The sequence below is a fragment of the Pseudomonas sp. NPDC087690 genome (genome assembly GCF_044743175.1).
Lineage (GTDB): Bacteria > Pseudomonadota > Gammaproteobacteria > Pseudomonadales > Pseudomonadaceae > Aquipseudomonas.
In genome coordinates this window covers 1-57671 of record NZ_JBIUVX010000012.1, presented here as the reverse complement: position 1 = coordinate 57671, position 57671 = coordinate 1, and the positions used below count along the sequence as shown (strand labels likewise).

Genomic DNA, 57671 nt, shown 5'->3' with positions numbered 1-57671 from the left:
AGCTGTTGCCGAAACCGGAACCGCTCTGCAGCCATTTCACACCGTGCAGGGTGACGTTGTGCTCTTCTTCATGGCCGCCGGCATGCACCCGCAGCCGCACGTTGTCGCCGGTGTAAGTGCGCAGCATCGGTGTGAACGGATCGCCCGGTTCGGCGCCGCCCTTGTTGATGTGCGGCGGGAACAGCGTGGTGCCGCCGGTGGGTCCGGTCGCCGAGGTGAGCAGATTCGGCGCCAGGTTCATCGCCGGGATCGCCCGGTCGGTGCGGCTTTGCATGGCGAACGACAGATCGCCGCCGAGGCCGTCGGCCTGCATGCCGCGCTTGCCGTCCGGGCCGACCTTGTTCGGGTCATACACACGCAGGGCCAGCGGTTCGTTGCGATAGTTGACGACGAACATGCCCGGATCATCCACCGAAATCGCCTGTGGACATGGCCGGCTCGGGCAGCCCGGAACCTGACCGCCCTGCACTTCCAGCACGCCCTCAAGCAGGTTGCTGGCGTTGTTGCGCACTGGCGGGTTGATTGCGTAGCGGAAGCTGTCGGCGGTGGCCGGGAACGCCTGCGCATTCGGCACACCGTTAGGCCCGGCACCGACATAGACGCCAGCTTCATAGGCGTGCTGGAAGTCGCTGTACTCGAGGAAAAACTCGCGGAAGCTGTCGTTCTTGCCGTCGCCATCGAGGTCACCGGTGTTGATCACCGCTTGCCACGACGTCGGCCCACCGTCTTGACGCGCGCCGCTATAGAGAGGCTCGCCGGTTTCGGCGTGGAACCAGGTGGAACCGGCCGGCTCGGCGAGCACAGTCGCGTACAGACCGATCTGTTGATGCGTCGATGGGCCTAAGTGGTCGTGGGTGAAGATCGTGCCGAGGCCGCGATCGACGCCTTTTGCATTGACCACCGGATCGACGAACCAACGCTGCATCGCCGTGCGCGCACCGACCCAATCGGCGCGGCCGTACTGACCGAAGAACGGATGGTTCTTGGCTTTCGGGCAGGCCTGGGTGCCGTCACGTGGATCGGTGCCGGCGCACTGATTGAATTCGCGGATCGCGTGAATGCGTTCCTGCACGGCGCCCGGCGAGAGCACGCCATCCTCGTAGTTCCAGCCGTTGGACGAGCCGTCCGCCGAGGTCAGATCCCACTTCGGCAAGTGAATGTGCTGGCCGATCACATCGGTCGGCGTGCGCACCTGATAGTCGTCCATCTCGTAGGTGGCCGGCACCAGGTTGGTTTGCTGGTATTGCACGCAATCGAAGGTGTTCATGCGCATTACCAGCGGCTCTGGCGGACGCTGCTTGGTGATCACCGGCCAGGCGTCTTCCCACAGCGCCAGAATGCGCGCTTGCGGGAAGTGATAACCGACCTTGTTGTACACCGCGTCGAACTGAATGTTGGCGGCTTTGTAGATGCGTGGGCGATCGGCGGTGAAGCTCGAGGCGCCGACAAAGGACATGCCGTCGATGCGTTCACCGCTGGCGAACTCACCGCTGCCAGCGCTGGCGGTCAGGCGTTTTTGCCGATCGTCCATGCACGGCTCGTAGTACGGCGCGCCGGCCATCGGCAAAGCGCCATTGGTGCGGAACGCTTTGGCGACCACTTGATTGCCGGGCAGCAAGGCATAGCTTGGATGGTCTTTTTTCGCGTGGAAGGCCATCGCCGCCTGTTCGACTTCGGTGCCTTCTTCCGGCAGGTAAATCGGTTTGGCGCGGGTGACTTCCTTGGAGAAATCCAGCGAAGTGGTCACGGTGTGCGCCTCGCCACCGGCCGCGACCCCGTCGAGTGCATGACGCTGCAAGCCGCCATCCCAACCGCCAGACTGCGCCGGGTCAAGGTTGGCCCACAGCGCTTTGCCGCTGGCCTTCAAAGACTGCGCGGTGGCGGCGTCGAGCATGTCCAGCGGTGGGGTTGGCGGACGTTGGCCGACCGAACTTTCCATGCCGCCGATCCAGAACGGATAGCCAGGGTTTTTCAGGCTGCCGTCAGCGTTGCGGTTGGCTTCGCTGCGATCAACCAGCGCCAGCGAGCCGATGGCTTGACCGCCGGCGTTGCCGCCATGGTGTTCGCCGTCGTCGTCGCCCTCTTCTTCGTCATCGTCGTCATTGCCGGCGATCAGGGTTTCGCCGATTTTCGGCACCACCACGACTTTGCCCGGCATTGGCGCCATGGCTTTGCCCGGCAGCGGCACAATCGCCGGAATCGGTGTACCGGCAACGATTTCGCCGTCAGGCAAGGCGCGCGCGCCGGCCGCCGGTTTGCCGCTGCGCAAGGCAAACGGTTCGCTGTGGTAACCGTCGGCGCCTTGCTGCGAAACGTCGAGTCGAGTGCCTTCTTCGAACACATCGTGCACCCGCCACATGGCCCACATGCCCTGGGCGAAGTGCGGATAGAAATGGCAGTGATAGATCGCATCGCCGGCCACGCGGTTGCGGTTGCCCGAACCACCGTTGGCGATTTCATAGGTGTAACCGGCGCCCGGGCCGATGCCTTGCGCGTCGACGTAATCGGAGTTGTCGTCGTTGGGGTTGAACAGCCACTGATGGCCGTGCAAGTGGAAGATGTGCTGCTCGTGACCATTGTGGGTATTGCGGAATTTGACGAAGTCACCGATGTAGCTGTGGTTGACGTTCGACGGCTCCGACGGATACAGGGCCATGGTGGCTTTCACACCGATCTGATCGGCGCGCGGTATCTGGCCGGGGGCGATGTTCTCAAGCCCGGTGTTGGCCGGCACATCCACCAGCATCGCCACATCGCCGACGGTGTGCGAGCTGAGGAAGAATTCTTCATAGGCGCACGACAGGCAATCGTGCATCGGCCCCACACCCAAGCGGTTGGCGACCACTTCGGCGCCCATGCCGCCGGAGCCGTAGTTGATCATGAACGAGTCGCGGGTCGGCTCCAGCACATGGGCCATCACCGGGTCGGCCCAGTACGCGGGGAACGCTTGGGTGGCGGCGGTTTCGTCCTGGAACTGCGAGGCAAAATCGCGGAACGCTTCGAGGCGGTTGGGGATCGCCGGGTTGCGTTTTCCCACCGATTCCAGCGGATAAGTGCTGGACGGGAAGCTGCCGTCGGCGTTGCTGCCCATGACAATCGCATCGCTTTCGCTGGAGATGATTTCGTTGCCGTCGACCATGCCGATGATCGGCGTACCGGCCTTGCCTTCGCGCAACCAAGGTTCGCGTTGCGGGTAGCGCGCCTGGTAATCAACGATCGGTTGGCCAGTGGGTGCGCGGCCCGTGGTGGCCAGGCGCATTTCTTCTTCGGTGAGGGTATTGCGATAGGTGCGACCGCCCTTGGGCAACACGACGACCTGGCCGAACAGACCATTGGCGACGTTGCCGGCCGCGCCCTCGCCGCCAAACGTCGCGCCACGGCTGCTGACGGCAAACGCGCCTTCACGTTCGGCGTACAAGGTGTAAGAACGACTCGCACCCGGTGGCACCAACGTATTGGCGTTCCGCCCGGTGAACGAAGAAATGTCATCAATGCTGTTCACCGCTTGCAGGCCGTTGACCTGGAAACCGACGTGACGATCCGCCACCTGCTCATCGACTTTGAAGTCTTCGGCGCCGTTGGCGTTTTCCGCGCCCTCTTCTTCGCCCTCGTTTTCAAAGTGCTTGTTCGGGTTGGCCTGATAGTCGAGCAGGTTCTGCAGATTGATCGTCAGGCAATCACCGGCAGCCACGCGCAGCACCAACGGCCGTGGGCGCTTGTCCGGGCGCAGCGAGACTTTGCCCGGCACTGCGGCGCCGCCGTACGCCAGCGACTGCTCATGCTCATCCACCACGTCGCGACGCAGGGCGAACATCATGCCGTTGATGTTCTGCGCACCGAGGCGGTTGAACATCAGTGGCTGATCGAAGGCGACGACGTTGGCCACCAGGTTGCGCTCGCAACGTACGGCCGCGCCGGCCAGCTCGACGCTGAGCATCGAGGCCAGAATCAGCAGCCAGTTAATCAGGGACGGAGCGTGAGGGAAGCCAGCCATGATCAGGAACCTCGTAGTGGGTGCTCGTGGGAACACTTCTCGACAAATGCCTCGGAGCAATCCGCGTGCCACAAAAAATTGCTTTAATGTTCAGTCAGTTACCGCGACCACTTGAGAATCCGGGGAATATTCCCCACCCCTATTCCCCACTTTTCGGGTCTATCCGGTTTGCCCCGAAAGTGGGGAAACCGGGTTGGGGTCACAACGGCGCGTCCATCGCCAGGCCCTGCAGACGCCGGTACTGACGCAACACATTCGGTACATAACGCTGGGTTTCGGCGAACGGCGGAATTACCCGGCCACGGCTGAGCACCGCGTCGGGGCCGGCGTTGTAAGCCGCTACGGCGAGGGCGATGTCGTTGTCGAACAGGGTCATCAGGCGCTTGAGGTATTTGGCCCCGCCCTGGATGTTGGCCTTGGGGTCGTAGACGTCGGTCACCCCCAACTCCCGTGCGGTGTCGGGCATCAATTGCATGAGCCCGCCGGCGCCTTTGGGCGACGTGGCGCCGGGGTTGTAATGGGACTCGGCGTTGATCACCGCGTGCAGCAATGCTTCAGGCAACTGATTGACTTTGGCGGCTGCCGAAACCAGTTCCGCGTAGGGCTGGTTGGCGATCATTTGCGGCTGCTGATCGAGGCTGACCACAGTGGCTTCAGCTTCGCGGATCACCCGTTCGTAGGTGCGTCCGGGCCGGTGCACGTTGGACAGTACATAGCTGCCCTTGGCGTCCACCGAGATGAACACATCGGCCTGCGCGGCGCCGCTGAGCAGCACACATCCGAGCAATCCGCTGGCGAAAAATTTCATGTCGGGCCTCCCCGGATCGACCCCGATAAATTGGGGGAAATGCCCCAATGGCCGATCACGTTTGAGCCATACGCAAGCACTGTGCCGACTCTTGAGATGCCCGGATCACAAGGGCTTCAGCCAATCAGGTGATTTTCAGTGGGGGCTGAGCATGGCAATTGCATAAGCCCTTCTGGCGACACGGCTGCCACTCACGGGAGGTCATCATGAAGCTGCAATTTCGTCCGCGTAGCCAACGCGGTTTTACCCTGCTCGAATTGCTCGTGGTGCTGGTGGTGCTCGGCCTGTTGGCCGGGATCGTCGCGCCGAAATACTTCGCCCAACTCGGCCGCTCGGAAGTGAAAGTGGCCAAGGCGCAGATCGAAGGGCTGAGCAAGGCACTGGACATCTATCGACTGGAAGTCGGCCATTACCCGTCCACCGAACAGGGCTTGCAGGCCTTGGTCACCGCACCCAGCGACGAGGCGAAATGGACCGGCCCGTACCTGCAGAAAAAGCTGCCGCAGGATCCGTGGGGGCGTAACTACGCCTACCGCTATCCCGGCGAAAACAGCGAGTACGACTTGCTGTCGATGGGCAAGGACGGCCAGCCCGGCGGCGAAGGCGAAAACGCTGAAGTGACCAACTGGCAGTGAGCGGAGCGCGGCCCATGCGATTTCATTTGAAAGCGGTCGGCAAGGCTGGCGTGGTGTCCTTGAGTGTGGAAGCGCCGGGTGACAGCGAGGCGCGGCGGATCGCCGAGGACCAAGGTTTGCGCGTGCTCAGCTCGCACGCCGACAAGCATTGGCGTTCGCTGAAACTGCGCCAGCGCGAGACCTTCAACCTGGTGTTGTTCAGCCAGGAACTGACCACTTTGCTCAATGCCGGCCTCCCGTTGATCGATGCGCTGGAAAGCCTCGCCGAAAAAGAAACTGCTCCCGCTGCCCGGAAAACCTTGAGTGAGCTGGTGCGCCTGCTGTACGAGGGCAAATCCTTCTCCCAGGCGTTGGGCCAGTTGTCGGCAGTGTTCCCGCCGCTGTACGTGGCGCTGGTGCAATCCAGCGAAAAGACCGGCGCGGTCGGCGATGCGCTGGGGCGCTACGTCAGCTATCGCCAGCGCATGGACGAGGTGCGGCAGAAGATCATCAGCGCCTCGATCTACCCGATGCTGTTGCTGGTGGTCGGCGGTGGCGTGGTGTTGTTCTTGATGGGTTATGTGGTGCCGCGTTTCAGCCTGGTGTTTGAAGGCTTGGGCGATAACCTGCCGTGGCTGTCGCAGGTGTTGATGAGCAGCGGCATGTTTCTGCATGCGCATCAGGCTGAATTTTTCGGTGCATTGGCAGCGATTGTCATCGCCCTCGCCGTGCTGCAAAAGCAACCGGCGTTTCGCCGTGGGCTGGATCGGCTGGTGGAGAAACTGCCTGCCGTGCATCAACGGATTTTCATGTATGAACTGGCGCGATTTTATCGTTCGCTGGGGATTCTGCTGCAAGGCGGGATTCCGCTGGTGACCGCCATGGGCATGGTGCGCGGTTTGCTCACCGTGGCTTCACGCGTGCGCCTGGACCAGGCCTGCGAGCGGGTGCGCGAGGGGCAATCGTTGTCTACCGCGCTGGAACTCAATCACCTGGTGACGCCGGTGTCCCTGCGCCTGCTGCGCGCCGGTGAACAGTCGGGCAACCTCGGGCAGATGATGGAGCGCAGCGCCGACTTCTATGACGAGGAAATCAGCCGCTGGCTGGAGTGGTTCGTGAAGTTGTTCGAACCGCTGTTGATGACGTTTATCGGCCTGCTGATCGGGGTCATCGTGATCCTGATGTACATCCCGATTTTCGAACTGGCTTCGAGTATTCACTGACTCCGGGAACGGGTCCGGGCCCTGTAACAAGGCACTTTTACGTTCCCAACAAGACCACAAAGACGGAGAACGATATGCACATTAAAAAGCTCATGCTCGCAATGGCCATCGGCGCAGTTCTGTCGGCGTCTACGGTACTGATTCCGGATAGCTTGTCCGGGGTTTCCAGTGCTTATGCCAAGGATGGCGGGAGTGGTGGTGGAGGGAGTGGCGGTGGCGGTGGCGGCAGTCACGGTGGAAATGGCGGTGGCAGCGGTGGAAATGGTGGAAGCGGAAGCGGTGGCGGTGGCAGTCACGGCGGAGGCGGTAATAGCGGCAGCGGTGGCGGCGGGAACAGTGGCCACAGCGGCAGCGACCACGGCACCGGTCACTCAGGCAACAGCGCCTCCTCCGGCCGCAACGGTACGCACGCCGAAGCGGGAGATGACCATGGCGTCCACCGCGCGGGTGAAGTCGGTGATGATCGTGGCGTGCATGCTGCAAGCGAAGTCGGCGATGATCGTGGCGTACATGTCGGCGGCGAGCCGGGCGATGACAAGCGCGCCAACTGATCCATCCTGAAAACACCACACCCCCTGTGGGAGCTGGCTTGCCAGCGATGAGGCCGGGTCAGACAAAATTCTATTGCCTGACACACCGCCATCGCTGGCAAGCCAGCTCCCACAGGGTTTTGTGGCGTTTACATATTCCGCAGACAACCATAATCCCAATGTAGGAGTGAGCCTGCTCGCGATAGCGGTCATTCAGACACTGAAGCTGTGACAGACAGAATGCTATCGCGAGCAGGCTCACTCCTACAGTTTTGATCTGCGTAAGGCTCAGAGGGCGACGTGGCTCTCGTTCAGGCGTTCACGCAAAAACTCGACCAACGCCTGCACCGGTCTGGAGGCTTGGCGGTGTTGCGGGTAAACGGCTGAAAGTGTCAGCGGTTCCGGGCGCAAATCATCCAGCACCGGCACCAACCGGCCGTCTTTCAACGCCGCGCCGACAATGAACGTCGGCAGATAAGTAATGCCCATCCCCTGCACCGCCGCATCCCTGAGCAACTCGCCGTTGTTCACGCGCATGCGTCCGGTGACATTGACCAACAACGGCTTGCCCTGCCCCGCGTTGAAGCGCCACTGCACCGAACGACTATGCCCGTACGGCAAACAGTCATGGCTATGCAGGTCTTCCGGCTCGAGGGGCGTGCCGCGTTCAGCCAGATACGCCGGGCTGGCGCAGTACACCCGTTCGATCGAAGCGATGCGCCGGGCAATCAGCGTCGAGTCTTCGAGCACGCCAATGCGCAACGCCAAGTCGTAGCCCTCGCCGAGCAAATCCACCGGCCGATCACTCAGATCGACCTCCACCGTGACCTCGCGATAGCGCTGCAAAAACATCGGCAGCAGGCAACCCAGATGCGCCACGGCAAACGACAGCGGCGCACTCAAGCGGATCGTTCCGCGCGGCTCGGCAGTCTGCCCGGCGATGCCCTGCTCCACTTGCTCGACTTCGCCCAACAGCCGCAGCGCCGATTCGTAATAGCTCTGCCCCAGTGGCGTGACGTCCAGACGCCGGGTCGAGCGGTTCAACAACCGCACGCCAAGACGCTCTTCCAGTTGCATCAAGCGTCGGCTGACGAACTGCTTGGACAGGCCCAGTTGATCGGCCGCTGAGGTAAAGCTGCCGGAGTCCATGACCTGGCAAAAAATACGCATGTCTTCGAACGGGTTCATTGTCACTCTCTGGTGGACAGTTAAACGCTTTATAGCCGCTTTTTCACTTTCAAGCAGCTCATTAATCTGTGCTCACGGTGTTGCTGAGGCCTGAAGCCCAGCGCCACAGCAGCCCGCAACTCAGGCAAAAAATCAAAATTATTCAAAAGGATTTCCACCATGAACATCGTCAAGAAAACCCTCACCGCTTCCCTCCTCGCCCTTTCCGTCAGCAGCGCTTTTGCCGCCGGCAGCCCTGGCGTGGAACACAACACCCAAGCCTTCCTCAACGCCCTCGCCGCCGGCGGTGGCAAACCCCTTGAGCAACTGAGCCCGAAAGACGCCCGTGCGGTACTGACCGGCGCGCAGGCTTCGGTGAAGGTGGACTTGTCCGGCGTTGAAGTCAGCGACAAAGCGATCAAGGTCGATGGCCAGACGATCAACCTGAAAGTGGTGCGGCCGGCCAAGGTCAAAGGCGAGTTGCCGGTGTTCATGTTCTTCCACGGTGGCGGCTGGGTGCTCGGTGATTATCCGACGCATCAGCGCTTGATTCGTGATCTGGTGGTGGGTTCCGGTGCCGTCGCAGTGTATGTCGATTACACGCCGTCGCCGGAAGCGCAGTACCCGACCGCAATCAACCAGGCCTACGCCGCGACCAAATGGGTGGCTGAGCACGGCAAGGACATCGGTGTCGACGGCAAGCGCTTGGCGGTAGCGGGCAACAGCGTCGGCGGCAACATGGCGGCGGTCGTGGCGTTGATGGCCAAGGAACAGAAAACCCCGGCGCTGCGCTTCCAGTTGCTGATGTGGCCAGTGACCAACGCGCAGTTCGATGACGGTTCGTACCAGCAATTCGCCGAGGGTCACTTCCTCACCAAAGGCATGATGCAGTGGTTCTGGGACAACTACACCACCAACCCGGCCGAGCGTGCGCAGATCCATGCCTCGCCGCTGAACGCCAGCGCCGAACAGCTCAAAGGCTTGCCTGCTGCACTGGTGCAGACCGCCGAGTTCGACGTGCTGCGTGATGAAGGCGAAGGCTATGCGCGGCACCTCGATGCGGCCGGTGTGGCGGTGACCTCGGTACGTTACAACGGGATGATTCATGACTTCGGCCTGCTCAATCCGCTGAGCCAGATTCCTGAGGTGAAAGCGGCCGTGCGTCAGGCGGCGGCTGAGTTGAAAACCCACTTGCAGCCTTAACGGCAGAAGATCGCAGCCTTCGGCAGCTCCTACATGGGAATACGTTCTCCTGTAGGAGCTGCCGCAGGCTGCGATCTTTTTATTGGCAGACACTGCGGAGCTTCGGTCATGACCCTTTTCTACACTCACCTGCTGTCCTGGAGCGCCGCCCTGCTGCTGCTCGACGCGGTACTTTGGCACTTCTCGCCCTTCACCCATCGCGCCCCGCGAGTGGGTGTGCGGCTGGTGCTGTTTCTGGCGTTCACGGCGCTGGTGATCAACGCCGGTGTCAGTCCGTTGCAAGCGCCGGTGTTCGTCGATGACCGGGTCGCACAACTGGGCGCGACGGCACTGGGGATTCTCTGGTGGCTGTACGCTGCGCGGGTGCTGACCGAAGTCATCGGCCTGGCGCTGATGCGTCGTATCGGCCACAGCGGTCGCTTGCTGCAAGATGTGATCGGCGCCTTGGTGTTTTTGATCGCCACGGTCGCAGCGGCAGGTTACGTGCTGGAGCTGCCGGTGAAAGGCTTGCTGGCGACCTCCGGCGTGGTCGCCATCGTCGTTGGTCTGGCCCTGCAAAGCACCTTGGCCGATGTGTTTTCCGGGATCGTGCTCAACACCACCAAGCCTTATCAGGTGGACGATCTGGTGATGATCGACGGCGTCGAAGGCAAGGTCTTCGACATCGACTGGCGCGCCACGCACTTGCTGACCAGCGCCGGAACCATGGCCGTGGTGCCGAACTCGGTGGCGGCCAAGGCGAAAATCGTCAACCTCAGTCGCCCGAACAACATGCATGGCGTGTCGATCAGCATCAGAGTGCCGAACCACATTCGTCCGCGCCGAGTGCTCGATGCGCTCGACCGCACCTTGCAGGGCAGCAGCAGTTTGCTCCTTAGCCCGGCGCCAAAGGCCGTTTTGAAAGAGGCCGGCGAAACCATGTCGGAATACGTGGCCAGCGGTTTCATTGCTGAGCTGGGCAAGAAAAGCGAGGTGCGTAATCAGTTGTTCGACCTCGCCCACCGGCACCTTGAAGCCGCAGGCATTTCCCGGCATCCCGACGGTGTGATCGAACCCTCGACCCGCGCCCGTGCGCTGCTCGATGAAGTGAAAATCTTCCGTTCGCTGAACAGCGAGGAACGTGATCGGCTCGCCGAGTCGATGGTCGCGCAGCAATACACGGCGGGCCAGGTGGTGCTGGATCTCGACGAAGTGCCGGACAGTCTGTTTGTGATTGCCACTGGCGTGGTCAGCGCGACCGTGCCGGACGGCGACAGCAAAATCGAGGCCGGGCGCATGGGGCCGAGTGAGGTCATGGGTGAACAGAGCATTCTGGCGGATACGCCGTCGCAGGCGACGTTCACGGCGCTGACGTCGAGCATCATTTATCGCCTCGACAAGAACCTGACTCGTGAGTGCATGGAAAAGCGCACGGAGGTGGGTCGGGCGTTGAATAAATTGCAGGCGGTGCGTCAACAGAACAGTCGCCTCGCGTTGATGGCCAAGCCGGTGGCGGTGAGGAAAGGCGGGTTTCTGGGTTGGTTGCAAAAGCGTTGATGCGAGGATTTTAAGATCAAGAGCCTACCCCCTCACCCCAACCCTCCCGAAACGTCGGACCGCCCCCAAGGGGGCGAGGGGGAAAGGGAGCAGACCGCATGCAATCCAGAACCTGAGTTCGGCTCGGTATTGCACGTCGGCGTACCTTGAAAGAACCCCTCGGTCAGTCCCCTCTCCCCAAGATCTCAGAGGAAAAGGGAGCCGATCTTCAAGCTGTTCAAAACTGAAGTTCGGCTCGGTATCGCACGTCGGCGTATATCGAGAGAACCCCTCGGTCAGTCCCCTCTCCCTCCGGGAGAGGGTTAGGCGGGCGGCGTTCCGATGAGGGGCTCTTCAAGATCAGCCGATTACTTGGCAGTGAACTTGGTATAGCTGTTGATCAAATTACGATAGTTCGGCAGACGCTCCGACAGCAAATGCGCCAGACCTTCCATGTCGTTGCGCCAGTCACCCTGCAGCTCGCACGCCACCGAGAACCAGTTCAGCAGGTGTGCACCCGCCGCCGACATCCGCGCCCACGCCGCTTGCTGCACGGTAGTGTTGAAGGTGCCCGACGAGTCAGTCACCACAAACACTTCGTAACCTTCAGCAATGGCCGACAAGGTCGGGAACGCTACACAAACGTCAGTCACCACACCGGCAATGATCAGTTGTTTGCGACCGGTGGCCTTGATCGCCTTGACGAAGTCTTCGTTGTCCCAGGCATTGATCTGGCCCGGACGCTGAATGAACGGCGCATCCGGGAACTGCTCACGCAATTCAGGCACGATCGGGCCGTTCGGGCCGGCGTCGAAACTGGTGGTCAGAATGGTCGGCAGCTTGAAGAACTTGGCGATGTCGCCCAGCGCCAGCACGTTGTTCTTGAATTCGTTCGGGGTGAAATCCTGGACCAGCGAAATCAGGCCGGTCTGGTGATCGACCAGCAGCACAACCGCATCATCTTTGTTCAGACGTGTGTAAGGAACGCTCATGGGAAAACTCCTGGATGGACGGATGGATGAAGCGTGAGGCGCCGACCGGATGGCCGACGCTTCAGGGGAAATCAGAAGGCGAAGCAGGAACAGCCAAACGCGCCCCAGAAACCGGCGAAGTCGCTGACCGGCGCGTTCGACATTCGCGCCTTTTCATGGCTGTGGGTGTGCACGGCGCACGGACCGCTGCATTGGTGAACCTGCGCCTGCAACGGCGAATTCGGCCGCCAGTGGCCCGGAACCTTCACCACCGGCGACCAGTCCGGCAGCACCGGAATCGAACGCGGGCCGAGGTCTTCGAAGTCGCCAGCGGCGTAGACAATCTTGCCGCCGACCACGGTCATGACCGACTCGATCCACTTGATCGCTTCTTCTTCGACATGGAAGAAGTCCGCGCTCAGCGCCGCCAGATCCGCCAGTTGCCCGACCTTGATCTGGCCTTTCTTGCCCTGCTCCGAGGAGAACCAGGCGCTGCCGTGGGTGAACAGTTCCAGCGCGGTGGTGCGCGGCAGACCTTCTTCATACAGCGCCAGACCGCCGACGGTACGACCGCTGACCATCCAGTACAGCGAGGTCCACGGGTTGTAGCTCGAAACCCGCGTCGCATCGGTGCCCGCACCGACCGGAACACCTTCGGCGAGCATGCGTTTGATCGGCGGAGTCGCTTCGGCGGCTTGCTTGCCGTAGCGGTCGACAAAGTACTCGCCCTGGAACGCCATGCGATCCTGAATCGCGATGCCGCCGCCCAACGCTTTCACGCGCTCGATGTTTTGCGGGGTGATGGTTTCAGCGTGGTCGAAAAACCAAGGCAAACCGTTGAACGGAATGTCGCGGTTGACCTTCTCGAACACGTCGAGCATGCGGCTGATCGATTCGTTGTAAGTGGCGTGCAAACGGAACGGCCAGCGCTGTTCGACCAAATGGCGCACCACCGGCTCCAGCTCTTCTTCCATGGTTTGCGGCAGATCGGGACGCGGCTCGAGGAAGTCTTCAAAGTCCGCCGCCGAGAACACCAGCATCTCGCCGGCGCCGTTGTGGCGCAGGTAGTCGTCGCCCTGATGCAACTTGACGCTGCCGGTCCAGTTCTGAAAGTCGCTCAGTTCTTCTTTCGGCTTTTGGGTGAACAGGTTGTAGGCGATGCGCACGGTCAACTGGTCGTCTTTGGCCAGCTGCTCGATCACCTGATAATCGTCCGGGTAGTTCTGGAAACCACCGCCGGCATCGATTGCACTGGTCAGGCCAAGGCGATTGAGTTCGCGCATGAACTGGCGGGTCGAGTTGACCTGATATTCCAGCGGCAGCTTCGGCCCTTTGGCCAGCGTCGAGTACAGGATCATTGCGTTCGGCCGTGCGACCAGCATGCCGGTCGGGTTGCCGTTGCTGTCGCGGACGATCTCGCCACCCGGCGGATTCGGCGTGTCGCGGGTGTAACCGGCCACACGCAGGGCGGCGCGGTTGAGCAAGGCGCGGTCATACAAGTGCAGGATGAACACCGGGGTGTCCGGCGCGGCCTGGTTGATTTCTTCCAGGGTCGGCATGCGTTTTTCGGCGAACTGGAACTCGTTCCAGCCCCCGACCACACGCACCCATTGCGGCGTCGGTGTGCGGTCGGCCTGATCCTTGAGCATGCGCAACGCATCGGCCAGCGACGGCACGCCTTCCCAACGCAGTTCGAGGTTGTAGTTCAAACCGCCACGGATCAGGTGCAGGTGCGAGTCGTTGAGGCCAGGGATGACGCAGCGGCCGTGCATATCGACCACTTGCGTGTTCGGCCCGCGCAGGGCCATGGCCTGGTTGTCGTTGCCGACGACGACGAAGCGGCCGTCGGTGATGGCCACGGCACTGGCCAGTGGTTTGGTGCGGTCTACGGTATGAAACTGGCCATTGAATAAAATCAGATCGGCGCTCATCGCAGTTCCTCAAGCAAAGTGAAAAGGAGCAAACCCCGCGCGCTCAGCGCGGCGAGGTTTCTTGGGAATCGAGGTGTTCATGGGCCTGGCTGGCTTCGAGCCACGGCGTAAACAAACGGGTGACCGGCGGCATCACCACGTACACCACCGACAGGACGATGGTCAGGGTGATCAGGAATGTGGCGACCACGTAGTTGGAAAGAATCGGATGCAGCGCCAGCAGCGGCCCCCAGATCAGCGGCACGAGCAAGGTGTGCGGCAGAATCACCAGCAGCGTGACCACGGCCTGCTTCCAGCGCGGCGGCGGCGAAGCGGCATCGGCCAGTGGGGTAAACCAGAATTCATTGACCGGCGCGACTTCGGTCTGATCGCCATCAGCCAGCATTGGCGCGGCTTCGGCGACCAGCGCCTGACGCTGCGGCGATTCCAGCCAGCCTTGCATCGCTTCGGTGGAACTGAAGCGCAGCACGCAGGTGTAAAAGTCGAGACGGCCGCGCTTGCCGCGCACCACATCAACGCCCAGATGCCCTTCGCGTTGCCCCGCAACACGGACGATATTGCGCAGCCAGGCCTCGTATGCCGACTCGAAACCGGCCTTGACCCGGTGTTTGATGATCAACGTGACCGTCTCATCGGCCCCCGGTACTTGTGGATTGAGGACTTCAGGCATAACGCAACACTCCGGGCAAACGAACAGAAATCGCCAGCCGTCCCGGCCCGGCGATCAACACAGTGGTAAACAGGATCAACAGCAACCAGCCGAACTGCCCCTCGGCCACACTCCATTGCGGATGCACGACCAGCAGCGCCACCAGCAGCACAAAGAGAATAGGCACGCAGGCCAATCGCGCCAGTAATCCGGCGACGATCAGTAACGGACAGACGACTTCGGCGAAGATCGCCAGGATCAACGTGAGGTGGGCACCGAGGTGGAACGGGTCTTCGATCAGTTGCAGCTGTGCGGTGAAGTCCAGCAGCTTGGGCAAGCCGTGAACCCACAGCAGAAACAGCCCGCCGCTGGCCCGCAGGAACAGCAGACCGAGGTCGCGCGCCCGTTCATTCTGTTGCGAAGTGTTCATGACCTCACGCCCTTGAATTCTTATCGAACGCAATGATGCCGAGGCCGGGAGGGGAAAACTTGAATGTACGTGCTCTCTTTAAAGTGAAAGCCTCAACCGGTACAGGCGCTGCCGAAAGCTGCAGCAACGCCTGTATCGTCAGCGGTCTGATGGCTAAACGAGGTAATAGGAAAGCTGGCGGAACAGTTGATCCTGAACCGCATCACTATTCCCTCCGCCCCCCGCGAGTCCGGCGGTCACCACTCTGCCGTCAGCCGTCAGGAAGGCGAATGCCTGGGCGTTACCGGTAATCGCCCTGACGCTTGTCAATTGACTGGCAACTGAACGGACATCGCCCCCCCAAACCGGATTGCCGAAAGCATCGGCTGTGCCGTCGGCATACAACACCGCATAGGCACCATTGGTACTGGCGATCTGCATGATGTCGTCCCGCCGCGCCACGGTGTCCGGAACCCTGCCGCCTTGGTCCTGATCGCCCCATGTATCGATCCTGTTGCTGTCCAGGCGTAACGCAAAACCATAGCCGCCGCCAATGAGTTCGATGACGTTGGTGTAGGCGGAAATTCGCGACGGCACCAGGCCACCTGCGGCCGGATTACCCCACGCGGCAACTCGCCCGCTGGACAGCCGCACCGCGAACGAAGACCCGGAGCTGGTCACTTCGACAATATTGGTGAGTCGGGCAATGTCGGCGGGCACCTCCCCTCCAGAACGCCCCTCCCCCCAACCCATTACCGTGCCATTGGCTCTGAGCGCCACGCAGGCGTTGTGGTTGCAGGTGACTGCGACGATGTCGCGCAGCGCGGCGATCTCTGCGGGCAAGGCGCCACCAAAACGCGCATCGCCCCAGGCGACAATTTGCCCACTGGCGAGCAACGCCACGAATGCCGAGACCGTCGCAAAAACGCTGACGACAGTGCTGAGCCGCGCGATGGCCGCCGGTACTGCCCCGCCAAAGCGGGCGTCGCCCCATGCCTGCACTTGACCGTTGGCGCGAATGACCGCGAAGCCATAGCCGCCGGGTGTGACGTTGATGACGTCGGTCAAGCGCGAAACTTCGGCGGACACCACACCACCGAAACCGGCGTCTCCCCAGCCGACGACAGAACCATTAGCGCGCAATGCCGCAATAGCCCGTGCACCACCGAACACCTCAGTGATATCGCGCAGTGCAGCAATGGCAGGCGGCAGAATTCCCCCGTAGCCGCGATCGCCCCATGCCACCAGACTGTCGGAATCCCTCAGGGCGACAAGCACCCCATGTACTTCGCGAGGCGTAGCGGGATCACCCCACCCGTTGCCGAAGATATTGGCACGTTGCAACACCACCTGATATCCAGCGCTGCCAACCCGAAGCAAACGTCGGGGTTGGACATCATCGAAACGCTGACCTCGAAACTGCCGGCTATCGCCTTCGTACTGCCACACTGTTTCCATCGGCTGGAGACTGACCGGATCAAGCGCCGACAGAATCCGCGAACTGCCTTTATTCGACCAGTACCTGACCGTGGTCCCGCGTGAGCCAATGACCAGAGGCACAACGAGACTCGGTGCTTCACTGATGAAAACCGACAACGATGGCGATTCGAATATCCGGCCATTGCGCAGTAACAAGAAATGAAGCTTGACCGGTTTACCGCTGTTCGCTGCGATGAAGGCCAGATCCAGAGAAAAGTTGGCCCGGCTGTTGGCGTTCAGAGGCTTCGCTTCAAACACTGGCGATCCTGCGCCGGGAGCGCCTTCGACAATCAGCTGAACCGTATCGCCCGGCTGAAACCCAAGAACTTCAACCTGCCCGTTCGCCCCTTGAAGGTTGGCAGGATCCGTTGGATCGAGCACGCCGTTGACAGACTTCTGCAATCGCGGCGGTTGCAGCTCCGGCAAGCCTTCGCCCACCACCCGTGCCGTAGCGGTGCTGGAAATGCCGAGCAGCACACCGTTACGCAATACCTGATAAAACCCACTTACCGCATCACCGGAAATCACTTGGTCATTGGCCACTTGCAAGATGACGGGCTTGAGCTGTCCGAAATCGTCGGCTTCGATTTTGCCGTCAACCACTACGTCCGGCTGACCTGCGACCTGGGAGCGATAGGTTGCCCGAATGATGTCGTCTGAGCGCAGACGGATGTCGACGGTGCGTACAATCAACAGCAGCGGGTTTTTACCGAGTTTCTCCCGGTCAATGATTTCCGAGACATCGCCGCTGTCCGCCTGGCTCTCCCGAAAGATCAGGGGCGCGAACCGGGTACCCTCCAGATTTTCGTCGACGATCTGCGAAGCCGACCAGAGCGCATCGGGATCGACGGTGTTACCAAGTTGATCGGTGACGGTAAAAGCGAACTCCAATGTCTGGTCCGGCCGCTTGGCGCTGTCGAGAAAGGCCCGGGTCACGGGGAAACAAACGGTGATGGGAACGGCCGATCCCGGATTGGGCGGCGGTAGCGCCTCAGTCGGCTTGACGGTGTAATTTAGAAGGCTAGCGTTGCACTTCAAGGTAATCACGTCGTAAGCCCGGCAATACGGATAACTGACGCAAACCTGAGCACTGGTAAAGTCCGCTCCAACGCCCTTGAGAATGGCATCGGGCAACACCAAGTGCAGTTCGCTATGGCCTTCGACTGTGGGCTGGGTGTCCTTGAGTCCTGGGCGAATCTTGTTGTACAGCGCGGTCAGATTCGGCGAGGTGGCGATGTTCTGACTACCGCGCACGATATTGAAGAACACCCGATTGACCAGGTCGAAAGACAGCCGTCCATTCGGAATGCGCAGAAAAATGACTGCATTGACGTCAGAGATGATTTGACTGTCCAGCAATGCCGACTCACCCTCGCGAAACAGTTGAATGACGTCCCCTGGATTTATCGATCCACTGGCAATCGGGTCAACGCGGACCGTTGCCCCGAGCCCGTCGGCGACCTGATCGGATATTTTCAACGGTATGCCAACGTCTGCGCCCACCACCGAGTGGTCGGCCTCAGGGATGTCGGGTGGAAAAAGTGCCAACACGCTGGTGTCGCTGGATCGGGACGTACTCATGTGCCAGGTTCCTGTGCAGTGAGGTATGGACAGGTCCTAGCAGATCGCGAATCAGGGCATTGCGCACCTGACAGTTCTGACAGTTGTGTGCCAATTCAAGACGAACGGTATCGTCTGGAAAGACAAATCTCCCCGGCTCATCACACAGTAGAACGGACAGGTTTCGAATTGGCTAAGGCACAGCCCGAATGGTGTACTCACGCGTTTGAAAGATCGCTGCCGTATCGAGGTTCGCAACCTGATCCAGATTGACCCTGAAGCGAATGACCAGCTTGCTGCCTTCCTTCAGCAGTCGCAGATAGCTGGCCGAGACCACAGGCCTGATGCTGCCATTGGTAACCCAGGCTCGATGCACCAAGTTCGTCGTCCCTACCCACATCTGCAGGTTGTGCGTCCCGGTGTCTCTCTGTCCTTCCAGATCAAGCCAGATACGTTGATTCACAGAAATGTGCGGCCAGACACCAAACAACAGATTTGCGCCGGATTGAACGTCTTTCAGATCGAGAATATCGCTGCCGTTGGCCTGAGTGATCAGTGGCGCCGTGAGTCGATCGCGGGCAATCGGCAAAACGTTGAGGCGCAGAGGTTGCGAAGTCACCGGGGCAGAAGCGCCTCGGGTATAGGTGAAGGTCACCTCCATTATTTTTCCGATGCTGAATGCCACCAGCGATACCGGCAAATTGATCTTCAAAGGTCTTGTAGTGCCCGCGGCAATCGGCGTGGAGGTATGTGAACCCACAGCGGGGGTACCGTCAGCGGCCTTCACCGTGACAGAAACCATATCGGTGGGTTGCTGGTCGTAATCCAGCACTGCAGTCAGGGAAGCGGTGGCATTCAGCGGGTCGAGATTGACGCTATCGGCAGACTCCTGAATGGACAGCTCACCACGTTGAACCTGCTTGACGGTGATCGTCCATAGGTCGGAGATCTCTCCATCGCCATACAAAGCCTGCGCCTTGAACGGGTGCGGACCGACACTCAGAGGAGACAAGGGAAGCTGCCAAATACCGGAATCGGCGCGAACCATGCCCTTGGAGTCACTCCCGTCAAAAACCTCCACTTGTTCGCCGGCCGTCGCGCTGCCGCTGATTGTTACGCCGGTATCGGTCGTCTCGCCGCCATTGGCAATGTCTTGGCCGGCGGCATCTTTAACCGAGAGGATGGCGGGTTTTCCCGGAGTGGGAGGCGCATTGGTTTTGACAATGTAGTGGCGCGGTGCGAAGCGGATTGCATCAGCCTCGACCAGATTACCATCGAACGAAACACTGAACTCGACCGTCAGCACACTACCATCCTTGAGTCCCTTAAGCGGATCAGCGGGGAAGTTTTGCCTGAAAAAGCCAAAGCGGAAGAAGTCCAGGTCGACCATGTTGTCGGGAGCAAACCAGTAACGTTGTTCAAATACGCTGCCGTTGGCGTTGGTGCCTTTGAGCCAGGCCCAGAAAAAAAGACCTCGCCTGATCAGCAGCCACGCATTGATTCTCAACGCAAACAGGCTCAGTTCGTGCACAAACAGCAGCTGTCCCTCACCGGCGTGTTCTGCCTGCTCAATAAAGGGCCTGGGCAGATCACTCTGTGCCAACGGCAACACGTACAGAATCAGCGGTTGAGACGTGACTGGCGCGGCGTTGCCGCGAATGATGTCGTAGGTCAGCGTGACCGTCCTGCTTTGGTTGATAGACACCAACGAAGACAAAAACTTCTGCTCTACCGGGCGTCTGTCGCCCACTTCCGAAAAGCCCGAGGTGTATGAGCCCTCGGCGGGAGTACCCGGTGCGCCCTGCCATTTGACACTGATTCTGTCGGTGGACTCGAGGACAGCTTCCACGACGATCGTCAGCGAAAACCTGGCATGCGCCGGATTCAAGAGGGCGGGAGCCGAGCTCTCCCGAACGAAAGGTGGTGGCAAGTCGTGAGTGGTGATCGTGGCCAATGGACGGTTCATCATTCACTCCTTGCATGATTGATATGGCCCCAAAGGACACCACCTCATCACACATTGGAATGTGCATTGGCGCTACTGTCAGAAGTTACAGGTCAAGGCATGTTCCCGACGAACGGCCCAGGTTGATCCAGGGACTATGTACAGCCTCATTTCTGCTCGATATCCAGCGCAGCCGACATGAACTGACTGATCCGCGATCTGAGCCATTTCTCCGCCGGATCATTGTCATGCACCCCGCTCCACGCCATCGACAACTGCGCCGCATCGATCGGGAACGGCGGGTCTTCGGCGCGCAACGCACAACCCTCGACCAAAGCGCAGGCGGCGTAATCCGGCACGGTGGCGATCATCTCGGTGCCGGCAAGCAAGGCACGCAAGCCACTGAATTGCGGCACTCCCAGCACAACGCGGCGCGAGCGGCCGACCTTGGCCAGGTCGACGTCGATATTGCCGCTCAAATCACCGGAGAACGACACCATCGCATGCGGGCGCTGGCAGTATTCGTCGAGGGTCAGCGGCCCCGGACGATCATCACCACGGAGGACTTTGCAGGGAATGTCGCGCAGCTTCTTGCGCTTGGCGTTGGCCGGCAGATCGGTGGTGTAGCTGACGCCAACGGAAATTTCGCCGGACGCCAGCAATGCCGGCATCAACAGGTAATTGGCGCGACGGACGACCACGACAATGCCCGGCGCTTCCTCCTGAAGCTGGCGCAGCAATGGCGGAAACAGGCCGAATTCAGCGTCATCCGACAAGCCGATGCGAAACACCTCACAGCTGGTTGTCGGGTCGAATTCCTTGGCCCGGCTGACCGCACCGGAAATCACGTCCATCGCCGGCTGCAGCTCCTTGAGGATGGTCAGCGCACGTGCTGTCGGCTCCATGCCGCGACCGTTGCGCAGCAGCAACGGATCATCGAACAGATCACGCAAACGCCCGAGCGCCGCACTGACCGCCGGCTGGCCCATGAACAGTTTTTCGGCGACGCGGGTCAGGTTCTTCTCGAACATCAGTGCTTCGAAGATCACCAGCAGGTTCATGTCGACGCGGCGCAGATCGTTACGGTTCATGGGCACGGATTCCTTATAGCCAACCAGACGCAAGTGCTGCGCACTTTACGCGATCCGCGGCCCTGTGAACGTGGAGCCTGAGCGAAATTAACAACGATTAACTCGTCACTGGCCACGCCCCGTCCAACAATGAGTGCCTCTGCGCAGCGTTGATTTTTGACCTGTGGGAGCGCGCTGCCCGCGCCTTCCCCACCGACACGGACCTTGGCCATGGCTTATTTGCAGCAAACCGTCGCCCTCGCCCCTGCCTGCGAACCGCGCAAAAGCGCCATTGGTGGACTCAGTCCACAACGCGAACGACAGGTCAAACAACTGATTCTCGAACGCCTGGGCGAAAGCCTTGAGGTGACCGAACTGGCCCGCGCCTGTTCGCTGTCACGCAGCCATTTCTCCCGCGCCTTCAAGTGCAGCACCGGGGTATCGCCGCAAGACTGGATCCGTACCCAGCGCATCGCCCGCGCCAAGCTGCTGATCCAGCACACCGACCTGAGCCTGACGCAGATCAGTCTGGAATGCGGCTTCTGTGATCAGGCGCATTTCTGCCATATGTTCACCCGCAGCGAAGGCATCAACCCGTTTGCCTGGCGCTGTCAGGCCATGCGTGAACCGAAGACCCGCCGTCCACAACCTGCCCTGTTTTGACGTTCGCTTCTGCGCCAGCCGTTGCGCTGACGCCAAAACCTGAGGATTATGCCGGGACACCCCGGATCAGAAGGCCTGCGCGCGCGCCCGGCCCTGATTCGTCTTGTCCGCCGCATCACCGCAGGAGCGAGCTGTTGAGTCTTTCCCCGAATCAGGCCATCGGTTTCGGCCCCTATCGGATTGATCCTGTTCAACGCTTGGTGCTCGAAGGCGACCAACCCTTGCGCTTGGGCCGCCGGGCGATGGACATTCTGTTGACGTTGCTCGCGCATGCCGGAGAGGTACTGAGCAAGCAGCAGTTGATGGCGGCGGTGTGGCCGGACAGTGTGGTCGAAGACATCAACCTGCGTGTGCACATGGCGGCGCTGCGCAAAGCCCTTGGCGATGGGCAGGCCGGCCAGCGCTACATCATTACCGTGGCCCAGCGCGGCTACAGTTTCGTCGCACCGATTCTTTCGCAATCCATTGAGCCACGCTCAGCCGACAACACCACCCGGCACAACCTGCCGCTGCGCCGCACGCGAATGATCGGGCGCCAGGCGCTGGTCGACAGCCTGATGACGCACCTGCCACGCCAGCGTTGTATCACCCTCGTCGGTCCCGGCGGGATCGGCAAAACCACCGTCGCCCTGCGCGTCGCCGAGCAACTGATAGAGCGGTATCGTGACGGCGTTCGACTGGTGGATCTGGCGCCGCTCAACGATCCTCGACTGATCTGCTCGCACGTGGCCGCCCTGCTCGATCTGACACTGAACGAGAGTGATCCGCTGGCGTGTCTGGTCGATGGTTTGAGTCAACGCCAGATGCTGCTGGTGCTCGACAACTGCGAACATTTGATTGATGCCGTTGCCACACTCAGCGAGAGCGTGATGCGCGGGGCGCCGAAGGTGCACATTCTCGCCACCAGCCGTGAGAGCCTGCGGGCAGAAGGCGAATATGTGCAGCGTCTGGATTCCCTCGATTATCCATTGATGGCGACCGTGCTGGATCACCAGCAAACGCTCGCGTTCTCAGCCCCGCAACTGTTCGTCGAACGCGCCACGGCGGCGCAGGAAAACTTCGTATTAGGCGATGCCCAGTTGCCCTTGGTGATTGAAATCTGCCATCGGCTGGACGGTATTCCCCTGGCGCTGGAATTGGCCGCGGCGCAGGTCGCCGAATTGGGATTGGCGGGATTGCTGAGCCAGTTGCAGGGGCGTCTGCCGCCCTTGGCACCGGGTAATCAGAGCAGCCTGGAGCGCCATCTGACCCTGCGCGCCACGCTGGACTGGAGCTTCAATTTGCTCAACCGCTGTGAGCAGACTGGCCTGCGTCGCTTGAGCGTGTTTCGTGGCGGTTTCACTCTGGAATCTGCGGCGGCAGTGATCGTTGGCCCGCAGATCGAACCCGGTGCGGTGTTTGCCTCGATCACGCAGTTGGTCGCCAAATCACTGCTCAGTGTCGAGGTCGGTGATGAAGAGGTCTTCTACCGTCTGCTCGACACCACCCGCCGCTATGCCCTGGAAAAACTCGAACAGGCTGCCGAACTGACTGAAACCCGTGAACGCCATGCCGAACGTTGTCTGGCGTTGATGCATCTGGCGCAGGCGGACTGGGAAAACACCCCGACCACATTGTGGATCGAACGCTACGCCCGAGGCCTGGAAGATTTGCGCGCAGCACTGGGCTGGTGTTTGAACGATGAAGGACCGGACGATCTGGGGATTCGCCTGACGGCAGCGTCGGCGCCGCTCTGGCAGGAGCTGTCGCTGCTCAAGGAGTACGGTGGCTACGTGCGCCAGGCGTTGAATCTGCTTGAAGGTATTCAGCCACCCTGCCCGCACCTGAACATTGCGCTGCAACTGGCCCTCGGTAGCGCTTGCTATCACACGTGGGGCGGCACGCCGGAAACCATCGCCGCGTTCGTCAAGGCTGACACACTGGCGCAGGAGCATGGCGATGTCGCCGCACAGTTGCGTGCGGTGTCCGGGCACATGGCGGTCAACCTCAGTTGCGGGCATTACCGCAAGGCTCTGGTACAGAGCGAACAGTTCGACCGGCTCGGCACTCACGGTGATCCGTTGTTGTCCCTGAGCACACACCGGTTGCGGGTGCTGGCGTTGCATTACGCTGGCGACCAGCCGCAGGCCCGGGAGCACGCCGAACAGGTGATCGAGCGCATGGCCCACAGCGGCCACCTCAATCGGTTCACCCACGGCTTTGGCGTGCAATATGACCAGAGCGTTGCCTCGCTGACGGTGCTGGCGCGGGTGCTGTGGCTGCAAGGCTTCCCCGAGCAAGCCTGGAAAACCGCGCGGCAGGCGCTGGACATCGCCGTGCAGATCAACCACGGCACGTCGATCTGTTACACCCTGGCCTTGGCCACGTGCCTGATCGCTCATTACAACGGTGACCAGCAGAACGCCCGCGCACTGTTGCAGTTGCTGCTCGAACAATCGCAGAAGCATTCGGTACTGCTGTTCCATACGTGGGCGCGGCATTACGCGCAGGTGATCGATGCCGAAAACGCTGCGCCGGTGCAGGCACAAGACAGTGGCTTGATCCGGGAAATCATGGTCACGCTGGATGACCGGTTTGTCGACGAGGCGCTGGTCGAACGAGCGCGCAGCGGCGAAGCGGGTTGGAGCACGGCGGAGATTTTGCGGGCGCGGGCGGATCGGCTGTTGGCTGCGGATCGGCACAGTCTGCCAGCACCCCATCGCTGGCAAGCCAGCTCCCACAGGTTTGCGGGGTGTTCTGAAGATTTGGATTCAACTGCAAATCATTGTGGGAGCTGGCTTGCCAGCGATGACGTCAGTTCAGCTAGCGATAACCTTGAGACAGCAGAGGAAATCCTCCTCCAAGCCCTGTCCGTCGCCCGCTCCCAAGGCGCACGGGCCTGGGAGTTGCGCAGTGCCACCTCACTGGCGCAACTGTGGCAGCGGCAACACCGCTATCGCGAAGCGCTGGAACTGCTGACGCCGATCTATCAACGCTTCACCGAAGGCTACGCCACCCCGGACTTGCACAAAGTGCGCAGCCTGCTGGATGAATTAAACCGCCAACTGAATCTCTGAAGCGCGGCTTTTGTAGCGCGCATGGCGCTGCTCGATGTCGGCCCGCTGTGCCTGTGAAAGCCATTGCTCGCGGGCGTAACTGCGCGTGGTGTTGAGCATCCGGTAGCGCGCTATTCCACTGCCCCGCTCGACACAGAGCAACGACTTGGCGACCAGTTGCGCAACCACGGCCACCAGCACCTGCGCCGGCAGATTCGTACAGGTGACAACGACCAATGCGTCATCCAGCGTGAAGGCTTTCGGGAACACCGACAGCCGTTGCAAGGCCAATTGCTCGGCGTCGTTCAGGCCTTGATATCCCCAGTCCAGCGCAGCCTTGAGCGTTCGATGACGCGGCACGGCGGTGCGCCGACCATGACTGAGTAACTGCAGGCAATTGCCCAGTTGCGCCTGCAGCCCGACCAGTGCCAGCGCATCGATCTGCGTCACCGCCAGTTCAATTGCCAAAGGCAATCCATCGAGTCGACGGCAGATAGCGCAGACCGCTTTGAGATCCTGTTCACGCAGCATGAATCCCTGCTGACGGGTGCGCGCACGGCTGACGAACAACTGCACCGCCGAGTAACTCATCGCCTCCTCGACACTGATCAATTCGGACGATTTGGGCACCGTGAGCGGCCGCAACGGCTGCAGCGTTTCCAGGTTGACCCGCAACGCCTCGCGGCTGGTTGCCAGCACCGACAGGCGCGGTGCGGCGTCGAGCAAGTGTTGCACCAGCGCCTGACAGCGTTCACGCATGTGCTCGCAGTTATCCAGCACCAACAAGGCATGGCGCTGCGTGAGTGTGGCGAAGTCGGTTTCAAGCCTGTCGAGCACGGCATCGAGCAGTGGCGTGCTGTTGTCGAACGACGCCAGGTCGACCCGCCATACGCCATCGCAAAAATGCTCCAGCAACAGTTCTGCGACGCGCAGCGCCACGGTGGTTTTGCCCACGCCCGCCGCGCCCGTGATTGTCATCATCCGGCACAGTGGCAGTTGCCGCACCAGGCTGCCGACCAGCGCATCACGACCAGTGACCGGTGTCAGTCGGGCGGGCAGGTTGTGTTGCGGCGCTTGCAAGTGCTCGAAAACCAATTGCGCCGTGCTGTCGTAATGCACCGGCGCAATGAAGCTGTAACCGCATTGCGGGACATTGACGATGTAGCGCTGACCGTTCTCGCCGTCGCGCAATGCGCGGCGCAGCGCAGCGATGTGCACACGCAAGTTGATCTCTTCGACCACCGACGTCGGCCAGACCAGAGCGATCAACTGCTCTTTGCTGACCACTCGCCCGGCGCGTTCGACCAGTACTTGCAGAATGTCCAGCGCGCGACCGCCCATGCGCAATTGCCGATCCCCGTCGAGGATCAGCCGCTGGCGCAAATGAAACGCGTAAGGGCCGAAACGCAGCACCGACGCCGGGTTCAAATCGTAATGGCTGTTCATGCCAAGTATCTTGGCAGCCTCAGGTGACGGTACAACCACCACGCAGGGCGCAGCACGGACATCCGGGTGCGCCAGACGGACAGAACCGCTCTAGCTGAACTGTTCGCGGTACTGTGCGGGGGTCAGACCGAGCTTTTCGGCGAACAGCGAGCGCATATGCCGCACGCTGCCAAAGCCACTTTTATAGGCCACGGTTTTCAGCGGCAGATCACTGGTTTCGAGCAAGTTTCGCGCACAATCGATGCGCGCACTTTGCAGGAACTCCATCGGGGTCATGTTGACGTCACGGGCGAACACTCGTGCGAAGTGACGCGCGCTCATGTTCGCCAGACTCGCCATGCGCTCGACGGTGAACGCTTCGTCGAGGTGTTCCAGAACATGGTTCTGCACCCGCGTAACGGGCGTTTCCTGCGGGGCCACGGCAGCCATCAACGGGCTGAACTGCGCCTGACCGCCCTGACGTTTCATCACCACCAGCAGCACTTTGGCCACGTCCTGGGCGAGTTTTTTGCCGTGGTCCCGGGTAATCACGGCCAGTGCCAGGTCAATCCCGGCGGTGACCCCGCCGGACGTGATCAGATTACGATCCTCGACAAAAATCTGATCGGTCGCGACGCTAGCCTTGGGGAAACCTTTGATCAAACGCTCGGTGTAATTCCAGTGGGTGGTGACGCGATAGCCGTCAAGCAATCCGGCATGCCCCAGCACAAACGCACCGGTGCAGATCGAGCCATAACAGGCGGCACGCTGCACCGCGCCTGGCAACCAGGCGCACAACCCCGCAAATCTTTCGTTGTAGGCGCCGGGGCCGCCCGGCACCAGCAGCAAGTCATAGTGATCACTGGCGTCATCAATGTGCCGATCGGCCTGCACCCGTACGCCATTGGAGGCGCGCAATGGCCCGTGCTCGGTGCCAAGGGTAATCAGTTGATAGTGCGACTCGGCTTGCAAGTAACGGTTGGCCACCGAAAACACTTCCATCGGCCCGGCCATGTCGAGCAGAAGAAAGTCTGGAAACAGCACCATTGCCACGGTTTTCATGGGAACCATCACTGTGATCAAAAAAAGATAAACGTGTCAGACAGGCCGAACATTATGGCCAAGTGCGACGATACCGGGGCAAGAAATTCCGTGAACGGCGCCGCAAAACTGTCAACCTGATCAGGACAGTCTTTCAATTTCCATCTACTTATTGTGCAGAGAGGTAAACAGTAACCTTCTCCTCACTCGGACGAATTCACGTCCCGCAAGGAGATTTCATCATGCTGACCCTTCGCAAAGCCTCCGATCGTGGCCTCGCCAATCATGGCTGGTTGAAGTCGTTCCACACCTTTTCTTTCGCCAGCTACCGCGACCCGCGTGAGCAGGGTTTCTCCGACCTGCTGGTGATCAACGATGATCGCGTGGCGGCCGGCAAAGGTTTTGGCCAGCACCCGCATCGCGACATGGAGATCTTTTCCTACGTGCTCGAAGGGGCGCTGGAACACAAGGATACTTTGGGCACCGGTTCCGTCATCCGCCCTGGCGACGTGCAACTGATGAGCGCCGGCAGCGGCGTGGCGCACAGCGAGTTCAACCACTCGGCGAGCAAGCCTGTGCATTTCCTGCAAATCTGGATCGTGCCGGAAGTCAGCGGCGCCAAACCGCGCTATCAACAGGAGCATTTCAGCGCGCAGAAAAAACGCGGTCGTCTGCAACTGATCATCTCGCCGGAAGGCAGTCACGGATCGCTGAAAGTTCGTCAGGATGCACGGGTTTACGCAGGGCTGTTCGACGGCCAGGAAAGCGCCACCCTGGAACTGCCGGCCAACCGCTACGCCTACGTGCATGTGGCACGCGGTAGTGTCGAACTGAACGGCGTGCAATTGCGCGAAGGTGACGGCGTGCGGGTTCGTGAAGAACAGGCACTGACCTTGAGCAATGGCGTGGATGCCGAAGTGCTGGTGTTTGACTTGCGGCCCCAGGAGTTGCCGCAGATGCCATGAGGCAGTTTATTAACGCCCACAAAAAACGGCCTTCACTGAAGGCCGTTTTTTTATTGCGCCGATTCAGGCAATGAAAACTCGAAGGGATTGGGTACGCTGAACTCCTTGCCCGCCTGAATCGCTGCCAGTGTCGTTTGCATCGCGACATACATGTTGGCCTGGTTGGCATAGTAGGCACCGACAACGATCGCCACGATGCCAACCAACTGCACGGCAGTGGCCGCCCAGACATTAGCCTTTACCGTAGCGCCTTGCCTGACAGATTCCTCTGTCCTCCTGGCAATTTCTCGCATTTCCATCGAAAGCAAATCGTAGCGTTTATCTCGTTCGAGTTGACACTTGTCCCGCTCAGCCTGAGCGACGAGAAACGCATCGATTCTTGCCGACACTTCACGCACCCGGGTATCGATTTTTGTCGACAGTTCATTCACCCGAGTATCGATTTTTGTCGACACCTCGCTGATGCGGGCATCCATCCGTGCCTCGATGGTCTCGATCCTGGCATTGAACTCTTCGCGTCTGATGTCATTCATGGCTTGGCTATTCCGACTTTCGCTCGACGTGTCACACACTGGATTTTGAAGCACTTCCCTGACGTTCAATTCGACACCTTTCGGGTTACCGAGACCTTCCGTGGCCATTGACGTCAACGATAGAGCTCTCCCCGCAGACTCACAAGCCAGCGGATTCTGACCCGGACGTAGGCCGTTTCGTCAGGCCTTGTAGCTCTGCCAAAACCGCCCTGGAACCTATTCGTTCTCCAGTGCAAACGCCTCGACTATCTGCTCGATCACCGCCCGCACCCGCGCGGTATGACGCAGATCCGCATGGGTCACCAGCCACACCTCATAGGGCTCTGGCCGGGTACGCTCTGGCCAGACTCTGACCAGACCGTCGCGCTCGCCCATGTAGACCGGGATTTCTCCAACGCCCAGGCCTGCTGCAATCGAGCGGCGTACCAGCAGACTTGAACTGAGACTGGCGACGATCCGCCCGCGATTCATCGGTTCAGAGACCAGGGTCAGGTCCTTTTTATTCGCCAGATACGGTTGATAGACCACCAGATCATGGCCTTCAAATGCCGTGCCCGGCTCCGGTGCGCCCTTGCTATCGACATATGCCTGAGCTGCGAAAAGTCCTACGGGCCAACGGGCAATTCGCCGGGCGATCAAATCCGGGTTGTCCGGTCGCGTATTGCGCACCGCGATATCCGCCTCGCGCTTGGCCAGACTGAGAATTTGCGTAGAGGCGTCGAGTTGCACCTGCACCTGGGGATGCAGTTCATGCAGGCGGGCCATGGCCGGTATCAGGAAATCGATGGCCAGCGAATCGGTGGTACTGACCCGCACACTGCCTGTCAGTCGATCATCGAGCCCCTGGATCTGCCGCTCCAGTTCCAGTGCTGAATGCTCCATTTTCTCGACATTCTTCAGCGCCGCCTCGCCTACCGCCGTCAAGGCGTAGCCGTCGGAGGTACGCAGGAACAACGTCGCGCCAAGGGACTTTTCCAGTGCGCTGAGGCGCCGCCCGACCGTCGCCTGATCCACATTCAGAACACGCGCGGCCCCGCGCAATGTCGACGCGCGGCAAACCGCGAGAAACACCCGAGCATCATCCCAATTCACCCTGCCTCCCCTTGATGCAATTTCGCATCACAACAATGGAAATTCGCTGCATAAACGCAGCAACGATAGCCGATATGCTGGGCGCCATAAACCTTCTTCGGAAACGTCAATATCATGCGCACTCAAACTTCCGGCGCTCTCTGGCTGCCGATCTTCGCTGGGCTCTGCGCCAGCCTGGTCAGCATTGGACTGGCACGCTTTGCCTACACACCGCTGATTCCCGCGCTGATTCAGGCGCAATGGTTTTCTGCCAACGATGTGGTGTATCTCGGCGCAGCCAATCTGATTGGCTACTTGATCGGCGCCCTGCTCGGCCGCCCGATGGCGCGTCATCTCGGCAATAAAAACGCCCTGCGCCTGATGATGCTGGTGGTCACGGCGGCATTCTTCGCCTGTGCGTTCCCATTGTCAGTGAGCTGGTTTTTCGGCTGGCGCTTGCTGTCGGGCATCGCCGGGGGCGCAATCATGGTGCTGGTCGCGGCGACGGTTCTGCCACATGTTCCACCGGCTCGCAAGGGCTTGGCCAGTGGCGCGATATTCCTCGGCATCGGCCTCGGCATTGCCGGCTCGGGGACGATTGTGCCGCCACTGCTGAACCTCGGTTTGCAAGCCACATGGCTGGGGCTCGGTGCCATCGCGCTGTTGCTGACAGCGGTGAGCTGGTTTGGCTGGCCCGCTGATCTGCCGGCGCCGATTGTTGCGCAAAACACCGTGATTGCACCGACACCTGCCGGCGTTTATGTATTGTTCGCGCAGTACGCCTTTATGGCCGCGGGACTGGTGCCAGCCATGGTCTTTCTGGTGGATTACGTGGCCCGCGGCCTCGGTGCCGGCGCGCACGTCGGCGCGCTGGTGTGGGTGATGTACGGTTTGGGCGCGATTGTCGGCCCGGTGAGTTATGGTTTTCTGGCCGACAAGCTCGGCGCGCGGTTGAGCATTCGCCTGGTGCTGGTGATTCAGGCGATTACCCTCGGGCTGTTGGCGGTTTCCCAATCATTCCTGGCGTTGGCGTTGCTCGCGGTGATTCTCGGCTCGTTCCCGCCGGGCATCGTGCCGCTGGCCTTGGCGCGGGTGCACGAACTGGTGCCGGAGCACGCTCGCCAGCAAATCGCCTGGAGCCGCGCTACGGTGTCGTTTGCCACTTTCCAGGCGCTGGCCGGGTTTGCCTATTCGGCGCTGTTCAACGCCAATGGCGGCCACCACGCGATGCTGTTCATGATTGCCTGCGGTGCGATTGGCGTGGCGTTGCTGTTGGAACAGGCCATGAACGTTTGGGCCCGCATAACCCAACGCGGGAGCGAGCCTGTTCGCGAAAGCGCTTTATCTGACAACCCTGCACTGACTGTCCCGGCGCCTTCGCGAGCAACCTCGCTCCCACAGGGTTATCGGGATTGACCTGAATTTATCGAGGGATGCACGACTCCCATCTACACGCACTTTTATCAGGAGGAAGCACTATGTCCTTACCCCACGAAATGACCCGCATCGAAATCACCGAACCCGGTGGCCCCGACGTCTTGCAAGCCAAACGCGTGCCGCTCCCGGACGTCGCCGAAGGTGAAGTGTTGATCCGCGTGCACGCCGCCGGGATCAATCGCCCGGATGCACTGCAACGCGCCGGTAAATACCCGATGAAACCGGGCATGAACCCGATCCCCGGCCTGGAAGTTGCCGGGGTGGTTGTGGCCCTTGGCGCCGGCGTCGGCCCGTTCGCCGTCGGTGACCGCGTCTGCGCGCTGACCAATGGTGGCGGCTACGCCGAGTACGCCGCTGTGCCGGCCGGGCAAACGCTGCCGATTCCCGAGGGGCTCGACTGGGTGCAAGCCGCCGCGATCCCGGAGACGTTTTTCACCGTGTGGGCCAATCTGTTCGGTCTCGGTGGCGCCAGCAAAGGTCAGCGCGCGTTGATCCATGGTGGCACCAGCGGCATCGGCACCACCGCCCTGATGCTCTGCCGCGAATTCGGTATCGAAGCCTTCGCCACCGCTGGCAGCCCTGAGAAATGCGCGGCGATCAGCACGCTCGGTGGCCAGCCGATCAACTATCGCGAAGTAGAGTTCGCCAAAGTGATCGCCGAGAAAACCGCTGGTCAGGGCGTGAATGTGATTCTCGACATCATGGGCGGTTCCTACCTCAACGATAACGTCAGTGCCCTGGCGATGGACGGCCGGCTGGTGATGCTCGGTTTCCTCGGCGGCGCGAAGGCCAACGACTTTGATCTGTTGGCGATGATGGCCAAACGTGCGGTGATTACCGGCTCGCTGCTGCGCGCGCGCAATGCTGCGGAAAAAGCGGCGATTGCCAGTGAACTGCGCAAGCACGTGTGGCCAGCGCTGGCCGCCGGACGCTGCCCGCCACTCATCGACAAGGTCTATCCGCTCGCCGACGCCGCCCAGGCCCACGCGCACATGGAGGCCGGTGACCATATCGGCAAGATCGTGCTGCAGGTCTGCTGAGTTGTTGCAGCATTTTGTAATCGTTGCGCAGGTACGGTGGTCGAAAATGTCACGCCGCAGGCCAAGGCATCTGGTAAAAAGCGTTCTTTGTCCGACCTTTGGTGAAACGTTTAGTGTTCCTCGCCTTCATGACCCGTCTGCGTCGCCGCCGCCTGGCGTTCGCCTGCATGGCTGCGCTGATTATCGGCGTGCCGACGAGTTGTGCCGTGCTCGAACACACCGAGCGCACGCTGCTGTTTCGCATTGAACCGGGCACGGCCGGCTGGTATCGCGGCCTGCCCGGCAGCGTTCAGGAGCTCGATCTGCAACCGAAGAGTTTCAAGGCCGGACAAAACATCCATGCCTGGTGGTGGCCGGCGGAAAAACCCAATGCCCCGGCCATCCTGTATCTGCATGGCGTACGCTGGAATCTCACCGGACAGCTGTTCCGCATCGAACAACTGCGCGCGGCGGGCTATTCGGTGCTGGCCATCGACTACCGTGGCTTCGGCCAGAGCAAGGGTGATCTGCCATCCGAAAGCAGCGTTTACGAAGATGCGCGGGTGGCGTGGGAACGCTTCAAGCTGCTGCAACCTGATCCCAGCAAACGGCTGATCTATGGCCACTCACTCGGCGGCGCTGTCGCGATCGATCTGGCTGCAGAACTCGGCAAGGATGCTGCGCGTAAAAACGTCCCACTGCCGGTGCGGGGGCTGGTGATCGAGTCGACCTTCACATCCCTGGCCGATGTTGCGGCCGCCGTGGCCAATACGTCCTTGCCGGTGCGCTGGTTGCTGTCGCAAAAATTCGATTCGATCGACAAAATCGCCGACATCCATATGCCTTTGCTGGTGGTGCATGGTCTGGCTGATGCGTTCGTGCCGCCGCGCTTCAGCGAACAGTTGTTCAACGCCGCCCGGCAACCCAAACGCCTGTTGCTGGTGCCGGGCGCCACGCACAACAACAGCATGGCCCTCGGCGGGCAGAATTACCGCAAGGCGCTCGACAGCTTGATGCAGAGCAAAACCGCCCCTCGGGTGGCCGGGCCTGCGAGCGTGCGCAGCTCGCGGGACACCTAGCGGTACCCGCGCGCCTGCAAATCGAACAGTTGCGCGTAATGCCCGGCAGTGGCAATCAGCTCATCGTGGCCACCCTGCTCGAGAATCCGCCCTTGTTGCAGCACGATGATGTGATCGGCATTGCGCACACTGGAAAAACGGTGGGAGATCAGCAAGGTCATGCGCCCTTCGCTGTGCTGGCTGAAATGCTCGAACACCGCCGCTTCCGCCGCCGGGTCGAGAGCCGAAGTCGGTTCATCGAGGATCAGAAGGTCTGCATCACGGCGCATGTACGCGCGGGACAAGGCAATCTTCTGCCACTGCCCTCCGGACAATTCCTGGCCACCGGCAAACCAGCGTCCCAATTGCGTGGCGTAACCCTTGTCGAGCCCTTCGATAAAAGGTGCCGCCATGCCTTGGGTAGCAGCCTCCTGCCACCGCTGCTGGTCGTTGAACGCGAGGGTATCGCCGACGCCGATGTTTTCGCCGACAGTGAACTGGTAGCGGATGTAATCCTGAAAAATCACGCCAATGCGCCGACGTAACGCGGTTTCCTGCCATTCCTGCAAATCGCTGCCGTCGAGCAGAATGCGCCCTTGATCGGGGCGGTAAAGCCGGGTCAGCAGCTTGATCAGCGTAGTCTTGCCAGAACCGTTTTCCCCGACCAACGCCATGCTCTGGCCTGGCAACAGTTGCAGGTCAATGTTTTCCAATGCCGGCCGACTGGCTCCGGGATAACGGAAACCGACGTTTTCGAAACGCAAGCCATCACCCGGGCAGACGCCGACCGTCAGGTGACCGGTATCGACCTGCACCGGTTCGGCCAGGTATTCATAAAGACTGGTCAGGTAGAGGCCGTCTTCGTAGAGACCGCTGATCGCACTCAGACTGCTGCTCACCGCGCTTTGGCCTTGCTTGAACAGCACCAGATACATGGTCATCTGGCCGAGACTGATCTGGCCATGCACGGCATCGGTCACCACCCAGGCGTAGGCCAGGTAAAACGCTGCGGTTCCGAGCAGGCCAAGGCCGAAACCCCAACCATCACGCCGCAACGTCAGGCGTCGATCTTCGGCATACAGCCTGGCGAACGTGTCGCGGTAGCGTTGCAGCAACAACGGGGCAAAGCCGAACAGCTTGACCTCTTTGATATAGGTCTCGTGAGATAACAAGGTTTCGATGTAGCTCTGCTGCCGGCTCTCCGGCGCTCGGCGGGTGAACAGGCGAAAGGCGTCACCGGAAAAATGCGCCTCGGCAAAAAATACCGGCAATGCACCGACCACCAGCAACACCAGCGCCCACGGCGAAAAATGCACCAACAGCACACCGAAGCTGATCAGCATGATCAGGTTCTGAGTCAAGCCCAGCGACTTCATGACCAGCGCCAGTGGCCGGGTCGAAGCCTCGCGACGCACACGCACCAGTTTGTCGTAAAACTCGGAGTTCTCGAACTGCACCAGTGACAGGGTCTGCGCTTTCTGCAAAATCAGCGTATTGACCTTCTGTCCCAGTTGCACCCGCAACAGCGACTGCTGCACCGAGAGCGCCCGCTGGGTGCCGGATAACAGCGCCAACACCCCGGCTTCCAACAACACATAACGCAACACGGGCCACAGCGGCGCACTGCCCTGTTGCGCGTGCAACTGCATCGCCGCAACCACGGCATCGACGATCCGCTGCCCCAACCATGCGGCCAGTGCCGGCAGCAGCCCGGCAACCAGCGTTGCCAGTACCAGCCCGAGAAACAAGCCTCGCGATGTCCCCCAGACCAGCCGCATGGCCCGCTGCGCCTGATCGAACAAGGACGTGATACGCGTTAGATCAGGCATGCGGTAATGGACTCTGCAGGTGATAAAGATGGCTCATGGTACTCCAGCGCCAACACTGAATTTCACACGACAAGGGTTCCTCGCTGGTGTTTCAACGCTGCGCCAGTTCGTGCCTGACGCACTGCTCATAGTAAGTCTGCTTGACCGCCGCAGGCTTGAGCTTTGAAGTGCTGTTGTAGGTCTGCTCGGTGATGCCCATCGCCGTCATGCGCATCCATGGCTGCTGAAACCTGCGCACCTGCAACTGCTTGCGCGCGCCATACAGGGAGATGCCCGACAGCTTGGATTGCTGTGCGCCGGCGGCGATATCGGAACCCCAGATGCAGGCAAACCGGTGACTCTTGCTTAACTCTTTTGCCTGGACGCCCGAGGCAAGAACAGCCAGGGAAAGCGTTGCAACGGTTATGACAATCGTCCGCATATAGCCAACCTAACCTTTTGAAAAAAGGCGATTTTGCCGATGAAGATGCGCCTCGGGGGCCAGCAATTTGCCGCTTTTCAGTGGTTTTTTTACTGGCCGAATGCCTCAGCTGTCCTACACCGCCGCCGGCCGGCGAGATAACGCGCGAGGGGGAACGATCAAGGGGCGTCGTCTGCCGGTAACCAGCCGGCAAACGCGCCAGGCGACGATCAGTCGTTTGTCAGCTTGCCAGTGCGAAATGGCACCCGTCCCGCCACCTTCGCCTGCCAGATCCCGGGTTCGGTATAGCGCCCGCGATCAATCGCGAACAATACACCACTGGTCCCCGCGTACACGGTGGTCAGACGATCCTGCAACGGATCAACCACTTCAAACAAGGCATCGCCCTTTTCCACCCATTCGCCGGCGCGGCGCAGAAAGCTCACCACGCCGTGGTGCGGCGCGAACAGGTATTCGGTGCCTTCGAACGGCATGCCTTCGCAGCATTCGCTCGGCGCCGCCGGCCATTCTCCGCTGATGAAACCCTGCTCGGCGAGAAAACCGAGAATAGCCTCGCAATTGGCCTGAGCCTGATCGACCCGGGTGTCGCCCATGCTTCCCAGCTCCAGCGTGGTGGCGAGGTTCGCTGGCGGAATCGCCGCAGCGGGGAAGGCTTGCGCCAGACGCAGCCAAGGCGTCGAACAGGATTCATCGAACGAGCTGCCGCCGGAATCCTCACACAGCAACGCCACGCCAGCCTGCAGACGGGCCGCCAGAGATTGCCACTGCGGCCAATGTTGCGGCAGCGCATAAAGATGGATCGCAGCGTCGAAATCACAATGCAGATCGAGGGTGATATCGGCGTCGCAGGCGTGGCGCAGCAGCAGTCGATGCAGGGCTTCCAGTTGCGAGGCGGGAGCCGGCAGTTGATCGAACACCTGACCCATGGCCTGGCGAATCAGGACGACATTGGTCTCGGCATCGGCACCCAACTGCGCGCCGATCAAAGCGGCGACCGGCGCACTGAGTTCGACGAACGCGCGGTTGAAGTTCTTGCCGCTGCCCATTTCGAAACGGCCCATGTGATTGCCTTGCAGATGCTGGTCCATGCCGATCGGGTTGGCCACCGGCACCAGCTCGATCACACCGTGCAGGCGGCCCTGCTGTTCGAGGTCGTTAAGGCGTTGCTTGAGTTCCCATGCGGTGCGCATGCCTGGCAGCTCATCGGCGTGCAGGCTGGCCTGGATATACACCTTGCGGTCGCCGGCGCCGTAACGGAACACGCTGAGAGCGCGTTCGCTGCCCAAATGGCTCCAGGGTAGAACATGGTCGATACGTTGCATGAGAAAACTCCGCTATCTCTGTAGGAGCTGCCGCAGGCTCCTGCGTTGGAAGGTGTGGGGCAGGATAAATCATGGGCATAAAAAAAGTGGCCTCCGCCTACACGGGGCCACTTTTTGACGGCGTATTAATGGCCGTACACGTCAAAGTCGAAGTACTTGTCCTGCACTTGCTTGTACTTGCCGTTCGCGCGGATTTCAGTGATGGCCTGGTTGAATTGCTCGGCCAGCGCGGTATCGCCCTTGCGCACCGCGATGCCGGCGCCGCCACCGAAGTATTTGGCGTCCTCGTAGGTCGGGCCGACGAATTCAAAACCTTTGCCAGCTTCGGTTTTCAGGAAACCGTCGCTGAGGTTGACCGAGTCGGCCAGCATCGCATCGATACGCCCGGAAACCATGTCGAGGTTGGCTTCCTGCTGCGAGCCGTAACGCACCAGGTCGATCCCGGCCGGAACCAGCACTTCAGTGGCGTAACGGTCGTGAGTACTGGCGCGCAGCACACCGACTTTCTTGCCCTTGAGCTCGGTCAGCGGGTCTTTCACGCCCGAGCCTGCCTTCATCACGAAACGCGCCGGGGTGTGGTAGTACTTGATGGTGAAATCAACGTTCTTCTTGCGATCGTCGGTGATGGTCATCGAGGACAGGATCGCGTCGATTTTCTTCACTTTCAGCGCCGGGATCAGACCGTCGAATTCCTGCTCGACCCAAGTACATTTGACTTTCATCTGCTCACACAGCGCATCGCCGATATCGACGTCGAAACCGGTCAGTTTGCCGTCAGGGGTTTTCATCGAGAATGGCGGATAACCGGCTTCGATACCGATGCGGATCGGCTTGGCGTCTTCGGCCACAGCGGTCAGAGACAACATCGACAGTGCCAGGGCACCGAACATCACTAGCTTTTTCATTTATAACTCCTGTGTGCGGAGGCTTTTATTGGCAGCTTCGATTCAGCGTTCGGTCATGGCCTTTTAACGGCAAATACCGAAGTGGCCGGCAGTCTATGGCGGCGCGCACAGGGTAAATTGTGTTTAAGCGACAAATACTTACAAAAATTCGGCGCGACCATTGACCGGGGTCAACGGCTGCTCTGTCGTGGTGCAAAGGCTGTAGGACAAGCCCTATGCGGGGGCTTGCGAAGGCTGCGATCAAGTGTTTTTTTTGAAAACAACGGCAAAAGATCGCAGCCTGCGGCAGCTCCTACAGGTGATCAGCAGGCGCAGTTGATGGGGGTGTTTGCAGTTTTTGGCACGTTGAGTTCGAAGCCTTCATCCAGCCAACCGGTAATGCCGCCGATCATCTCTTTGACTGGATAACCCAGCGCCGCCAGTTTCACCGCAGCCTTGTTGGCGCCGTTGCAGTGCGGGCCCGCGCAATAGACCACGAACAGCGCGCTCTTCGGGTAGCTGGCTAAACCTTCTGCCGTCAGCAACCGTCCGGGAATATTGATCGCGCCCGGTACATGGCCGCGTTCAAACGCCAGTGGTCCGCGCACGTCCACCAACACAAAATCGACCTCGCCGGCCTGCTGGCTGCCGAACACGTCGGAACAATCGGTTTCGAAGGTCAGACGATTGCTGAAATGCATCAGTGCAATCGCCGAAGGGGCGGCAGGAATTTCGCGAACCAGGCTCGGCATGGGGTGTTGCTCCTACGTATCGATGGGAATGAACAGACTTTATCGAGACGACGCGAATCGCTACAGTGGCGCACAAGACACTCATCGGGAGTTTTCCGCCAAATGCCTGCCTCTCCAGGACTGGTTGCGATTCTGGCCTACGACGGCCTCTGCACGTTCGAGTTCGGCATTGCCGTGGAGATCTTCGGTCTGGCTCGGCCGGAGTTCGAATTCCCGTGGTACGAACACGTGATTGCCGCGGTCGATCAAGGCCCGATGCGCGCCATGGGTGGCATTCAAGTACTGGCCGATGGCGGCCTGGAACTGCTCGCCACCGCACGCACCATCATCATTCCAGGTTGGCGCGACCGCAATGCCGAGGTGCCGCAAGCGTTGCTCGATGCTCTGCGCCAGGCTCACGGCCGGGGTGCGCGACTGTTGTCGATCTGTTCCGGGGTGTTTGTGCTGGCCGCCAGCGGTCTGCTCGACGGCCATGCGGCAACCACGCATTGGCGCTACGCGGCGGAACTGGCACAAGGCTTCCCGATGATTGCTGTTGACGCCGATGTGCTTTACGTCGACTCGGGACAGCTGATCACGTCGGCGGGCAGTGCCGCCGGAATCGATGCCTGCCTGCACCTGGTGGCCCGTGACTTTGGCACTCAGGTTGCCAATACGGTGGCGCGGCGGCTGGTGATGTCGCCGCAGCGCACCGGCGGTCAGGCGCAATTCATTCCGACGCCGGTCAGCCCGACGCCGCGCAACGATTTGTCACGGGTCATGCAATGGGCGCGCGAACGCCTGCATGAACCACTGGAGGTGCGCGAACTGGCCAGCGAAGCGGCGATGAGCGAGCGGACGTTCTTGCGGCGTTTCACCGAAGCCTGCGGGCAGTCGCCCAAGGCGTGGCTACAGCATGAACGACTGGCGCGGGCGCGGGAGTTGCTGGAGAGCACGACGGACAACACCGAACAGGTTGCGCAGCGTTGCGGGTATCGCTCGGTGGAGAGTTTTCGGGTGGCGTTTCGCGGCGTGGTGGGCGTGCCGCCGTCGGTGTATCGGGAGCGGTTCGGGCGTGGGGCCCTTGTCAGGTCTTGAGGTGATCTGGTGGGCCTCATCACCGGCAAGCCAGCGATGAGGCCAGCGAAAATCTAGGACTTGCGCAACAGATAGGTATCCATGATCCAGCCATGCTCCGCCCGTGCAGCCTTGCGCACCCGCTCGATCTCATCGGCGACATCGCCAAGTTTGCCGCTGATCAGGATCTCATCCGCCGTGCCCAGATACGCGCCCCAGTAAATCGCAGTTTGCGGGTCGGCCACGTGGTGGTAGGAATCCTCGGCATCAAGCATCACCACCAGGCTGTCGGCATCACTCACCTGCCCCGCCGCCAGACGCCGGCCCGTGGTGATCTCGACGGAGCGGCCAATACTGTTCAACGGCACTTTATGCCGCGCCGCCAGCGCCTGAACGCTGGTGATGCCGGGGATGACCTCAAACTCGAACTGACAACGACCCGAATCCAGAATCGCCTGAAGGATACGCAGGGTGCTGTCGTACAGCGCCGGGTCGCCCCACACCAGAAAACCGCCGCACTGGCCGTCAGACAATTCTTCATTGATCAGCCGCTCGAAGGTCGCTTGCTTGGCGCCGTTCAGTTCATCGACGCTCGCGTTGTAGTCGACATCGCCGCGCTCGCGCTCCGGGCTCGCGGCTTCGGCGAAACGGTAGGCGGGATCGCTGATGTAGCGTTCACAGATCTCGCGGCGCAGATCGATCAGTTTGTCCTTGCTCTGGCCTTTATCCAGCAGAAAGAACACATCGACCCGATTCAGCGCTTTGACCGCCTGCATCGTGATGTAGTCCGGATTACCGGCACCGATGCCGATCACCAGCAGTTGTTTCATTAGCATGCTCCTTCGATGTCGATGCCCGGCAAGCGTAGCCGCCAGATCCCGTTGAAGCGCAACTCGATGACTGACAGCGGTTCGACGTCGATTGCATTGAACGCCGCGCCTTGCATCACCTGCATCAGCACGGCACGCACGATGTACGGGTGGGTGATCGCCACCACATGCCCCGGCGTCGTTTGCAAACTTTGCAGCCATGCCGCGACTCGCGTGGCCAGATCCGTCACTGATTCGCCGCCGGGGGGCGCTGCATGCGGATCTGTCAGCCACGCTTGCAAAGCCTGCGCTTGCGTCGTTTGCAGGTCCTTGATTGATCGCCCGTGCCAATTTCCCCAGTCGCAATCGCGCAATGCCTCGTCAACCCGAGCATCCGCCCCGAACCAGGCGGCTGTCTGCCGGGTGCGCAGTTCGGGACCGCAGAGCAAACGTCGCGCCGCATTGAAGCGAGCAGCCATTGAGCCAGGCGTCAGAGCAACATCTTCAACGGGCTCGTTCGTAGGAAAACACGCCAATTTCTGTGCGACGGTTCGTGCGTGGCAAATCAGTGTCAAGCGGGTGGTCTGCACGATGGGCTCACTCTGCCGAGGATCAGAAACATCAACGGCGTAGAGCCGGATTGAAGGCAATTGTGCCGTAAACCAACGGTTGCCGGGGGGATCGATACGTTTCCGGGCGAACTCTGGATGTTAGAAAAGCGGCGATATCTGACATAGCTATGGGCAATGGACTACAACACCTGTCGACTTCCGTGTAGCCCTTATGACGCGGGCATCCTGCGCCATTTTGGAGCCTTTTAAACACGACGAAAAATTCGCTAGACATGTAGCGTGAGTTACATAAATACTGTTTTAACGGATTATGAAGCGAATTCGACACCCCCCATCCAGCAGGAGCCCGGATGCCCCCTCTCAGAGACCTGATCACCGATCCCGGCCTGGAACTCACGCCATCGGAGCGCAAAGTCGTTCGCGCCTTGCTCGATCAGTATCCGCGCAATGGTCTTGGACCGATGGCGCGCCTGGCCGAGCATGCCGGCGTCAGCGATCCGACCATTGTGCGTCTGGTGAAAAAACTCGGTTTCGGCGGTTATGCCGAATTCCAGGACGCCCTGCTCAGCGACATGGACCATCGCCTGCGCTCGCCGCGCACGCTGTTGCAACCGCGCGCGCAGCAAAACAAAGACGACGCCTGGGCTCATTACCTCGCTGACAGCCATCGCCTGCTGGTCGACACGCAATCGCTGACCCAGCCCGAAGACGTGCGAATCCTCACCGACTGGCTGCTCGATGCCCGACATCAGGTGTACTGCTTCGGTGGCCGCTTCAGCAGCCTGATGGCGACTTACCTGCTCAATCATTTGCGTCTGCTGCGCCCCGGCTGCTTTGCCCTGGAAGACAATGCACTGTTGCCCGACCGCCTGTTCGATCTGCAGCGCCAGGACGTCGTTCTGGTATTCGATTACCGCCGCTATCAGACCCAGGCACTGCGTGTCGCCACAGCGGCAAAAAACAACAATGCCCGCGTGGTCCTGTTCACCGACATCTATGCCTCACCACTGCGCGAAATGGCCGACCTGATCATTAGCGCTCCGGTCGAATCGGCCTCGCCGTTCGACACCATGGTCCCGGCGCTGGCACAGGTCGAAGCGCTGATTGCCTGCCTGACCCTGCGCAGCCCGGATCTGGCCGATCGCCTCGAGGGCATCGATGCCCTGCGCAACGACTTCGCCACTCACCTGCTGGAGGAAAAATAAGGATGTTCAGCCTTCCCCACCGCTCGCCGCGGGACTTGCCGTTTGTCACCGACCACACTGCATTGCTGTTGGTGGACATGCAGCGCGCCTGGCTCGAACCGCAGTTCGATCCGCACCTCAGTGAGCCGGACGCCGAGTATTTCCTCAACCGCGCACGTACGCAGGTGGTGCCCAACCAGCAACGGTTGCTCAGCGCCTTTCGCGAGGCCAGGCAAAATGTGCTGCACACTCTGATCGAAAGCCTGACGGCCGACGGTCGCGATCGCTCGCTGGACCATAAACTTTCGGACATGCACCTGCCCAAGGGCAGTCCGCAGGCACAAGTGATCGGCGAACTGACCCCGGGCGACAACGAAATCGTCTTGCCGAAAACCTCGTCCGGCGTGTTCAACTCGACCGCCATCGACTACGTGCTGCGCAACCTTCAAACCCGTCACCTGATCATCGCCGGTATCGTCACCGACCAGTGCGTCGACATGGCCGTGCGCGACGCTGCCGATCGTGGTTATCTGGTGACTCTGGTCGAAGACGCCTGTGCCACTTACAGCGCCGAACGTCATCACGCTTGCCTCAATGCGATCAAGGGTTATTGCTGGATCACCGACACCAATACCGTGCTCGGCCGTTTGCGGGAGATGCAGCCGTGACTTCGCGCCTGGCGGCTGTGCCGATGACCACCATCGTCACCACTGACCTGATCGGTATCACTCGGGGGCGCTCGTTTCCCACCGATGAGCTTGAGCATTATCAGGCGGCCGGTTGTGGCTGGGTGCCGGCCAACAGCGCGTTGACCCCGCAAGACATCATTGCCTCGACCAATCCGTGGGGCGCTTATGGCGATCTGCGCCTGATTCCGGATCTGGCCAGCCGCGTCACCGTCGCCAACGGTCCGGATGCCGACGCACCGGCGCTGGACTTCATCCACGGTGATATTCGTGAAACCGATGGCCGGCCGTGGGGCGCCTGTCCACGCACGCTGCTGCGCGATGAAGTCGAACGCTATCGCGACGAACTGGGTTTACAGGTCAACGCCGCGTTCGAACACGAATTCAACCTGCACGCAGGTGTTGCCGAGCACCTGGCGTTTTCGCTGCAGGCTCAGCGCCAAGGCGCAGCGTTCGGCGGCTGGTTGCTCAGCGCTCTGCGCGCCGGCGGTGTCGAACCGGAAATGTTCCTCCCCGAATACGGCAAGCACCAATACGAAATCACCTGCCGGCCGACCCTCGGCGTAGCCGCTGCCGACCGTGCGGTCAACGTGCGCGAAATCACCCGCGAGATCGCCCGACAGATGGGGCTCGAACTCAGTTTCGCGCCGAAGACCGCCGCCGATGCCGTGTGCAACGGCGTGCACTTGCACGTCAGCCTGCTCGATCCGGGCGGGCAGCCGATGCTTTACGACGCTGGCACCAGCAATGGCCTGTCGAGCCTCGGCCAGCACTGGGCCGCCGGAGTCCTCCATTACTTGCCGGCGCTGTGCGCGTTCACTGCGCCAACGCCAGTGTCGTACGAGCGCTTGCAGCCGCACCACTGGAGCGCGTCTTACGCGTGCCTGGGTCAACAGAACCGTGAGGCGGCGCTGCGCATCTGCCCGACGGTGACCCTGGGCGGCAAATCGGTGGCGACGCAGTTCAACCTTGAGTTCCGCGCCATGGATGCCACGGCCTCGCCGCATCTGGCCATGGCCGCACTGCTGATCGCCGGACGCCTAGGCATCGAACAGCGCCTGGCTCTTAACGCCATCACCGATGAAGTTCCCGATTCACTCAACGACGAGCAACGCAAGGCTCGGGGCATTGTCGCCCTGCCCGCCTCGCTGGCCCAGGCACTGGATTGCCTGCGCAACAGTGGCGCCTTCAACGAATGCCTGCCCAAGCCGTTGCTCGATACCTATCACGCCCTTAAAACCGAGGAACTGGCGCTGACGGAACAGCTCTCGCCCGCTGACCTGTGTGAGCACTATGCACGCCTGTACTGAATCCGCCGAGCTTGGGTTGTACACCCGACCGGTCTACCACCTGAGCCGCGAGGATTCGACGAATCCGTTGATTCTCGTGTGCGAACACGCCAGTCGCTACATCCCCGAAGCCCTCGACAATCTGGGCCTTGATGATACCGCCGCTGGTGAACACATCGCCTGGGACATCGGCGCGCTGCAACTGGCCGAACAGTTGGCGGAAAAACTCGGCGCAACATTGTTGAGCGCCAATTATTCGCGACTGCTGATCGACCTGAACCGCCCACGGCATGCGCCCGACAGCATTCCGGCGCAGAGCGAGATCTATCAGATACCGGGCAACCGCGAGCTGGATGAAGCCACTCGCGAGTACCGCCGTCAGACGCTGTTCAAGCCGTTCCATGCGCGCTTGCAGACTCTGATCGACGAACGCCTCGCCAAAGGTCAAGCGGTGCGCGTAGTAGGGATTCACAGTTTCACCCCGGTGTATTACGGCCAGCCGCGAACACTGGAGATCGGCGTGCTGTTCGGTCAGGCGAAGGCGTACGCGCAACGGCTGCTCAACGGTCTCGGCGAACATTCGTTGCAAGTGGCCGGCAATCAGCCGTACAAGATCGACCCGTTGGGCGACATGACGGTACCGGTGCACGGCGACGCCCGAGGCCTGGACTCGGTGCTGGTGGAGGTACGCAACGATTTGCTGCGTAGCCCGCAAGCGGTATCGCTCTGGGCCGGATACCTTGCGCCATTGCTGTAATCACTGCCGTATCGAATGCTGACGCTGTAAACGATGGACCGACATAACAACTAAAACAACCGATTGGCTGACAAGGAGTTGCGCTTCATGGAAATTGAAGAATTCGGCTACAAGCAAGAGTTGAAACGTAGCCTGACGCTCACCGATCTGGTGGTGTACGGGATGATCTTCATGATCCCCATCGCCCCGTTCGGTGTGTATGGCTACGTCAATGCCGAGGCACCGGGAATGGTGCCGCTGGCGTACATCATTGGCATGATGGCAATGCTGTTTACCGCGTTGAGCTACGGCAGCATGGCCCGCGCCTTTCCGATTGCCGGCTCGGTGTATTCCTACGCACAGCGCGGCCTGAATCAACACGTCGGTTTCATCGCCGGCTGGCTGATGCTGCTCGATTACCTGCTGATTCCGCCGTTGCTTTATGTGTACGCAGCCATGGCGCTCAACCATTTGTATCCGGACATTCCGAAGGTCGGCTTCATTCTGGCGTTCCTGGTCAGCGCCACGTTCGTCAACCTGCGCGGCATCACCTTCACCGCACGGATGAACATCATCTTCCTGCTCGCGCAACTGGTGGTACTGGGGATCTTCCTGTTCTATGCATGGAACGCGCTGCACAACGGCGGGGGTAACGGCGGGGGTAACGGCGAGCTGACCCTGGCGCCGCTGTATCACCCGGAAACGTTCAACTTCGCCCTGCTGATGCAAGCGGTGTCGATTGCGGTGCTGTCGTTCCTCGGTTTCGATGCGATCTCGACGCTCGCTGAAGAAATCAAGGGTGATCCGGGCAAGAGCATCGGCAAAGCGGCGTTGATCACTCTGGTAGTGATGGGCGTGATTTTCGTTGCACAAACCTGGATTGCCACCGATCTGGCAGCCGGTATGGGCTTCAAATCCGCCGATACCGCGTTTTATGAAATTGCCGAAATCGCCGCTGGTAGCTGGCTGGCCACCCTGACCGCTGTCGCCACCGCTCTGGCCTGGGGTGTGGCCGTGGCGATCACTTCGCAAGCTGCGGTGTCGCGCCTGCTGTTCGGCATGGCCCGCGACGGCAAACTGCCGAAAGTGCTGGCCAGGGTGCACCCGAAACACAACACGCCATATCTGAGCATTTATCTGGTGGCGGTGCTGTCACTGGTGATCTGCTACCTGTTCATCAACTCGGTCGACACCCTGACCTCGCTGGTCAACTTCGGCGCACTCAGCGGTTTCATGCTGCTGCACCTGACCGTGATCAACTACTACTGGCGTCGGCAAAAGTCCGGTCAGGTTGTGCGTCACCTGATCTGCCCGGTGATCGGCTTCATCATCGTTGCGGCCATCATGTACAACATGGGCGTCGATGCGCAGAAACTCGGCCTGATCTGGATCGTTCTGGGCCTGGTGTACCTGTTCTTTCTCAACAAGCTCGGCGCCAGTACCGCGTTGCCTGACCCGAGCAATGGCTGACAAGAAAAAGAGCGGCGTCTGACAACAAATCAGGCGACCGCCGATTTAACGCGTGGAAACCGACAGTGATAGTCAGGTTCGTGAGTTCGCCGAACCCTTTGATACAGGAGTGCATCCATGCTGGTCTTACGCCCAGTCGAGCCAACCGACCTGCCGCAATTGCAACAACTGGCCCGCGACAGCATGGTCGGAGTGACCTCGCTGCCGGATGACAGCGAGCGCCTGTGCGACAAAATCGCCGCGTCCTGCGCCTCGTTCGACAGCGCGGCACGGACGCAGGGGCCGGAAAACTATTTTTTCGTGCTGCAAGATTGCAACACCCAGCGTCTGGTCGGTTGCTCGGAAATTCTTGCCAAGGCAGGTTTTAAAGAGCCGTTCTACAGCCTGCGCAATCGCCATTTCACCAGTGCCTCGCGCGAGCTGAACATCGAACACGGTGTGCCGGCATTGTCGCTGTGCCATGACCTCAACGACCATACGCTGCTGCGCGGCTTTCACATCGACAAAGCGCTGGTCCGCACGCCGTTCTCGGAATTGCTTTCGCGGGCGCGCCTGTTGTTCATTGCCGCCCATGCGCCCTGTTTTGCCGAAGCGGTGATTACCGAAATCGTCGGGTACAGCGATGAACACGGCCATTCACCTTTCTGGGATGCGCTGGGCAAGCACTTCTTCGACCTGCCGTACGTTGAGGCCGAGCGCCTGTGCGGGTTGCAGAGCCGCTCATTCCTCGCCGAACTGATGCCGCAATACCCGATTTACGTACCGATGCTGCCGCAGGCGGCGCAGGAGTGTATCGGGCGCATTCACCCGGATGGACAAGAGGCGTTCGACATCCTTGAGCGCGAAGGTTTTGAAACCAACAGCTACATCGACCTGTTCGATGCTGGCCCGACCCTGTATGCGCGCACCGCGAATATCCGTTCGATTGCCCGCAGCCAGACGGCCCCGGTGCAGCAGTTGCCAGAAATCGATGCGCGTGGCCGCTATCTGTTGAGCAACGACGCGTGGCGTGGCTACCGGGCCATCGTTGCCGAACTGGATTACCAACCCGATCAACCGCTGTCCCTCACTCCTGCAATGTGTGCGGCGCTGAACGTAACCGATGGCAGCCAGATACGGCTGATTGCCCTTTGAACCGCGCCCGGTTCCGCAGCCAACGAGCGTGCCCGAACAGGCGCGCAGAAGGAGTTACAGCATGATTGTTCGCCCGGTCAACGTCAGCGACCTGCCTGCATTGATGACACTGGTTCAACAAGCCGGCCCGGGATTCACCACCCTGCCGGCCAACGAAGATCGCCTGGCCCACCGCGTGCGCTGGGCGCAACGAGCGTTCGCCGAGCAAGTGGAGCGCGCCGATGCCGATTATCTGTTCGTCCTCGAAGACGACGATACGCGCGTGGTTGGCGTCAGCGCGTTGGCCGGCGCGGTTGGCTTGCGCGAACCCTGGTACAACTATCGGGTCGGACTGACGGTGAGTTCGGCGCCGGATCTGGGTATTCAACGGCAGATCCCGACGTTGTTCCTCAATAACGAACTGACCGGGCAATCGGAACTGTGCTCATTGTTCTTGCGCCACGATCAACGCACCGGCAGCAACGGCCGTCTGCTGTCACTCGGGCGCTTGCTGTTCGCCGCCGAGTTCCCGCACCTGTTTGGCGAGAAGATGATCGCCGAACTGCGTGGCAGTGCCGATGAAAAAGGTTGTTCGCCATTTTGGGACAGCCTCGGTCGGCACTTTTTCCAGATGGACTTCAGCCATGCCGATCATCTGTCAGGGCTGGGCAACAAGGCGTTCATCGCCGAATTGATGCCGCGTCAGCCCCTCTACACCTGCCTGCTCACCGCACAGGCACAGGCCGCCATCGGGCAGGCGCATCCGAATACCGAGCCGGCACTGAAAATCCTTCAGGCCGAAGGCTTTGCCCACAAAGGTTATATCGACATTTTTGATGGCGGCCCGGTCATTGAAGCGCCGCTGCGCAACATCCGTACCGTGCGTGACAGCCTCGAACTGACCCTGAGCCTCGGCACCCCGGACGACCTGGCGCCGCTGTGGCTGATTCACAACCGTCGCCTGGAAAACTGCCGCATCACCGTCGCCCGCGCCCGTCGAGTCGGCAGCAGCCTGGCGATCGACCGCATGACCGCCCAACGTCTGCAACTTCAGCCGGGCAATTCGGTGCGCGCGGTGATGCTGCCCAATCAACAGCGACAGGCGGTGGCGGCCTGAACCGCCGCCCCGCCTCAATCCATGCAGTCAAGCTGTTACCTGCCCCCTCAATACGGCCAAATTTCGCCCGATCAGATTAATCCTTTCAGCAAAGCGCTCATCGGCAAACGTCAGCCTTGCAAATTCGTCATGATCCTTGACCCATTCGCGTGATAGCCTTTTCATTCTTCGGCGTTGACACATTTGCTCAAGCCTTTCCATTCCTTTGTATTGGTGGAACTCGTATGACCAGGCTTTCTCATCAAGATTTGCGCCGTAGTTTCCGTCAGCTGCTGGCCTCCGACACCTGCTATCACACCGCTTCGGTGTTCGACCCGATGTCCGCCCGCATTGCCGCTGACCTGGGTTTTGAAGTGGGAATTCTGGGCGGTTCCGTCGCTTCGTTGCAGGTGCTGGGCGCACCGGACTTTGCCTTGATCACCCTGAGCGAGTTCGCCGAACAGGCCACCCGCATCGGCCGCGTCGCCCAACTGCCGGTGATCGCCGACGCCGACCACGGTTACGGCAACGCCCTCAATGTGATGCGTACCATCGTCGAACTGGAACGCGCCGGCGTCGCTGCCCTGACCATCGAAGACACCTTGCTGCCTGCCCAGTTCGGGCGCAAATCCACCGACCTGATCACCGTCGCCGAAGGTGTCGGCAAGATCCGCGCAGCGCTGGAAGCCCGGGTCGATACGGAAATGGCGATCATTGCCCGGACCAACGCCGGCATTCTGCCGAACCAGGAAATCATCAGCCGCACTCGCCAGTATCAGGCGGCCGGGGCTGACGGCATCTGCATGGTCGGGATTCAGGATTTTGATCAGTTGGAACAAATCGCCGAACACCTGACCGTACCGTTGATGCTGGTGACCTACGGCAACCCGGCGTTGCGCGATGACAAACGTCTGGCCGAACTCGGTGTACGCGTGACCATTGATGGCCATGGCGCTTATTTTGCGGCGATCAAAGCGACGTACGATAGCCTGCGCGAACAGCGGCAGATTTTTACCCAGGCTTCGGACCTGAGCGCGACCGAGTTGACGCACACCTATACCCAACCGGAGGAATACATTCTCTGGGCCAAGGAATACATGAGCGTCAAGGAGTGATGGATTGGCCGGGCTGACGCCATCGCGAGCAGGCTCACTCCTACAATTGATCAGTGTTGAACACAAATACTGTGTGCACTGAAGATCTACTGTAGGAGTGAGCCTGCTCGCGATAGCAACAGCCGCTACACCGCTAAACCGGCGTCTTGTAAGCCTCTTCCCGCTGCACCGCCCGCGCCTGAATCACATTCAGAATCGCACAGCCCTCGCGCATCAGCAGATGCACCGCGCTGGTCACCCGCGTCAGATCACAATCGGAAATGCCCTTGAGGTTGAGACTGGCGAAGGTGTCGGCCAGATCGCGCACGACCACAAACCGGTGCATCGCACAGGCGGCCATGTCGCTGAGTTCTGAGTGGGTATTGAGGAAGAGCACCGGGGATTCGGCGTCGTAGGTGTCGATGGGGAGAAGCGGGGCAATACTTGATCACACATTGGTATAACTCCTGTAATGAGAGAGCTACCACCAGTCGCGGCCAAACGAGGAAGGTGGCAGCCGTACGCGGGTTGGCCGACCGGATACAGGAACCGGCACACCCGAAGGTGTCCCACGCACAGCCGCCATAACACAACATCACAGACAAACATCGACTGAATATGTTGGGCAGACTGTACGTCTCTGTATCGACCGGCCAAGGTCGTTCGCGGTGTTTTTCCGCGAGCCCGAACTATAGGGGTCGATACCGAAATGCGGCAACAGGGTACGTTGTAGGAAACGTCTTGGAAAGTTGTACGCCGTCCGCGACTTCCACTTTTCCCACAAAAGCCCCTCACCCTAGCCCTCTCCCGGAGGGAGAGGGAACCGATTGGGGGATGCTCGGGATCTACGCCGACGTGAGAGATCGCGTTGAATGCAAGTTTGAATTCAACTTGATCTGCCGGTTGCCACATGGACCACAAACAACGCGGTCAGTCCCCTCTCCCTCTGGGAGAGGGTTAGGGTGAGGGCAAATGCACCTGACACCCCTCCCGCATCAGTCACACCACAAACCCACTCACAGCGGCTTGGCCAACTCCATAATCATCCGCGACAACAAATAAATCCGCGGTGCCACGCTCGCCACTTCAGCGTATTCCTCCGGCGTATGAATATTGCCGCCCACAATCCCGAAGCCATCCAGCGTCGGCGTGCCAACCCCGGCAGACAAACTCGCATCCGCCGCGCCCCCACTGCCCTCCTCGGTCAACTTGCGGCCAATCTCGCCGTAGATCCCCTGAGCCATGGCCATCAGGCGATCCGACTCGGGCGTCTGCGGCATCGGCGGCAAGCCACGCAGCAACGAAGTCTTCACTTCCGTCTCAGCAATCAATTTGTCCTGCGAGACCCGCGCCAGATCCTTCTCGATCCGGTCAAACTCCTCCGGCACCGCCGCGCGCACGTCAGCCTTGGCCGTGGCTTGATCGGGAATCACATTGGTGCGGTCGCCGGCCTTGAGCACGGTGAAATTGATCGTGGTTTTTTTCGCCTCGTCGCCGAGTTTGCCCAGTTGCAGAATCTGATGCGCCGCCTCCATCGCGGCGTTGCGCCCCAACTCGGGTGCGACGCCGGCGTGAGCGGCTTTGCCCTTGACCTCGACCAACGCCGTCGCGCTGCCTTTGCGCCACACCACCAAGCCATCGGCCGGACGACCCGGCTCGAGATTGAGCGTCACGTCGTGCTGTTTGGCGGTTTTCTTGATCAGGTCGGTGGCGACGTCCGAGCCGGTTTCTTCACTGGCGTCGAGCAGGAAGGTGATTTGCGCGTAGTCCTTGAAGTCGAGGTTTTTCAGGACTTTCAGCGCATAGATCCCGGCGACGATGCCGCCCTTGTCATCCATCACCCCCGGCCCGTAAGCGCGTCCATCCTTGATGTGGAACGGCCGCTCGGCCGCCGAACCTTCCTTGAACACCGTGTCCATGTGCGCCATCAGCAGGATTTTCGCCTTGCCGGTGCCTTTGAACGTCGCGAGTACATGGTTGGATTTTTCCGGCGTGTTGGGCACCAGTTCGATGGTGGCGCCGAGTTTTTTCAACTCATCGATAGCAATGTCGCTGACTTGCTTGAGGCCGGGCTCATAGCCAGAACCGGAGTCGATATTGACCAGCCGTTCCAGCAGCTTCAGGGCTTCTGGCTGGTATTGTTCGGCATCAGCGAGCACTTGTTTGTGCGGTTCGGCGAGGGCATGAGCAGCGGAGAAAGCGAGAGACAGGCCGAGGCTGGCGGCCAGCAGGGAGCGAGAAAATGAGAACGTCATGAAGCGATCCTTGTTTCGCGTCGGGGGGATTTAACCGTACCCGACATCGGCGCGCGGCTCTACACCGAATGCGACCTCCTCCAGATCGACACCGAACAAATTTGTAGGAGTGAGCCTGCTCGCGATAGCACTCTGTCAGTGACATTGATGGTGACTGACACAATGCTATCGCGAGCAGGCTCACTCCTACAGGGGATTGTGGTCAGGGCTCAAACCGAATCCAACAACGTCCGCCGGGGCTTGCCATCGCAATTGCAGATCACCCGGTTGCGCCCGCTCGCCTTGGCTTCATACAACGCCTGATCGGCATCATTGAGCCAGCGTGTCGCGTCGGCATGCGCCGGATCGTACGCCGCCAGGCCAATACTCAAACTGACCTTCAACGCCGGATTCTGCTCATAACCCAGAATCGCGAAACGCTCGCGCAATGCCTCCATGGCCTGCGCGGCGTTGAACAGTGGCAGATCCGGCAAAATCACACAGAACTCATCACCACCGTAGCGCCCCGCCACATCGGTCGCCCGCAGGTTCTGCTTGAGCAACTTGCTCAACTGACGCAACACGATGTCGCCGGCAACATGGCCGTAGGTGTCGTTGATCGCCTTGAAGTGATCGATGTCGATCAACGCAATCGCTGCGCCCTGCTTCTGCCGCTTGCAACGCTGAAAAGCGATCTCCAGTTGATCCTTCCAGGCGCCGTGATTGAGCAACCCGGTCAGGCTGTCAGTGCGGCTCAGGGCAAGCAATTCGCGTTTATGCCGGCCAAGGGTGTAGGCCTGGCGAAAGCAGATCCAGCCCAGCGCCAACGGGTACAGCAGCAGTAACGGGAAACAGGCGTACATTTGTGCAGGCGTGGTTTGCGGAATGAATGCCGGAGCAAACACCACCAGCCCGACGCCGACCCCGAGCAACTGCGCCGCAGAGCCTGCCAATAGAAAGCGTGAACCACCGATTGCGACGTTGTTCATCGCCATCATTGAAATGGTCGTGGCAGTGGGCAGCGGATTGAAATGCATGGCGGCAAGCCAAAAGCCGCCGAAAAAAGCATCGATCAACAGATTGCGGTGTTCAGCGTGGTAAGGAACCCGGGCGCGGCGTGCCCATTGAAACGCCAGATGCGGCCAGACCAGGCCGTTGAAGAACATCAACGCCCAGACCCACAGCGGCGGATCGAGCGAGTACATCGCCACGCTCACGCACACGAGCCCGAGAATCAACCCGAGGATGCGCGATGTATAAAGCCTCCTGGCCAATGAAAGTCCCTTTCCTCCGGTATTTCCCATAAGGACCTCGATCACGCACACCGCAGGACGGATGTGCTGGAAGTCTAACAGGGCGACGTTAAATAGCCATCACCGGCCAGCGGGCTGAATAGAGCGACATCAGGGCCGCACGCAGTGCAAATATTTGGCTATACATGAAAGGAGCAAAATGGAAAAACAACTATAAGAAGGAGGCCCATGCACACCTATCACGTGTTGATCATCGGCAGCGGTTTTGGCGGTCAATGTGCTGCGGTCAACCTGCTCAAGGCCGGGATCGACGATTTTCGCCTTCTGGAGCGGCGGGACTTCTTTGGCGGCACCTGGTGCCAGAACACCTACCCCGGCGCAGCGGTGGACGTGCCGTCGCCGCTGTATTCGCTGTCGTTTGCGCCGTACCGCTGGTCGCAGATGTTCGCCGGGCAGGCCGAACTGCACCGCTATACCGAGCATGTCATCGAGCAATTCGGGCTGCGCCAACGTGTGGAGCTGCAAGCCAATGTCGAGCGCATCGAATGGGACGACACGGAAAAACGCTGGAACGTGCACACCGCCAGCAAAGGCACCTTTTATGCGCAGTTCCTGATCAATGCCACTGGGCCATTGAGCCAACCGGTCATCCCGCACTTTCCCGGCCAGGATCGCTTTCAAGGCAAGACTTTTCATACAAACAATTGGGATCACAGCTACGACTACCGCGGTAAACATGTGGCGATTGTCGGCAGCGGCGCCAGTGCCGTGCAGGTGATTCCGGCGATTGCGCCGCAAGTCGATCACCTACACGTGTTTCAGCGCACGCCACACTGGGTGCTGCCCCGCGCCGATCGTCAGTTCGGGCCGCTGCAACGCTGGCTGCTCGGCCTGAAACCCGCCTACAAACTGTTGCGCTGGCTGATTTACTGGCAATTCGAAACCCGGGTCATCGCGTTCAAATACTCGAAAGCGGCGATTCACATGGTCCAGCAGCACGCCCTGCGCTTTCTAAAACGCCAGGTGCCGGACCCGGTGCTGCAAGAAAAACTCACCCCGGACTTCACCATTGGCTGCAAACGGGTGCTGGTTTCCAGCACCTATTACCCGGCGCTGAGTCGCGCCAACGTCACCTTGCATACCCGCGAGCAAGGCATCGCTTCCATCGACGAAACCGGCATCAACACCGAGGACGGTCAGCACATCGATGTTGATCTGATCGTCTGGTCGACCGGTTATGACGCCACCGACGGGGTGATTTCCTACCCGGTCAGCGGAAAAAACGCCGTGCAACTCAGAGAGGTCTGGGCGCAATACCCGCGCGCATATCTCGGCACCAGCCTGCCGGACTTCCCCAACCTGTTTATCGTCACCGGGCCCAACACCGGCATCGGCCACACCTCGGCGCTGTTCATCATCGAGTCGCAGATGAACTACATCCTCGACTGCATTCGCACCGTGCAGGCGAAGGGTTTGCGCAGCATCGAAGTGCGCCGTGATGCGGAACGTACCTACACTGAGATGATTCATCGGGAGATGGAGCGCACGGTCTGGAAGTCCGGCGGCTGCCACAGTTGGTATCAAAGCAAGAGCGGTCATGTGATCGCGATGTTTCCCGGCTTCAGTTTCAGCTATCACCGCTTGACCCGGGCGCTGAAACCGGCCGACCACATTCTGTCCTGAACACGTAAAAGGAAGACGTCGATGCTTTTGCTGTTTGTCGCCCTCGCGGTTTTTGTGGCCTGGAGCTGGTTGAGTTATCCGGCGGTCGGTCATTGGCTGTATGACCTGAACATGGCCGTCGAAGCCAAGTTGTACAAATTGCACAAGATCGAGGTGCCAATTGCCGAAATGAGCGTCTCGACCTGGCAAGGCGGGCCTTACGAAGCAGCCAGTGCAATCCTGATGCTGCACGGTTACAGCGCCGACAAAAACCTCTGGTTGCGCTTCTCGCGGCATTTTGTCCGCCAGTATCGGGTGATCATCCCGGACCTCGCCGGCCACGGTGAAACCGGCTTCAAGGCTGGCGGCGGCTACGACATTCCGTTGCAGGCCAAGCGCATGATTCAACTCCTCGACGTCTGCGGCGTGGAGAAGGTGCATGTCATCGGCAATTCGATGGGCGGCTACATCGCCGCGTGGCTGGCAGCGACCTACCCGGAGCGAATTGCCTCGGTGGCATTGATCGACCCGGCCGGAGTTACGGCACCCGAAGCCAGCGACATGGAACGCCATCTGGCACGCGGGCATAACCCCTTCCTGATCAACTCCCGTGAGGAATTCCGGCGTTTTTATGCGATGACCATGTCGTCGCCGCCGTGGGTGCCCGGCCTGGTGCTGGACGCGATCGCGCAGCGCTACGAACAACAACGCGATGATCTCGAGGAGATCTTCCGCGATTTTCGCGCCAGCCCGCCGATGGAGCCGAAACTGGTCGACATCAAATGCCCGGCGCTCTTGCTTTGGGGGCGCAAGGACCGCTTGATCGACGTCAGCAGCGTGCCGATCTGGAGCAAAGGCATCGCCAATCTGCAGGTGGAAGTCTGGGAAGGCGTGGGCCACATGCCGATGGTCGAACATCCGGCAAGCACTGCGCGCTTGTATCGGCAGTTTCTCGGGCAACAGGCACACTGACAGAATGCGGGATCAGTCATTGGCAGAATGAAGTTCGTAGGATTCTTCGTTTGCCGACGTCGGCGAAGGCTGCGATCTTTTCCAGCATCCTTTACGTGACCGTGGCAGGAATTTTTTTCATGACCGTGCAGCCTTTCGTCAGCCCCGATCTGATCCGCCAGCGCTTCTCCAAAGCGATGTCCGATATGTACCGCGAAGAAGTGCCGCTGTACGGCGCACTGCTGGAACTGGTCGAGCAGACCAACCGCGACGTGCTCGAACGCGATCCGTCGATCGCCGCACAACTGCACAGCACCGGGGAAATCGAACGGCTGGGCATGGAACGCCATGGGGCGATTCGCGTCGGCACCGCCAGCGAATTGGCCACCCTCGCCCGCCTGTTTGCAGTGATGGGCATGCAACCGGTGGGTTACTACGACCTGACGCCAGCGGGTGTGCCGGTGCATTCCACGGCATTTCGCGCGGTGCATGAGGACGCGCTGCAGATCAGCCCGTTTCGAGTGTTTACCTCGTTGCTGCGTCTTGAATTGATTGAAGACCCCGAACTGCGCGCCTTTGCCGAATCGGTGTTGGCCAAGCGAACGATCTTCACCCCTGCCGCCCTGCAACTGATCGAACGCGCCGAAACGGTAGGAGGCTTGAACACTGACGAGTCTGAGGAGTTTGTCCTACAGGCACTGGAGACCTTTCGCTGGCATCACAGCGCAACGGTCACCGCTGCGCAGTACCAGACGCTGAGCGCCCAGCACCGCTTGATCGCCGACGTGGTCGCCTTCAAAGGCCCGCACATCAATCACCTGACACCGCGCACCCTCGACATCGACATCGTTCAAGCACAGATGCCGGCCCATGGCATTACGCCGAAAGCAGTCATCGAAGGCCCGCCGCGCCGGCAGTGTCCGATCCTGTTGCGCCAGACCAGCTTCAAGGCGCTGGACGAGCCCGTCGCCTTCACCGACCAGAACAAATCCCGTGGCAGCCACAGCGCGCGCTTCGGCGAAATCGAACAACGCGGCGCGGCGCTGACGCCCAAGGGCCGTGCGCTGTATGACCGTTTGCTGAATGCCGCACGAGATGAACTGGGAGACTTCCCTAACGAGGGCAACGCCGCACGCTACAACGCGCTGATGACCCGGCACTTTGGCGAGTTCCCTGACAGCGTCGAAGGCATGCGTGAGCAAGGGCTGGCGTATTTTCGCTATTTCGCTACGGAAAAAGGACTCGCGACAGGTAGTCTCGCGCAAACCTCGCTGGAGGATTTGCTCCGCGATGGCCATGTGAAAGCGGAGCCACTGGTGTACGAAGATTTCCTGCCGGTCAGCGCGGCGGGGATTTTTCAGTCGAACCTCGGCGATGCTGCGCAGACGCACTACGGCGAGCACTCCAACCGGCAGGCCTTCGAGCGGGCGTTGGGGCGAACGACCATTGATGAGTTGGGGTTGTATGCAGCGACGCAGCGGCGTTCGATTGATGAGTGTCTGACCCAATTTGCGCGTTAAAAAATCAAAAGATCGCAGCCTGCGGCAGCTCCTACAGGAAAAATACATTCCAAATGTAGGAGCTGCCGAAGGCTGCGATCTTTTGATCTAAAAGTTTTAATCAGCCGCCTCGACCCAAATGATGGCGCGTAGCCACTGTGCGCAAGAAGTTGCGCACTTGTTTTGTAAAAAAGCCTGATAAAACCGCTGAAAGCCACGTCGCACAAGGTCTGCAGCCAAGTGCGCAAGAAGTTGCGCAGTACTGCGCAACTTCTTGCGCACTTTCGCCTTGATCCCTCCGTTTTTTTCGCCAGTCCGCCCGTAAAAAACCGCCATCACCCCGGCCCGCAAGGGCGGCGCATTTGTTGGCACGCTCCTTGATAACAGTCAGCCACCCACCGGGCGATTTCGCCTCCCGGGCACCTTAAATTATTCCGCAAGGAG

46 protein-coding genes and 1 pseudogene (1 of these 47 running past the window's edge) are annotated in these 57671 nt (G+C 60.4%); 23 read left to right on the top strand and 24 right to left on the bottom strand.

Annotated elements, in window-relative coordinates:
* Positions 1–3994, bottom strand: the 5' portion of a protein-coding gene (gene mnxG, locus ACIPIZ_RS14775) for a manganese-oxidizing multicopper oxidase MnxG (protein WP_401165862.1). Its footprint begins 1838 nt before the window's first position; 3994 of the gene's 5832 nt are visible here — the first part of the coding sequence; the start codon lies at positions 3992–3994; its stop codon lies off the left edge, out of view.
* A 199-nt stretch (positions 3995–4193) separates the two neighbouring features.
* On the bottom strand, positions 4194–4802 hold the full coding sequence (locus ACIPIZ_RS14770) for a lytic transglycosylase domain-containing protein (RefSeq protein WP_401165860.1): 609 nt from the start codon (positions 4800–4802) through the stop codon (positions 4194–4196).
* A gap of 206 nt (positions 4803–5008) precedes the next feature.
* Between ACIPIZ_RS14770 and gspG the strand changes: the two genes are divergently transcribed.
* The 3 genes from gspG to ACIPIZ_RS14755 all read left to right on the top strand — a co-directional run bounded on the left by gspG (position 5009) and on the right by ACIPIZ_RS14755 (position 7190).
* On the top strand, positions 5009–5437 hold the full coding sequence (gspG, locus tag ACIPIZ_RS14765; RefSeq protein ID WP_105709037.1) for a type II secretion system major pseudopilin GspG: 429 nt from the start codon (positions 5009–5011) through the stop codon (positions 5435–5437).
* A gap of 14 nt (positions 5438–5451) precedes the next feature.
* On the top strand, positions 5452–6639 hold the full coding sequence (locus ACIPIZ_RS14760; RefSeq protein WP_253482754.1) for a type II secretion system F family protein: 1188 nt from the start codon (positions 5452–5454) through the stop codon (positions 6637–6639).
* Positions 6640–6713: 74 nt separating this feature from the next.
* Entirely contained in the window at positions 6714–7190 is a 477-nt protein-coding gene (locus ACIPIZ_RS14755) for a hypothetical protein (RefSeq protein ID WP_401165857.1), read from the top strand.
* 267 nt (positions 7191–7457) lie between these two features.
* Here the strand turns inward: ACIPIZ_RS14755 and ACIPIZ_RS14750 are convergent, their stop codons facing one another.
* Positions 7458–8357, bottom strand: coding sequence for a LysR family transcriptional regulator (locus ACIPIZ_RS14750; RefSeq protein ID WP_064392600.1), 900 nt, complete (start codon positions 8355–8357; stop codon positions 7458–7460).
* Between the two features lie 159 nt (positions 8358–8516).
* Between ACIPIZ_RS14750 and ACIPIZ_RS14745 the strand changes: the two genes are divergently transcribed.
* The gene (locus tag ACIPIZ_RS14745; RefSeq protein WP_401165855.1) at positions 8517–9539 is read left to right on the top strand and encodes an alpha/beta hydrolase; all 1023 of its coding nucleotides are present in this window, start codon (positions 8517–8519) and stop codon (positions 9537–9539) included.
* Between the two features lie 108 nt (positions 9540–9647).
* The gene (locus ACIPIZ_RS14740) at positions 9648–11075 is read left to right on the top strand and encodes a mechanosensitive ion channel domain-containing protein (protein WP_401165853.1); all 1428 of its coding nucleotides are present in this window, start codon (positions 9648–9650) and stop codon (positions 11073–11075) included.
* Between the two features lie 347 nt (positions 11076–11422).
* On the opposite strand, the gene ycaC is transcribed toward ACIPIZ_RS14740, so the two are convergent.
* The 7 genes from ycaC to ACIPIZ_RS14705 all read right to left on the bottom strand — a co-directional run bounded on the left by ycaC (position 11423) and on the right by ACIPIZ_RS14705 (position 21089).
* The gene (ycaC, locus tag ACIPIZ_RS14735) at positions 11423–12046 is read right to left on the bottom strand and encodes an isochorismate family cysteine hydrolase YcaC (protein ID WP_007913541.1); all 624 of its coding nucleotides are present in this window, start codon (positions 12044–12046) and stop codon (positions 11423–11425) included.
* A gap of 71 nt (positions 12047–12117) precedes the next feature.
* Positions 12118–13956: an amidohydrolase gene (locus ACIPIZ_RS14730; RefSeq protein ID WP_008079742.1), complete on the bottom strand. Its 1839-nt coding sequence runs from the start codon at positions 13954–13956 to the stop codon at positions 12118–12120.
* A gap of 43 nt (positions 13957–13999) precedes the next feature.
* Entirely contained in the window at positions 14000–14626 is a 627-nt protein-coding gene (locus tag ACIPIZ_RS14725) for an antibiotic biosynthesis monooxygenase (protein WP_064392594.1), read from the bottom strand.
* A complete protein-coding gene (locus ACIPIZ_RS14720) occupies positions 14619–15035 on the bottom strand; it encodes a DoxX family protein (RefSeq protein WP_064392591.1) in 417 nt (138 codons plus the stop codon). Before ACIPIZ_RS14720 ends, ACIPIZ_RS14725 begins: the two co-directional genes overlap by 8 nt.
* A gap of 153 nt (positions 15036–15188) precedes the next feature.
* Complete coding sequence (locus ACIPIZ_RS14715; RefSeq protein ID WP_401165850.1) at positions 15189–18074, bottom strand: RCC1 domain-containing protein; 2886 nt, start codon at positions 18072–18074, stop codon at positions 15189–15191.
* Between the two features lie 172 nt (positions 18075–18246).
* The gene (locus ACIPIZ_RS14710) at positions 18247–20019 is read right to left on the bottom strand and encodes a hypothetical protein (protein ID WP_401165848.1); all 1773 of its coding nucleotides are present in this window, start codon (positions 20017–20019) and stop codon (positions 18247–18249) included.
* Positions 20020–20165: 146 nt separating this feature from the next.
* Positions 20166–21089, bottom strand: a complete 924-nt coding sequence (locus ACIPIZ_RS14705; RefSeq protein ID WP_105709044.1) for a LysR family transcriptional regulator — start codon at positions 21087–21089, stop codon at positions 20166–20168.
* 210 nt (positions 21090–21299) lie between these two features.
* On the opposite strand from ACIPIZ_RS14705, the gene ACIPIZ_RS14700 reads away from it, so the two are divergent.
* Positions 21300–21731 carry a helix-turn-helix domain-containing protein gene (locus tag ACIPIZ_RS14700; protein WP_064392586.1) on the top strand — a complete coding sequence of 144 codons (432 nt, stop codon included), beginning with the start codon at positions 21300–21302 and terminating at the stop codon, positions 21729–21731.
* 134 nt (positions 21732–21865) lie between these two features.
* A complete protein-coding gene (locus tag ACIPIZ_RS14695) occupies positions 21866–24787 on the top strand; it encodes an ATP-binding protein (protein ID WP_401165846.1) in 2922 nt (973 codons plus the stop codon).
* Here the strand turns inward: ACIPIZ_RS14695 and ACIPIZ_RS14690 are convergent.
* The gene (locus ACIPIZ_RS14690; protein ID WP_401165844.1) at positions 24764–26212 is read right to left on the bottom strand and encodes an ATP-binding protein; all 1449 of its coding nucleotides are present in this window, start codon (positions 26210–26212) and stop codon (positions 24764–24766) included. The two genes, ACIPIZ_RS14695 and ACIPIZ_RS14690, sit on opposite strands and share 24 nt — an antisense overlap.
* 90 nt (positions 26213–26302) lie before the next feature.
* Positions 26303–27253 (bottom strand): GlxA family transcriptional regulator, encoded by a 951-nt coding sequence (locus tag ACIPIZ_RS14685; RefSeq protein WP_064392580.1) that lies wholly within the window; start codon positions 27251–27253, stop codon positions 26303–26305.
* A gap of 221 nt (positions 27254–27474) precedes the next feature.
* On the opposite strand from ACIPIZ_RS14685, the gene ACIPIZ_RS14680 reads away from it, so the two are divergent.
* Positions 27475–28197, top strand: a complete 723-nt coding sequence (locus ACIPIZ_RS14680) for a pirin family protein (protein ID WP_401165842.1) — start codon at positions 27475–27477, stop codon at positions 28195–28197.
* 50 nt (positions 28198–28247) lie between these two features.
* Here ACIPIZ_RS14680 and ACIPIZ_RS14675 read toward each other — a convergent pair whose 3' ends face one another.
* Positions 28248–28730: a hypothetical protein gene (locus ACIPIZ_RS14675; protein ID WP_064392576.1), complete on the bottom strand. Its 483-nt coding sequence runs from the start codon at positions 28728–28730 to the stop codon at positions 28248–28250.
* Positions 28731–28946: 216 nt separating this feature from the next.
* Positions 28947–29822: a LysR family transcriptional regulator gene (locus ACIPIZ_RS14670; RefSeq protein ID WP_122853927.1), complete on the bottom strand. Its 876-nt coding sequence runs from the start codon at positions 29820–29822 to the stop codon at positions 28947–28949.
* A 114-nt stretch (positions 29823–29936) separates the two neighbouring features.
* On the opposite strand from ACIPIZ_RS14670, the gene ACIPIZ_RS14665 reads away from it, so the two are divergent.
* The 3 genes from ACIPIZ_RS14665 to ACIPIZ_RS14655 all read left to right on the top strand — a co-directional run bounded on the left by ACIPIZ_RS14665 (position 29937) and on the right by ACIPIZ_RS14655 (position 33336).
* A complete protein-coding gene (locus ACIPIZ_RS14665; RefSeq protein WP_064392572.1) occupies positions 29937–31217 on the top strand; it encodes a YbfB/YjiJ family MFS transporter in 1281 nt (426 codons plus the stop codon).
* Between the two features lie 62 nt (positions 31218–31279).
* Positions 31280–32278, top strand: a complete 999-nt coding sequence (locus tag ACIPIZ_RS14660; protein WP_401165840.1) for an NAD(P)H-quinone oxidoreductase — start codon at positions 31280–31282, stop codon at positions 32276–32278.
* Between the two features lie 113 nt (positions 32279–32391).
* Entirely contained in the window at positions 32392–33336 is a 945-nt protein-coding gene (locus ACIPIZ_RS14655; protein ID WP_064392568.1) for an alpha/beta hydrolase, read from the top strand.
* Here ACIPIZ_RS14655 and ACIPIZ_RS14650 read toward each other — a convergent pair.
* The 5 genes from ACIPIZ_RS14650 to ACIPIZ_RS14630 all read right to left on the bottom strand — a co-directional run bounded on the left by ACIPIZ_RS14650 (position 33333) and on the right by ACIPIZ_RS14630 (position 38523).
* Positions 33333–35144 (bottom strand): ABC transporter ATP-binding protein, encoded by a 1812-nt coding sequence (locus ACIPIZ_RS14650; protein WP_401165838.1) that lies wholly within the window; start codon positions 35142–35144, stop codon positions 33333–33335. The two genes, ACIPIZ_RS14655 and ACIPIZ_RS14650, sit on opposite strands and share 4 nt — an antisense overlap.
* A gap of 91 nt (positions 35145–35235) precedes the next feature.
* A complete protein-coding gene (locus ACIPIZ_RS14645; protein WP_064392564.1) occupies positions 35236–35565 on the bottom strand; it encodes a hypothetical protein in 330 nt (109 codons plus the stop codon).
* 209 nt (positions 35566–35774) lie between these two features.
* A complete protein-coding gene (locus ACIPIZ_RS14640; RefSeq protein ID WP_401165836.1) occupies positions 35775–36887 on the bottom strand; it encodes a succinylglutamate desuccinylase/aspartoacylase family protein in 1113 nt (370 codons plus the stop codon).
* A gap of 125 nt (positions 36888–37012) precedes the next feature.
* A complete protein-coding gene (locus tag ACIPIZ_RS14635) occupies positions 37013–37792 on the bottom strand; it encodes an ABC transporter substrate-binding protein (protein WP_064392559.1) in 780 nt (259 codons plus the stop codon).
* Positions 37793–38094: 302 nt separating this feature from the next.
* Positions 38095–38523, bottom strand: a complete 429-nt coding sequence (locus ACIPIZ_RS14630) for a rhodanese-like domain-containing protein (RefSeq protein WP_064392556.1) — start codon at positions 38521–38523, stop codon at positions 38095–38097.
* A gap of 102 nt (positions 38524–38625) precedes the next feature.
* On the opposite strand from ACIPIZ_RS14630, the gene ftrA reads away from it, so the two are divergent.
* Positions 38626–39600 carry a transcriptional regulator FtrA gene (gene ftrA / locus ACIPIZ_RS14625; RefSeq protein WP_064392554.1) on the top strand — a complete coding sequence of 325 codons (975 nt, stop codon included), beginning with the start codon at positions 38626–38628 and terminating at the stop codon, positions 39598–39600.
* Positions 39601–39653: 53 nt separating this feature from the next.
* Here the strand turns inward: ftrA and cobF are convergent, their stop codons facing one another.
* Complete coding sequence (gene cobF, locus ACIPIZ_RS14620) at positions 39654–40409, bottom strand: precorrin-6A synthase (deacetylating) (RefSeq protein WP_064392553.1); 756 nt, start codon at positions 40407–40409, stop codon at positions 39654–39656.
* Positions 40409–40978: a histidine phosphatase family protein gene (locus tag ACIPIZ_RS14615; protein ID WP_401165833.1), complete on the bottom strand. Its 570-nt coding sequence runs from the start codon at positions 40976–40978 to the stop codon at positions 40409–40411. Before ACIPIZ_RS14615 ends, cobF begins: the two co-directional genes overlap by 1 nt.
* Positions 40979–41310: 332 nt before the next feature.
* On the opposite strand from ACIPIZ_RS14615, the gene ACIPIZ_RS14610 reads away from it, so the two are divergent.
* The 8 genes from ACIPIZ_RS14610 to ACIPIZ_RS14575 all read left to right on the top strand — a co-directional run bounded on the left by ACIPIZ_RS14610 (position 41311) and on the right by ACIPIZ_RS14575 (position 49649).
* Positions 41311–42165: a MurR/RpiR family transcriptional regulator gene (locus ACIPIZ_RS14610; protein ID WP_064392549.1), complete on the top strand. Its 855-nt coding sequence runs from the start codon at positions 41311–41313 to the stop codon at positions 42163–42165.
* Positions 42166–42167: 2 nt separating this feature from the next.
* Complete coding sequence (locus ACIPIZ_RS14605) at positions 42168–42812, top strand: isochorismatase family cysteine hydrolase (protein ID WP_064392547.1); 645 nt, start codon at positions 42168–42170, stop codon at positions 42810–42812.
* Complete coding sequence (locus ACIPIZ_RS14600) at positions 42809–44140, top strand: glutamine synthetase (protein WP_064392545.1); 1332 nt, start codon at positions 42809–42811, stop codon at positions 44138–44140. Before ACIPIZ_RS14605 ends, ACIPIZ_RS14600 begins: the two co-directional genes overlap by 4 nt.
* On the top strand, positions 44124–44876 hold the full coding sequence (locus ACIPIZ_RS14595; protein WP_105709054.1) for an N-formylglutamate amidohydrolase: 753 nt from the start codon (positions 44124–44126) through the stop codon (positions 44874–44876). Before ACIPIZ_RS14600 ends, ACIPIZ_RS14595 begins: the two co-directional genes overlap by 17 nt.
* Before the next feature lie 87 nt (positions 44877–44963).
* Positions 44964–46325: an APC family permease gene (locus ACIPIZ_RS14590; RefSeq protein WP_401165831.1), complete on the top strand. Its 1362-nt coding sequence runs from the start codon at positions 44964–44966 to the stop codon at positions 46323–46325.
* Between the two features lie 117 nt (positions 46326–46442).
* Positions 46443–47459, top strand: a complete 1017-nt coding sequence (locus ACIPIZ_RS14585) for an arginine N-succinyltransferase (protein ID WP_064392541.1) — start codon at positions 46443–46445, stop codon at positions 47457–47459.
* 61 nt (positions 47460–47520) lie between these two features.
* Positions 47521–48555 (top strand): arginine N-succinyltransferase, encoded by a 1035-nt coding sequence (astA, locus tag ACIPIZ_RS14580; RefSeq protein ID WP_105709056.1) that lies wholly within the window; start codon positions 47521–47523, stop codon positions 48553–48555.
* A 224-nt stretch (positions 48556–48779) separates the two neighbouring features.
* On the top strand, positions 48780–49649 hold the full coding sequence (locus ACIPIZ_RS14575) for an oxaloacetate decarboxylase (protein ID WP_064392540.1): 870 nt from the start codon (positions 48780–48782) through the stop codon (positions 49647–49649).
* A gap of 133 nt (positions 49650–49782) precedes the next feature.
* On the opposite strand, the pseudogene ACIPIZ_RS14570 reads toward ACIPIZ_RS14575, so the two are convergent.
* The 3 genes and pseudogenes from ACIPIZ_RS14570 to ACIPIZ_RS14560 all read right to left on the bottom strand — a co-directional run bounded on the left by ACIPIZ_RS14570 (position 49783) and on the right by ACIPIZ_RS14560 (position 53166).
* Positions 49783–50084, bottom strand: a pseudogene (locus ACIPIZ_RS14570) (hypothetical protein).
* 560 nt (positions 50085–50644) lie between these two features.
* Entirely contained in the window at positions 50645–51883 is a 1239-nt protein-coding gene (locus ACIPIZ_RS14565) for a M20/M25/M40 family metallo-hydrolase (protein ID WP_401165829.1), read from the bottom strand.
* A gap of 209 nt (positions 51884–52092) precedes the next feature.
* Entirely contained in the window at positions 52093–53166 is a 1074-nt protein-coding gene (locus ACIPIZ_RS14560; RefSeq protein WP_064392536.1) for a diguanylate cyclase, read from the bottom strand.
* Between the two features lie 177 nt (positions 53167–53343).
* Here ACIPIZ_RS14560 and ACIPIZ_RS14555 point away from each other — a divergent pair, with 177 nt between their 5' ends.
* The 3 genes from ACIPIZ_RS14555 to ACIPIZ_RS14545 all read left to right on the top strand — a co-directional run bounded on the left by ACIPIZ_RS14555 (position 53344) and on the right by ACIPIZ_RS14545 (position 57248).
* Positions 53344–54798 carry a flavin-containing monooxygenase gene (locus tag ACIPIZ_RS14555; protein WP_401165827.1) on the top strand — a complete coding sequence of 485 codons (1455 nt, stop codon included), beginning with the start codon at positions 53344–53346 and terminating at the stop codon, positions 54796–54798.
* A 21-nt stretch (positions 54799–54819) separates the two neighbouring features.
* Positions 54820–55749, top strand: coding sequence for an alpha/beta fold hydrolase (locus ACIPIZ_RS14550; RefSeq protein ID WP_122662536.1), 930 nt, complete (start codon positions 54820–54822; stop codon positions 55747–55749).
* A 119-nt stretch (positions 55750–55868) separates the two neighbouring features.
* Entirely contained in the window at positions 55869–57248 is a 1380-nt protein-coding gene (locus ACIPIZ_RS14545; RefSeq protein ID WP_122853921.1) for a VOC family protein, read from the top strand.
* The last annotated feature ends 423 nt before the right edge of the window (positions 57249–57671 follow it).

What these genes read in the sequence shown, in the direction of transcription:
- ACIPIZ_RS14770 (WP_401165860.1), bottom strand. Translation starts at nt 4,802, where the DNA reads ATGAAATTTTTCGCCAGCGGATTGCTCGGATGTGTGCTGCTCAGCGGC.
- gspG (WP_105709037.1), top strand. Translation starts at nt 5,009, where the DNA reads ATGAAGCTGCAATTTCGTCCGCGTAGCCAACGCGGTTTTACCCTGCTC.
- ACIPIZ_RS14760 (WP_253482754.1), top strand. Translation starts at nt 5,452, where the DNA reads ATGCGATTTCATTTGAAAGCGGTCGGCAAGGCTGGCGTGGTGTCCTTG.
- ACIPIZ_RS14755 (WP_401165857.1), top strand. Translation starts at nt 6,714, where the DNA reads ATGCACATTAAAAAGCTCATGCTCGCAATGGCCATCGGCGCAGTTCTG.
- ACIPIZ_RS14750 (WP_064392600.1), bottom strand. Translation starts at nt 8,357, where the DNA reads ATGAACCCGTTCGAAGACATGCGTATTTTTTGCCAGGTCATGGACTCC.
- ACIPIZ_RS14745 (WP_401165855.1), top strand. Translation starts at nt 8,517, where the DNA reads ATGAACATCGTCAAGAAAACCCTCACCGCTTCCCTCCTCGCCCTTTCC.
- ACIPIZ_RS14740 (WP_401165853.1), top strand. Translation starts at nt 9,648, where the DNA reads ATGACCCTTTTCTACACTCACCTGCTGTCCTGGAGCGCCGCCCTGCTG.
- ycaC (WP_007913541.1), bottom strand. Translation starts at nt 12,046, where the DNA reads ATGAGCGTTCCTTACACACGTCTGAACAAAGATGATGCGGTTGTGCTG.
- ACIPIZ_RS14730 (WP_008079742.1), bottom strand. Translation starts at nt 13,956, where the DNA reads ATGAGCGCCGATCTGATTTTATTCAATGGCCAGTTTCATACCGTAGAC.
- ACIPIZ_RS14725 (WP_064392594.1), bottom strand. Translation starts at nt 14,626, where the DNA reads ATGCCTGAAGTCCTCAATCCACAAGTACCGGGGGCCGATGAGACGGTC.
- ACIPIZ_RS14720 (WP_064392591.1), bottom strand. Translation starts at nt 15,035, where the DNA reads ATGAACACTTCGCAACAGAATGAACGGGCGCGCGACCTCGGTCTGCTG.
- ACIPIZ_RS14715 (WP_401165850.1), bottom strand. Translation starts at nt 18,074, where the DNA reads ATGAGTACGTCCCGATCCAGCGACACCAGCGTGTTGGCACTTTTTCCA.
- ACIPIZ_RS14710 (WP_401165848.1), bottom strand. Translation starts at nt 20,019, where the DNA reads ATGAACCGTCCATTGGCCACGATCACCACTCACGACTTGCCACCACCT.
- ACIPIZ_RS14705 (WP_105709044.1), bottom strand. Translation starts at nt 21,089, where the DNA reads ATGAACCGTAACGATCTGCGCCGCGTCGACATGAACCTGCTGGTGATC.
- ACIPIZ_RS14700 (WP_064392586.1), top strand. Translation starts at nt 21,300, where the DNA reads ATGGCTTATTTGCAGCAAACCGTCGCCCTCGCCCCTGCCTGCGAACCG.
- ACIPIZ_RS14690 (WP_401165844.1), bottom strand. Translation starts at nt 26,212, where the DNA reads ATGAACAGCCATTACGATTTGAACCCGGCGTCGGTGCTGCGTTTCGGC.
- ACIPIZ_RS14685 (WP_064392580.1), bottom strand. Translation starts at nt 27,253, where the DNA reads ATGAAAACCGTGGCAATGGTGCTGTTTCCAGACTTTCTTCTGCTCGAC.
- ACIPIZ_RS14680 (WP_401165842.1), top strand. Translation starts at nt 27,475, where the DNA reads ATGCTGACCCTTCGCAAAGCCTCCGATCGTGGCCTCGCCAATCATGGC.
- ACIPIZ_RS14675 (WP_064392576.1), bottom strand. Translation starts at nt 28,730, where the DNA reads ATGAATGACATCAGACGCGAAGAGTTCAATGCCAGGATCGAGACCATC.
- ACIPIZ_RS14665 (WP_064392572.1), top strand. Translation starts at nt 29,937, where the DNA reads ATGCGCACTCAAACTTCCGGCGCTCTCTGGCTGCCGATCTTCGCTGGG.
- ACIPIZ_RS14660 (WP_401165840.1), top strand. Translation starts at nt 31,280, where the DNA reads ATGTCCTTACCCCACGAAATGACCCGCATCGAAATCACCGAACCCGGT.
- ACIPIZ_RS14650 (WP_401165838.1), bottom strand. Translation starts at nt 35,144, where the DNA reads ATGCCTGATCTAACGCGTATCACGTCCTTGTTCGATCAGGCGCAGCGG.
- ACIPIZ_RS14645 (WP_064392564.1), bottom strand. Translation starts at nt 35,565, where the DNA reads ATGCGGACGATTGTCATAACCGTTGCAACGCTTTCCCTGGCTGTTCTT.
- ACIPIZ_RS14640 (WP_401165836.1), bottom strand. Translation starts at nt 36,887, where the DNA reads ATGCAACGTATCGACCATGTTCTACCCTGGAGCCATTTGGGCAGCGAA.
- ACIPIZ_RS14635 (WP_064392559.1), bottom strand. Translation starts at nt 37,792, where the DNA reads ATGAAAAAGCTAGTGATGTTCGGTGCCCTGGCACTGTCGATGTTGTCT.
- ACIPIZ_RS14630 (WP_064392556.1), bottom strand. Translation starts at nt 38,523, where the DNA reads ATGCCGAGCCTGGTTCGCGAAATTCCTGCCGCCCCTTCGGCGATTGCA.
- ftrA (WP_064392554.1), top strand. Translation starts at nt 38,626, where the DNA reads ATGCCTGCCTCTCCAGGACTGGTTGCGATTCTGGCCTACGACGGCCTC.
- cobF (WP_064392553.1), bottom strand. Translation starts at nt 40,409, where the DNA reads ATGAAACAACTGCTGGTGATCGGCATCGGTGCCGGTAATCCGGACTAC.
- ACIPIZ_RS14610 (WP_064392549.1), top strand. Translation starts at nt 41,311, where the DNA reads ATGCCCCCTCTCAGAGACCTGATCACCGATCCCGGCCTGGAACTCACG.
- ACIPIZ_RS14605 (WP_064392547.1), top strand. Translation starts at nt 42,168, where the DNA reads ATGTTCAGCCTTCCCCACCGCTCGCCGCGGGACTTGCCGTTTGTCACC.
- ACIPIZ_RS14595 (WP_105709054.1), top strand. Translation starts at nt 44,124, where the DNA reads ATGCACGCCTGTACTGAATCCGCCGAGCTTGGGTTGTACACCCGACCG.
- ACIPIZ_RS14590 (WP_401165831.1), top strand. Translation starts at nt 44,964, where the DNA reads ATGGAAATTGAAGAATTCGGCTACAAGCAAGAGTTGAAACGTAGCCTG.
- ACIPIZ_RS14585 (WP_064392541.1), top strand. Translation starts at nt 46,443, where the DNA reads ATGCTGGTCTTACGCCCAGTCGAGCCAACCGACCTGCCGCAATTGCAA.
- astA (WP_105709056.1), top strand. Translation starts at nt 47,521, where the DNA reads ATGATTGTTCGCCCGGTCAACGTCAGCGACCTGCCTGCATTGATGACA.
- ACIPIZ_RS14575 (WP_064392540.1), top strand. Translation starts at nt 48,780, where the DNA reads ATGACCAGGCTTTCTCATCAAGATTTGCGCCGTAGTTTCCGTCAGCTG.
- ACIPIZ_RS14565 (WP_401165829.1), bottom strand. Translation starts at nt 51,883, where the DNA reads ATGACGTTCTCATTTTCTCGCTCCCTGCTGGCCGCCAGCCTCGGCCTG.
- ACIPIZ_RS14560 (WP_064392536.1), bottom strand. Translation starts at nt 53,166, where the DNA reads ATGGGAAATACCGGAGGAAAGGGACTTTCATTGGCCAGGAGGCTTTAT.
- ACIPIZ_RS14555 (WP_401165827.1), top strand. Translation starts at nt 53,344, where the DNA reads ATGCACACCTATCACGTGTTGATCATCGGCAGCGGTTTTGGCGGTCAA.
- ACIPIZ_RS14550 (WP_122662536.1), top strand. Translation starts at nt 54,820, where the DNA reads ATGCTTTTGCTGTTTGTCGCCCTCGCGGTTTTTGTGGCCTGGAGCTGG.
- ACIPIZ_RS14545 (WP_122853921.1), top strand. Translation starts at nt 55,869, where the DNA reads ATGACCGTGCAGCCTTTCGTCAGCCCCGATCTGATCCGCCAGCGCTTC.